Source organism: Iodobacter sp. (genome assembly GCF_025352645.1).
Taxonomy (GTDB): domain Bacteria; phylum Pseudomonadota; class Gammaproteobacteria; order Burkholderiales; family Chitinibacteraceae; genus Iodobacter.
In genome coordinates, this window is the sequence record NZ_JANXSO010000136.1 from 1 (window position 1) to 42,986 (window position 42,986).

35 protein-coding genes and 4 tRNA genes are annotated in these 42,986 nt (G+C 48.7%); 18 read left to right on the top strand and 21 right to left on the bottom strand.

Translation table 11 applies throughout. From position 1 onward, the window contains the following. Nucleotides 1-158 precede the first annotated feature (158 nt). The 11 genes from Q0R17_RS15445 to Q0R17_RS15495 form a co-directional block, all read right to left on the bottom strand. A complete protein-coding gene (locus tag Q0R17_RS15445; protein WP_293936391.1) occupies nt 159-2,060 on the bottom strand; it encodes a diguanylate cyclase domain-containing protein in 1,902 nt (633 codons plus the stop codon). A gap of 569 nt (nt 2,061-2,629) precedes the next feature. Further along, complete coding sequence (locus Q0R17_RS15450) at nt 2,630-3,415, bottom strand: MBL fold metallo-hydrolase (RefSeq protein WP_293936394.1); 786 nt, start codon at nt 3,413-3,415, stop codon at nt 2,630-2,632. After that, a complete protein-coding gene (locus Q0R17_RS15455; RefSeq protein WP_293936397.1) occupies nt 3,412-4,182 on the bottom strand; it encodes a TatD family hydrolase in 771 nt (256 codons plus the stop codon). Before Q0R17_RS15455 ends, Q0R17_RS15450 begins: the two co-directional genes overlap by 4 nt. 173 nt (nt 4,183-4,355) lie before the next feature. Then, nucleotides 4,356-4,721 (bottom strand): PilZ domain-containing protein, encoded by a 366-nt coding sequence (locus Q0R17_RS15460; protein WP_293936400.1) that lies wholly within the window; start codon nt 4,719-4,721, stop codon nt 4,356-4,358. Further along, the gene (gene holB, locus Q0R17_RS15465) at nt 4,718-5,731 is read right to left on the bottom strand and encodes a DNA polymerase III subunit delta' (RefSeq protein WP_293936402.1); all 1,014 of its coding nucleotides are present in this window, start codon (nt 5,729-5,731) and stop codon (nt 4,718-4,720) included. The genes Q0R17_RS15460 and holB overlap by 4 nt, the downstream gene beginning before the upstream one ends. A gap of 10 nt (nt 5,732-5,741) precedes the next feature. Then, the gene (tmk, locus tag Q0R17_RS15470) at nt 5,742-6,368 is read right to left on the bottom strand and encodes a dTMP kinase (protein ID WP_293936405.1); all 627 of its coding nucleotides are present in this window, start codon (nt 6,366-6,368) and stop codon (nt 5,742-5,744) included. A gap of 104 nt (nt 6,369-6,472) precedes the next feature. Then, nucleotides 6,473-6,547, bottom strand: a tRNA-Glu gene (locus Q0R17_RS15475). A gap of 47 nt (nt 6,548-6,594) precedes the next feature. Further along, nucleotides 6,595-6,671: transfer RNA gene (locus Q0R17_RS15480), tRNA-Arg, on the bottom strand. 20 nt (nt 6,672-6,691) lie between these two features. Further along, nucleotides 6,692-6,767 (bottom strand) — tRNA-Glu (locus Q0R17_RS15485). Nucleotides 6,768-6,827: 60 nt separating this feature from the next. Then, nucleotides 6,828-6,903: transfer RNA gene (locus tag Q0R17_RS15490), tRNA-Ala, on the bottom strand. A gap of 73 nt (nt 6,904-6,976) precedes the next feature. Continuing rightward, a complete protein-coding gene (locus Q0R17_RS15495; protein WP_293936408.1) occupies nt 6,977-7,780 on the bottom strand; it encodes an outer membrane protein assembly factor BamD in 804 nt (267 codons plus the stop codon). Between Q0R17_RS15495 and rluD the strand changes: the two genes are divergently transcribed. The 6 genes from rluD to Q0R17_RS15525 all read left to right on the top strand — a co-directional run bounded on the left by rluD (nt 7,779) and on the right by Q0R17_RS15525 (nt 16,330). Beyond that, on the top strand, nt 7,779-8,828 hold the full coding sequence (gene rluD / locus Q0R17_RS15500) for a 23S rRNA pseudouridine(1911/1915/1917) synthase RluD (protein WP_293936410.1): 1,050 nt from the start codon (nt 7,779-7,781) through the stop codon (nt 8,826-8,828). The two genes, Q0R17_RS15495 and rluD, sit on opposite strands and share 2 nt — an antisense overlap. 13 nt (nt 8,829-8,841) lie before the next feature. After that, nucleotides 8,842-9,570, top strand: a complete 729-nt coding sequence (gene pgeF, locus Q0R17_RS15505) for a peptidoglycan editing factor PgeF (protein ID WP_293936412.1) — start codon at nt 8,842-8,844, stop codon at nt 9,568-9,570. A gap of 164 nt (nt 9,571-9,734) precedes the next feature. Next, nucleotides 9,735-10,622, top strand: a complete 888-nt coding sequence (locus Q0R17_RS15510; protein ID WP_293936414.1) for a ZIP family metal transporter — start codon at nt 9,735-9,737, stop codon at nt 10,620-10,622. Nucleotides 10,623-10,705: 83 nt separating this feature from the next. After that, on the top strand, nt 10,706-12,970 hold the full coding sequence (gene pbpC / locus Q0R17_RS15515; RefSeq protein WP_293936416.1) for a penicillin-binding protein 1C: 2,265 nt from the start codon (nt 10,706-10,708) through the stop codon (nt 12,968-12,970). 417 nt (nt 12,971-13,387) lie between these two features. Then, entirely contained in the window at nt 13,388-14,572 is a 1,185-nt protein-coding gene (locus Q0R17_RS15520) for a helix-turn-helix domain-containing protein (RefSeq protein ID WP_293936418.1), read from the top strand. A gap of 441 nt (nt 14,573-15,013) precedes the next feature. Next, nucleotides 15,014-16,330: an MFS transporter gene (locus Q0R17_RS15525; RefSeq protein WP_293936421.1), complete on the top strand. Its 1,317-nt coding sequence runs from the start codon at nt 15,014-15,016 to the stop codon at nt 16,328-16,330. 113 nt (nt 16,331-16,443) lie between these two features. On the opposite strand, the gene Q0R17_RS15530 is transcribed toward Q0R17_RS15525, so the two are convergent. The 5 genes from Q0R17_RS15530 to Q0R17_RS15550 form a co-directional block, all read right to left on the bottom strand. Beyond that, nucleotides 16,444-17,433: a zinc-dependent alcohol dehydrogenase family protein gene (locus Q0R17_RS15530; protein ID WP_293936423.1), complete on the bottom strand. Its 990-nt coding sequence runs from the start codon at nt 17,431-17,433 to the stop codon at nt 16,444-16,446. Between the two features lie 11 nt (nt 17,434-17,444). Next, nucleotides 17,445-20,051: an EAL domain-containing protein gene (locus Q0R17_RS15535; protein WP_293936425.1), complete on the bottom strand. Its 2,607-nt coding sequence runs from the start codon at nt 20,049-20,051 to the stop codon at nt 17,445-17,447. A 160-nt stretch (nt 20,052-20,211) separates the two neighbouring features. Next, complete coding sequence (gene topA, locus Q0R17_RS15540) at nt 20,212-22,521, bottom strand: type I DNA topoisomerase (protein ID WP_293936428.1); 2,310 nt, start codon at nt 22,519-22,521, stop codon at nt 20,212-20,214. 198 nt (nt 22,522-22,719) lie between these two features. Beyond that, nucleotides 22,720-23,802 (bottom strand): DNA-processing protein DprA, encoded by a 1,083-nt coding sequence (gene dprA / locus Q0R17_RS15545; protein ID WP_293936431.1) that lies wholly within the window; start codon nt 23,800-23,802, stop codon nt 22,720-22,722. Continuing rightward, a complete protein-coding gene (locus tag Q0R17_RS15550) occupies nt 23,802-24,860 on the bottom strand; it encodes a LysM peptidoglycan-binding domain-containing protein (protein WP_293936434.1) in 1,059 nt (352 codons plus the stop codon). The genes dprA and Q0R17_RS15550 overlap by 1 nt, the downstream gene beginning before the upstream one ends. A gap of 141 nt (nt 24,861-25,001) precedes the next feature. Between Q0R17_RS15550 and def the strand changes: the two genes are divergently transcribed. The 11 genes from def (at nt 25,002) to Q0R17_RS15605 (ending at nt 37,694) form a co-directional block, all read left to right on the top strand. Next, complete coding sequence (gene def, locus Q0R17_RS15555; RefSeq protein ID WP_293936437.1) at nt 25,002-25,505, top strand: peptide deformylase; 504 nt, start codon at nt 25,002-25,004, stop codon at nt 25,503-25,505. Nucleotides 25,506-25,526: 21 nt separating this feature from the next. Next, nucleotides 25,527-26,450, top strand: a complete 924-nt coding sequence (gene fmt / locus Q0R17_RS15560) for a methionyl-tRNA formyltransferase (RefSeq protein ID WP_293936439.1) — start codon at nt 25,527-25,529, stop codon at nt 26,448-26,450. A gap of 120 nt (nt 26,451-26,570) precedes the next feature. Further along, nucleotides 26,571-27,416 (top strand): zinc metalloprotease HtpX, encoded by an 846-nt coding sequence (gene htpX, locus Q0R17_RS15565; protein ID WP_293936441.1) that lies wholly within the window; start codon nt 26,571-26,573, stop codon nt 27,414-27,416. A 57-nt stretch (nt 27,417-27,473) separates the two neighbouring features. Then, the gene (gene rsmB / locus Q0R17_RS15570; protein WP_293936443.1) at nt 27,474-28,748 is read left to right on the top strand and encodes a 16S rRNA (cytosine(967)-C(5))-methyltransferase RsmB; all 1,275 of its coding nucleotides are present in this window, start codon (nt 27,474-27,476) and stop codon (nt 28,746-28,748) included. Nucleotides 28,749-28,772: 24 nt separating this feature from the next. Further along, nucleotides 28,773-29,423 (top strand): DUF4390 domain-containing protein, encoded by a 651-nt coding sequence (locus tag Q0R17_RS15575; protein WP_293936446.1) that lies wholly within the window; start codon nt 28,773-28,775, stop codon nt 29,421-29,423. Beyond that, nucleotides 29,416-31,554: an ATP-binding protein gene (locus Q0R17_RS15580; RefSeq protein WP_293936448.1), complete on the top strand. Its 2,139-nt coding sequence runs from the start codon at nt 29,416-29,418 to the stop codon at nt 31,552-31,554. Before Q0R17_RS15575 ends, Q0R17_RS15580 begins: the two co-directional genes overlap by 8 nt. Then, a complete protein-coding gene (locus Q0R17_RS15585; protein WP_293936451.1) occupies nt 31,547-32,848 on the top strand; it encodes a sigma-54 dependent transcriptional regulator in 1,302 nt (433 codons plus the stop codon). The genes Q0R17_RS15580 and Q0R17_RS15585 overlap by 8 nt, the downstream gene beginning before the upstream one ends. Beyond that, a complete protein-coding gene (locus Q0R17_RS15590; protein WP_293936453.1) occupies nt 32,848-33,858 on the top strand; it encodes a hypothetical protein in 1,011 nt (336 codons plus the stop codon). Before Q0R17_RS15585 ends, Q0R17_RS15590 begins: the two co-directional genes overlap by 1 nt. A 363-nt stretch (nt 33,859-34,221) precedes the next feature. Next, nucleotides 34,222-35,589, top strand: coding sequence for a Trk system potassium transporter TrkA (trkA, locus tag Q0R17_RS15595; protein ID WP_308446363.1), 1,368 nt, complete (start codon nt 34,222-34,224; stop codon nt 35,587-35,589). Further along, nucleotides 35,589-37,058 carry a TrkH family potassium uptake protein gene (locus Q0R17_RS15600; RefSeq protein WP_293936457.1) on the top strand — a complete coding sequence of 490 codons (1,470 nt, stop codon included), beginning with the start codon at nt 35,589-35,591 and terminating at the stop codon, nt 37,056-37,058. The genes trkA and Q0R17_RS15600 overlap by 1 nt, the downstream gene beginning before the upstream one ends. Before the next feature lie 6 nt (nt 37,059-37,064). Beyond that, nucleotides 37,065-37,694, top strand: a complete 630-nt coding sequence (locus tag Q0R17_RS15605; RefSeq protein ID WP_293936460.1) for a LysE family translocator — start codon at nt 37,065-37,067, stop codon at nt 37,692-37,694. A 214-nt stretch (nt 37,695-37,908) separates the two neighbouring features. Here the strand turns inward: Q0R17_RS15605 and Q0R17_RS15610 are convergent, their stop codons facing one another. Then, complete coding sequence (locus tag Q0R17_RS15610) at nt 37,909-38,691, bottom strand: MetQ/NlpA family ABC transporter substrate-binding protein (protein WP_293936463.1); 783 nt, start codon at nt 38,689-38,691, stop codon at nt 37,909-37,911. A gap of 252 nt (nt 38,692-38,943) precedes the next feature. On the opposite strand from Q0R17_RS15610, the gene Q0R17_RS15615 reads away from it, so the two are divergent. Next, nucleotides 38,944-39,678, top strand: a complete 735-nt coding sequence (locus tag Q0R17_RS15615) for a YoaK family protein (protein ID WP_293936465.1) — start codon at nt 38,944-38,946, stop codon at nt 39,676-39,678. On the opposite strand, the gene Q0R17_RS15620 is transcribed toward Q0R17_RS15615, so the two are convergent. From Q0R17_RS15620 to Q0R17_RS15635, 4 genes are read right to left on the bottom strand one after another with little or no spacing between them, the layout of a single operon-like run. After that, nucleotides 39,675-40,778, bottom strand: coding sequence for a glycine betaine/L-proline ABC transporter ATP-binding protein (locus Q0R17_RS15620; protein WP_293936467.1), 1,104 nt, complete (start codon nt 40,776-40,778; stop codon nt 39,675-39,677). The genes Q0R17_RS15615 and Q0R17_RS15620 overlap by 4 nt on opposite strands. Beyond that, nucleotides 40,775-41,614 (bottom strand): ABC transporter permease subunit, encoded by an 840-nt coding sequence (locus Q0R17_RS15625; protein ID WP_293936468.1) that lies wholly within the window; start codon nt 41,612-41,614, stop codon nt 40,775-40,777. Before Q0R17_RS15625 ends, Q0R17_RS15620 begins: the two co-directional genes overlap by 4 nt. Nucleotides 41,615-41,646: 32 nt before the next feature. Continuing rightward, a complete protein-coding gene (locus tag Q0R17_RS15630; RefSeq protein ID WP_293936471.1) occupies nt 41,647-42,585 on the bottom strand; it encodes a choline ABC transporter substrate-binding protein in 939 nt (312 codons plus the stop codon). Further along, entirely contained in the window at nt 42,582-42,752 is a 171-nt protein-coding gene (locus Q0R17_RS15635) for a hypothetical protein (protein ID WP_293936473.1), read from the bottom strand. Before Q0R17_RS15635 ends, Q0R17_RS15630 begins: the two co-directional genes overlap by 4 nt. Nucleotides 42,753-42,986: the final 234 nt, after the last annotated feature.

The following is a 42,986-nucleotide window of genomic DNA, read 5'->3' on the forward strand; positions in this document are numbered from 1 at the left end:
GGCGGGTGCAACCCGCGGTTTTTTCAGCATTACTCGCGGGTTGCACCCGCCCTACGATATTTATGATGAATTTGAGCAAGAGGCATAATCAGGAAAAAGAAATAAAAGGGGAGAGTTAAGAAACACGCTAAGCACAATAACCTTTTAGGCCTGCTATTTCAAGATGGCGCGACAAAAAAACCAACTCTATTCCCTCCTGATTTTTTTGCTTGATACATGGCTAAATCTGCATCTTTAATTAAATCAACTAATTCTTCAGCATGCTGTGGATAAATAGCAATACCAATGCAAGATGAGATATCGAGCTGATTATTACCTGCAATAAAAGGCTTATTTATAGCGATGCGAATTTTTTCTGCAACTGAATAGGCGTCATTATGGTTATTTATTTTAGGTAAAAGTACAATAAACTCATCGCCTCCAACTCGGCCTACACTATCTGAATCTCTTAGGCAGGCTAACATTCTGGCCGCCACTTCTTGCAAAATAACGTCGCCTACGGCATGTCCATATTTATCGTTAATAGGTTTAAATTTATCTAAATCAATAAACATCAAAGCTAATTGACTATGGTTACGTTTAGCAACCAACAACCACTGATTAATTCGCTCAAATAACAAAGATCGATTGGGCAAACCAGTAAGCATATCGTAATGCGCAGCGTGGGCAAGCTGAAGATGAATCTGCTTACGCTCATTAATATCCTGCAATACCGCAACATAGTGAGTAATTTGGCCGTCGCTATTTTTTACAGGCCCAATATGCGCCTCTTCACAATAAACCTCACCGGTTTTACGGCGAATATTTAATTCCCCACTCCATAATTCCCCCTGCTGTAATTTATCCCACATCTCCTTATAGATCCCATCATCCAGCATATCGGCCTGCAATATCCTACTGGATTGACCTAGCACTTCATTCGAAGAATAAGCCGTTTCTTGGGTAAACTTAGGATTTACATATTGAATTGTATTATCTGGCCCAGTAATTAATACGGCCATTGGGCTTTGCTCAATTGCAGTTGAAAATACTTTTAAACGTTGTTCAGTCTGTTTTACTTCAGCAAGGCTCAGCGCCAAACGATGATTAAGCCGATAAATATGTAATGCAATGGCGCCAACAGTGCCTAGCAGGGCTAATACCGTGGCGAGAGTGGTATATAGCCAAGTTAAATCATCCTTAGGATTGGGATCATATAAAAACCCATTCAAGGAGAAATTAGTGGGCAACATGCCAATTTCAGCATAGGTGTCTGCAATATGCCGCCAACGGCTAGCATTCATATAGCCAATGGTGATTAAATCACTCCGCATTAATGCAATCATTTGCGTTAATTCATATTGATAATGCTCTTTTAAACGGTGCTGTGGGTATTTGCTCAATAGAAGCTGAATTGTTTCATCAGGATGGCTCATGGCATGCTCCCAGCCACGTAAGCTAGCCGCTCTAAATGCTTTTACCCGCTCTGGATGCTGCTGAATTTCTGCTTCAGAAGTAAATAAATTATCACCATAAAAATCAATCCCAGCAGAGCGAGGGCTATAAATTTGATAATGAAAGCCCACTTGGTCTAATAAAAATGGCTCATTCGTCATATAAGCAGATATTGCATCCACTTTGCCTGCAAGCAGTTCATCAATTTTAAAGCTCTGCTGAACACGCTGCAGGTGATCCAAGGCAATGCCTTCACGCTTTAGGTAGGCAAAAATTTCTGCGGAAAGCGGATCAGCCATGATGCGTTTATTACTTAGATCTTGGATACTTTGCATCTCACTGTGGCGCGGGGTAATCAGCACATAAGAGGAGTGCTGAAAAATAACCGCCAAAACAACCACAGGCTTACCAGTTTTTCTTGCTAGCAACAAGCTACTGGTACCAACTCCAAAGTTTGCCTTACCCGCCAACACCTCATCCAGCACATTAGTATTGGCCTCGGCTTCTTTAATCTGGACATCTAACCCTGCTTGCTGATAATAACCCTGCTCTTTAGCAACGTAATAGCCCGCAAACTGAAAAGCATGTTTCCACTTTAATTGCAGCGTCACTTGTTCTACTGCCATTGCATCATGCAAGCACGTAGCAAAAAATAACAAGGTAAGTAGCAAATTTCTCATAAGATTTTTATAAATAAAGCTTCCTAATTATGTCTCTTACTCAAACTCATCATCAGTATTGTAGGGCGGGTGAAATCTTTGATCGATGCTAAAAAAACGCGGGTTGCACCCGCCCTACGATGTTTCAACGCTTGCAATAGATAGATCTAGATCGCTTAGGGTTTAACGATCAACAGTGCCCTTAAGTTGATAGGATTGAGTTTCTCCCCCAAAAAGCAAAGCACGATTCTAAAAAATCCATTTACATAGGCGTTATTAAACAAGAGACATAATCAGATAAAGTTTTCCATATTTTGTCAAAATAAATAAGTATTACCAGCTAAACCATAGCTGGAATCTAGGTATTTTTCTGTAGCTTGCTTAAATTTAATAAAGGACTAATCGGGATAAACCACAAATGAAGCTTAGAAATGAGAGGAAATACGCAACTAAAAACGAAAAAAAGCCCGTAATTACGGGCTAAATGAAAAGAAAAATTGCAGAAAAAAATATTAGATAAGCAGCTACACCAGCGACTAAAGGCCTGTACCTGCCTCGCTCACTAAGCGCATCCCATCAAAGCCCACCACCACGCCCTCTGGTAATTCTTGCGAAAGCGCATGGTATTCAAGCTCGTGCGTCATATGGATCATCACGGTTTGCTTGGCCCCTATTTGCTTGGCCGCTGCAATGGCTTGATCCACGGAAAAATGCGTAGGGTGTGGCACGCGGCGTAGGCAATCGAGTAGCACAATATCTAAGCCCTGAAGCTTAGCGAGGCTCTCTGCGGGGATTTCTGATACATCAGTTAAATAGGCTACTTTGCCTATGCGGTAGCCCAAAATAGGCCATTTTCCATGCATAAGTGGAATAGGCTCGATAGCAATCCCAGCGAACTCAAAGGTGCTATCACTAACGGAATGTAGCGTTAAGACCGGTTTATCCCAAAAATTATTTGGCGGAAACAGCGTGTAAGGAAAACGCTGACGAATATGATCGAGCATAAACTCGTTGCCAAACACAGGAATAGGCGCTTTTTGCAGCCAGCAAAAAGCGCGTAAATCGTCGATACCATTGAGATGATCGGCGTGTGGATGGGTATAAAGCACCGCATCCACGTGCAATAATTGCTCACGCAGGGCTTGATAGCGCAGATCGGGGCCAGTATCTATAAGGAATGTTTTACCCCCAACCCGTAGTACCGATGATGCGCGGCTACGGCTATTTTTAGGATCGCTAGAGGTGCAGGTTGGGCAAGAGCAGCCGAGCGCTGGTGAACCACCGCTGGAACCCACACCCAAAATGAGCACCTCTACTTTCATTTTTGCGCCCTTGCAAATAGCTTAAAGAAGTTAGCAGTCGTGGCATCTGCAATTTGATTAACGCTAATTCCACGTAAATCTGCAATCGATTCACCCACGTGCCGCACCCAAGCGGGTTGGTTCTGTTTACCACGGTATGGCACCGGCGCTAAATAAGGCGAATCCGTTTCGATTAGCAACCTATCCAGCGGCACAAGCCGAGCAACTGCTTGCAGCTCAACGGCCTTTTTGAAGGTAACAATGCCCGAGATCGAGATATAAAACCCCAGCTCCATCGCTGCCTGCGCCACTTCCCAAGTCTCGGTAAAGCAATGTAATACCCCGCCAACCTCATCCGCGCCCTCTTCTTTTAAGATGCGAATCGTGTCTGCGGCAGATGAACGAGTATGGATAATCAACGGCAAGCCTACCTGCTTGGCGGCGCGGATATGTACTCTAAAGCGCTCTCTTTGCCATTCCAAATCGCCTTGCAAGCGATAGTAATCAAGCCCCGTTTCGCCAATAGCAACCACTCTAGGGTGCTTGGCTAGCTCTACCAACTGCTCTACGCTTGGCTCTGGTGTATCTTCGTAATCAGGATGCACACCCACCGAAGCAAAGATATTGGCGTGCGCTTCCGCCAAGGCCAACACCGAGGGCAGCTCAGGCAAATTCACCGCCACGCAAAGCGCGTGCGTCACTTTGTTCTCTGCCATATTGGCAAGCAGCGGTTCGATATTGGCAGCAAGATCGGGGAAATTAATATGGCAGTGCGAATCAATAAACATAGGGCTTCAAAGAGGCAAATTAAGGAAAACAACAAGGGGCTTCGAAAAACCTGTATTTCTAAATAAGACAAGGCGCGTGTTAAAAAAATCGACGTTGCATATGTTTGATATGTAAGAAGATTTTTTAATACGCAACGCCGTATTATGGCAAAAGATGGTTTTTTCGAGATTCCCTACATGGTGTGCGTGGTGCGGGCCGATTGCAAATAGCCGCCCAACAAGCCTTCAATCTTGGTTTTAGCTTGATTGCCCGCTTCATTCGCCGAGAATTTAACCCCAATTCCCTGCTGATGATTATTATTGGCACCCTGCGGGGTAATCCACACCACATTACCCGAAACGGCAATTTTGGCGGGATCATCCAACAGCGAAAGCAACATAAACACTTCATCGCCCAATACATATGCTTTATTGGTTGGAATAAAGATTCCACCGCCTTTTAAAAAAGGCATATACGAAGCATACAGAGCAGCTTTTTCTTTAATATTTAGCGACAATACGCCAGGCCGCGATACCGGAGCCTTAATGGGTTCACTCATTTTTTCCCCTTACTACTACGCAGTGCATCTAGGTAAGCAAAAAGCAAAGACTCAAATACTAATCGCTGATTTAAAGGGTGGTGCGCTAGGCGCATCGCCTCATTAAGACGATCGGTATAATGAAAAAAGGCGGGGGATTGCGCTGCTAAGCGCTGTAAATCGCTCTCCCAATCTGGATAATAGCGAAGTTTGCCCGTCATCTTAATATTGATTAAATCATGGACCCATTTTTGTAACCAGCCCACTACCAGCGACATCTCTAGTTTAGCCTTTTCTAGCTCGCTAGCCACAGCCAGCACATCTAAAACCGCAGGATTGGCAATATGCGCCAAAAATGCTTTGCGATTAGGCAGCCATTCGGCACTCGCATCGTCCAGCGCCGCCAAGGGCGCGCCGCCCGTATGCGCCAAATGCAGTACAGGATTGACCACCTGCTGCTGCGCCAACCATGCCGCCGCCGTTGCATGATCGGGCGTTGCCATTGGAAACACGCGGCAGCGGCTACGGATCGTCGGCAATAAACGCCGCCAGTGATTTGATACCAGAATAAACATCGCCCCTGATGGCGGTTCTTCTAGTGTTTTTAAAAAAGCATTTGCCGCAGCCACATTCAGCGTTTCAGCCGGATAAACCACGGTGACGCGAATGCCTTTGCGATGTGCGGTTAAATTAACAAAATCGGCCAAATCTCGGATGTCATCCACCCCAATCACCTGCGATTTACGCTTAGGCTTAGCGTCTTCGCTCGCATCACCCTCATTGTCTTCAGGCGAAAGCACGCGGTAATCGGGATGATTACCTGCCATATACCAGCGGCAACCATCACACATACCACAAGGTGCCGTGGTTTTTGCCTCGTCTTCGCAAAGTAGAAACTGGGCTAAGTATTCTGCAAAACGCCTTTTCCCAATGCCTTCCTCACCGGTAATCAGCATGGCATGCGGCAGTCTATCCATCTCGCGCATCAATTGCGACCAAGCTGCGGCTTGCCAAGGGTAAAGTGTTTTCATCTAGGTGCTCTTAAAGGATGGCGCTTAATATCTCAGCTAATTCTTGCTGAATTTCTTCCAAAGAGCGATTAGCATTGATCACGCGAATGCGCTGCGGCTCACTGGTGGCTCTTTCTAAATAAGCGGCCCGCACTCTGGCATGAAAATCAGCAGCTTCACGCTCAAACCGATCCAAAGTACGCCCACCCGCCATTCGCTCTTGGCTGACCGACAAGGGTACATCAAAAATCAGGGTTAAATCGGGTTGAATCTTATTGGGAGCCACACCTTGCACCCATTCTTCGAGCACAATAAATTTCTCGCGCGGTAAACCTCGTCCACCGCCTTGGTAAGCGTAGCTAGCATCACTAAAGCGATCACATAGCACCCACTCACCCCGCGCCAATGCAGGCTTAATCACTTGCTCTAGATGCTCTCGGCGGCCTGCAAACATCAGTAAGGTTTCAGTTTCCAGATGCATAGGCTCGCTGAGCAGCAAATCTCGTAGCTTTTCGCCCAAAGCCGTACCACCTGGCTCGCGTGTTTGCACAAAAGCCACACCCTGCTGCTTTAGCCACTGTGCAATCCAGGCCAGTTGCGTGCTTTTTCCCGCGCCATCAATGCCTTCTACCGAGAGAAAACGCCCCAAAGCTGCCATATTGATTAAATTCCTAGAAAGAGATTCCCCTCAGAATTTTACACGGGGATGGTTGGAATGGTGCGGACGAAAAAAAACCTGCCACATGGGCAGGTTTTTTAAATTGGCGATCCCACGGGGAATCGAACCCCGGCCGCCGCCGTGAAAGGGCAGTGTTCTAACCGCTAAACTATGGGATCATACTTTTAAGCTAACTCTTATAAACTGAGTAGCATTTAAAACTGATTGGTGCGGCTGAAGAGATTCGAACTCCTGACCCTCTGGTTCGTAGCCAGATACTCTATCCAACTGAGCTACAGCCGCACGATAAAACTAAGATTAGATGGCGATCCCACGGGGATTCGAACCCCGGTCGCCGCCGTGAAAGGGCAGTGTCCTAGGCCTCTAGACGATGGGATCAATCTAAAACTCTACTCAACAAGTTATAGTTTTAAATCAAAACTACAACTCATTTAATTCTGGTGGAGGTAAGCGGAATCGAACCGCTGACCTCTTGCATGCCATGCAAGCGCTCTACCAACTGAGCTATACCCCCCGAAAGAGATGCGAATATTACAGAGCAAATTTAAGCCTGTAAACCCCCCTTTCGAAAATAAATTAAATATTTCTTACCAAGGCTTCCACCAGTCAGAATCAGTGAATAAGCTGTTCTCATCCAATACCGTGGTTTCTGGGTAATTTTTGAACAATACTTTTTTTACATCATCACGCAAAGGGATCAAACCTAGTTTGTCGTAAGACAAAGCCATAATGCCTAAAGCAGGCTCAACTTGCTTGGTGCTTGAATACGTTTCTAGTAAATATTTACCACGATTAGCTGCCGCTAAGAATGCCCCACGGTTGTAGTAATACTTAGCTACGTGTAATTCTAAGTTAGCCAATGCGCCAACTAAGTAGCCCATACGCACCGTAGCATCGGCAGCGTATTTGCTTTCTGGGTAGCGCGTAACCAACTGGCGAAAGGTATCGTAGGATTCGCGAGCGGCTTTAGGATCGCGCTCAGACATATCCTGCTTTACCACGCTAGATAAAAAGCCTTGTGCCTCATTAAAGTTGACCAAACCCTTTAAATAGTAGGCGTAATCAATATTTGGGTGGGCTGGATATTGCTTAATAAAGCGATCGATTGCGGCAAAAGCCAGCAAAGGTTCTTGGTTTTTGTAGTGGTTATAAGCCGTCTCGATTTGTGCTTGCTGTGCATGCCGCCCGTAAGGGAAACGCGCTTCTAGCTTTTCGAACAGCTTATTGGATCGATCATAACTGCGGCTTTCTTGCTCTGATTTTGCCTCAGCAAAAATCTTCTCCGCAGTCCAGCCACGGGTTTCATCCTGCTCTTCTGGAGTGGATGCGCAGCCCGCCAATAATCCGGCAAATACTGCAGAGACGATGAATCGCGGTAGAATCTTATTCATGATGCATTCCGAAAACGAATTAAACGATTATAACGACTTCGAGCAGGCGCGTGTCCTGACCGTGCCATCCGATTTGGCAGGGGAGCGCTTGGACGCTGCTTTAGCCAAGATGCTGCCCGAGTTTTCCCGTAACCGACTCTCCACATGGATTAAAGACGGCTTAGTCTTTCTTAACGGCAATCCAGCCGTCCCCAAAACAAAACTATGGGGCAGTGAAACGATTAGTGTCTTACCCCAACCCGAACCAGACGAAAGTGCTTTTCAGCCTGAAGATATCGAGCTGGATATTATTTACGAAGATGCTACCTTACTTGTACTGAATAAAGCACCAGGCTTAGTTGTACATCCAGGCACAGGCAACTGGACTGGCACTGTACTGAATGGCTTACTTTATCGCTACCCAGAGCTTAAAACTATTCCCCGCGCTGGCATCGTACACCGACTGGACAAGGATACCAGTGGGCTCATGGTGATTGCACGCAACTTAAAGGCACAAAACAGCTTGGTGCAACAATTACAAGCTCGCACAGTTAAGCGTCATTACACCGCTGTTGCCCAAGGTTTATTTGGCGCAGATGGTAAAGTAGATGCCCCAATTGGCCGCCATCCTAAAGAAAGAATTAAGATGGCCGTAGTGCATTCGGGTAAGCATGCCGTTACGCATTACAAGGTGCATGAGCGCTTTACCGCACATACTTTGATTGAATGCCAGCTAGAAACCGGCCGCACGCATCAAATTCGAGTGCATATGGCGCATTTAAACCATCCACTCGCTGCAGATCCAATCTACGGCGGCAAGCCAAGAATACACTCACCTGAAGTCAGTATTGCGCTGAGTGAATTTGCACGTCAGGCGCTACATGCCAGAAAACTGTCTCTGATTCACCCAGAAACAGGCAAAACCATGACTTGGAAAGCCGCTCTTCCTGAAGATATGGAAATGCTAATCAATGTCTTGCGCTTAGATGCCGGCATGTTAGAAGAGGATTGGGAAGACGATTGGGATGTTGACGATAGTGACTGCGAAGTCATGTATGTCCGTGAATAAGCCCCTTCCCCCAATGTGGATCAGGCCTGATTGGCCTGCACCGGCAACGGTGCAGGCCATTTCAACCAGCCGTCTCGGTGGCGTCAGTGATGCGCCGTGGGCCAGCCTTAATTTGGGCAATCATGTTGATGATTGCCCAAAAGCTGTTGAACAAAACCGCGCCATCGTTCGTCACTACCTACCTGCTGATCCACTCTGGCTTACACAGGTACACGGCGTGCACGTAGTTAACGCAGCAACGGCCGCCCAAAATACCGAAGCCGATGCCAGCGTAGCACACGTTAGTTCCGCCGTTTGCGCCATTATGACGGCAGACTGCTTACCTGTTTTGCTGTGTAATCAAGCCGGAACCGTCGTCGGTGCGGCCCATGCAGGCTGGCGTGGCCTCTGTAATGGCGTGATAGAAGCAACGATTACCCAAATGGATGTAGCGCCAGAAACCCTAATGGCGTGGCTAGGCCCTGCGATTGGGCCAAGTGCTTTTGAGGTGGGCGATGAGGTAAAGGCCGCGTTTACCGCACAAGACCCAGCCGCCAGCGCAGCATTTCAAGCCACAGCCACATCTGGAAAATGGCTCGTTGATATCTATCTTTTAGCCAAACAAAGACTTAATGCACAAGGCGTTACCGCGATTTATGGCGGCAATTTTTGTACAGTGACGGATGCTGAACGGTTTTTCTCTTACCGCCGCGATCAGCGCACAGGCAGGATGGCTAGCTTAATTTGGTTAAACGAGGCTTGAAACCAACCCAGCACGCCTGTTAGCCAAGCTTAAAAAGCACACTACGTGTATGCATTTATCCACGCTGCCCAGATAAAATAACGCCTCAGCCCCCTTGCAGAGCCTGACTAAACCTTACTTAAAATGATACACTGTTGCATCTATCATATTTTTGAAAACGGTTTATGAGTATTCTTGCTTGGATTATGACCGCCAGCCTAGCGGGCAGCTTACTCAGTGTATTGGCGGCAGCGGGCATTGCCTATGCTGCACGTCCTAGCTGGATACCAAAATTAGTAAGCTTTGCCGTTGGCTCGCTATTAGCGGCGGCTTTTTTAGAAATTCTGCCGCATGCCTTTGGCGAGCATGATCATCACGCCGCCCCAATCGTGAATGAAACCGTCGTTACCCATCAGCACGCCCCGCTTACTCCAGAGCTTCAGCAGCATGAGGTGATGGCTCACCCTGCTGAAGAAGCACCTTCTGCCTCGAGTATTTCGCTCACGCTGCTCGCTGGAATTTTGGCCTTTTTTATCATGGAAAAACTCGTGATCTGGCGGCATTGCCATCATGAGCAATGCGAAGAGCTAGAGCCACACGAGCATAGCCACGGCCACAGTCATGGGCGAGCGGGCTTGATGATTATTGTGGGCGATACCTTCCATAACTTTTTAGATGGCGCCTTAATTGCAGCGGCATTTATGACTGATATAAATGTTGGCATCGCAACATCCCTCGCCATTATTGCCCATGAAGTGCCGCAAGAAGTGGGCGATTTTATTGTGTTACTGCACTCGGGCTATAGCAAAATGAAGGCGCTATTTTTTAATGCCCTATCCTCCTTGGCGGCATTAGTTGGCGCTTTGCTCGCCTATTGGTCGCTGAATACAGTGACGCATTTACAGCCCTATTTATTAGCGTTGGGCGCATCCAGTATGATTTATGTCGCTATTGCCGATTTAATCCCCGGCCTGCATAAACGCCCTCAGCTTAAAGACACGGCCCAGCAAGTGGCGCTCATTCTGGCGGGTGTAGCCTTTATTGCTATTCCACATTTTTTATTTCCACATTGATGCACAGCATTAAATTACCGAATTAGCCTGCCCTATTCAGCCCGCCCAATACCCTAAGCTTTGTTGCAATTAGGAAACGCCGCTTGCTTAAAACTAGGTATTTAATCCTCAGCCTGCTCCTTGGCGGCCTGCTTATCCGCTACTGGCCGCATGAGCCGCTGGCTGTAGCAGGCTCAACGGCGGTGCTAGCGCAAGATGGAACGCTGCTGAGACTAACGCTTGCTCCTGATCAGCGTTATCGGCTGTGGCTGCCACTAGAGCAATTCTCCCCCACGCTGATCACCGCGGTTAAATTACAAGAAGATCGCTGGTTTTACTGGCATTTAGGGCTAAACCCCGTCGCTTTACTGCGTGCCATCACAGAGACCTACGGCGGTGGCGCTAAGCAAGGCGCATCTACACTAACTATGCAATTGGCACGGCTTAAATACCGTCTGAATACCAAAACGCCTACAGGCAAACTGAGGCAAATTGCACTGGCACTGTGGCTAGAAGCGCGTTACAGCAAACATGATATTTTAGAAGCCTATTTAAACCTCGCCCCCTATGGCAGAAATATCGAAGGCGCTGCTGCGGCCAGCCTCGTCTACTTTGGCAAAGCGCCTAAGCTGCTCACGCTGCCCGAAAGCCTAACGCTGGCGGTGATTCCACAGCAACCCAATCAGCGCTTAGGCAGTGGCGTATCGCTCAACGATGCACGGCAAAGGTTATGGCAACGCTGGCAAGCGGCCTATTCAGCATCCCCTGCACAAATACAGCTAATGACCTTGCCCTTGCCGGTCAAGCGATTAGAACAACTCCCCTTTAGAGCGCCGCATTGGGTGGAGCAAAGATTGGCCGATACCGCCGCCAACCCCGTAGCTACGCTCAATACCACTCTAGATTTACAACTGCAAACACTGCTAGAAAAACACCTGCAGCAGTATCTAGCCCAGACTCGCAGCCGAGGCATCAATAATGCAGTGGCAATGCTGGTAGATAGCCGCGATCAATCCGTGCGCGCCCTAGTTGGGTCTGCCGATTACTTCAACGCCAGCATTTCTGGCCAAGTAAACGGCAGCTTAGCCAAAAGATCGCCTGGCTCCACCTTAAAACCTTTGATTTATGCACTGGGGCTGGATCAAGGGGTGATCCACCCTGCGACTATTTTGCGCGATACCCCCAGCGCTTTTGGCCCTTATCAGCCAGAGAATTTTGACGGGCGTTTTATCGGCCCGCTTAGCGCCACCGATGCGCTCATCAAAAGCCGCAATATTCCCGCCGTATGGCTGGCTAGCCAGCTTAAAAACCCAAGTTTTTATGATTTTTTACAGCAAGCTGGCATCAGCAAATTGCAATCCGCTGAGCATTACGGCCTAGCGCTGGTGCTAGGAGGGGGGGAAGTCAGCATGGTAGAGCTGGCCAGCCTTTACACCATGCTGGCCAATGAAGGCCGCCTTAAACCGCTACGCTATTTAAAGGACACGCCGCCCAGTAAGGGCGAAGTCCTGATCAGCGAGCAGGCTAGCTGGTTAGCCTTAGACATGCTCAGCAAAAATCCACGCCCCGATGGCGGTAGCAATGCTTGGCCAGTGGCGTTTAAAACCGGCACATCATGGGGGTTTCGTGATGCATGGACAGCAGGCACGGTTGGCCCCTATGTGCTGGTGGTCTGGCTGGGCAATTTTGACGGCCAAGGCAACCCCGCGCTCATTGGCCTAGAAGCGGCCGCCCCGCTATTTTTCCGTATTGCCGACGCGCTGGCGCTGGCCAAACCCGCCGATAAGCCTATGCCCAAGCGCCCACCTAGCGGCCTTGCCCAAATCAACATCTGTACCGCCAGCGGTGAGCTGCCCAATACTTGGTGCCCACAGCAAAGCAGCACCTGGTTTATCCCCGGCAAATCGCCTATCCGCGTCAGCAGCCTGCATCAGCCAGTTCACATCGATACTCGCACTGGCCTTGCCGTCTGCCCCCCTTACGATCCTGCCCATACAAAAACAGAAATCATTGAGTTTTGGAGCAGCGATATGGCAAGGCTATTTAAAGAAGCAGGCGTCCCCCGCCGCAAACCACCACATATCGATTGCAGCGGCATGGCCAGCCTTGGGGACGCGCCCAAAATCAGCTCGCCCTTGAGCGGCCTAGCCTACACCCTGCGCCTATCCCGCCCCGACGAAACCATCGCCCTGCAAGCCGCAGCCAGCAGCGAGCAGCTGTATTGGTTTGATAATCAGATTTATCTAGGAAACGCCAAATCGGGCGGCATCGCATGGCGGCCACAAGCAGGCGGCTGGCATCAGCTTAGCGTGGTAGACGATCAGGGCAGGAGCGACAGCAGGCAGGTGAAGGTGGAGTTGTTGCCGTAGGCCAAGGTTTTGCCCCCAAACAAACATTAGCTTAAGGGCATTTCATAGCAAAACTTAGGGTGTAATAAGTCTGAAGCCGTAGGCATTGCGCCGTGTTTGCCAAACCCAGATTGGGTGAAGGTCACGGTCACTAAGACGCTTAGTGAGAACGCCGAATTAGGTCTTGTGAAATCGAGCAAGATGGTGCAATGCGTCTGGAAAAACATCAGACTTATTGCACCCTACAAAATCATGCGCCTTACGGCCTTAGCTTGCAGCGGCCGCGATTAAGATGATCGTACTTAATATATTCATGATTGATGCTTGGGTCATACTGACATAAATACAAAAATCGTAAGCAAATGGTAAACTAGCAAAAAAACGAGAAGTGGCTCTTGGCCAAATGTGAGATCACCGCGTTAACATTGGGAACTAATTATGCTTAGCGAGCTACTGACCACTCTTCGATATAAGAGCGAAGGGACAGATATTGATTTTAAATCCTCGCAGTACCGCTTTAGTGGCGGAACTGAGGATGATAAGTCCGAGATGCTAAAGGACATCCTTGCAATAGCTAATGCTTGGCGTGATGGTTCAGGTTACATTCTTCTTGGTTTTAAGGAAAAACGACCTCATCCCGCAGAAGTAGTAGGGATCTCCACAACTATCGACGATGCACAAATACAGCAGTTTGTGAACAGTAAGGTCAAGCCTAAGCTGACGTTTTGCTATGAGGAACATTTGTATGAAGGTAAGACTGTGGGGATTATTACAATTCCAAAGCAGAAACGTCCGTTCTACACCTCCCATACCTACGGTAAGGTTAAGAGTAATGTAGTTTACGTACGCCGAGGTAGCAGTACCGATGAAGCAGAACCCCCTGAAGCTACGGAAATGTCTTTGGCAGATTCTGGTCGTGGAAATATGCGTGTAGATATGTCTGTGCTTACTCCTGGTCACGAAGTATTGCCTGATAGCTTTGAACGGTTTTATATGACACTTACGGAAGAGTTCCCAGACTACGTAAGTCAGCGTCCGTCTAGCTACTTACATGGTATCAGTTCTTCTTATAATATCTATCAGCAAGACAACAAGGCCTACTGGAGGGAGCTTGCTAGATATACCCGTATAAATGATCAGCTAATCTTATTGCAATTCTTACTAGTTAATCGCTCAGAGGTTCAGCTCTCAAGCGCCAAGCTTGAGGTGTTTATTGAGCCACTTGATGGACAGGGTATTGAGTTGATTGCTAAGGATGATTTACCTGAAAAGCCCAGCGCTGCTTTTAACATTATGAACAGTATTAGACCTCTTTCTGAGGTGCTGATCGGTAAAAACGCTCAATTCATAGTTAATGACAACGATTTGTCGTGCGGCTATGTTCGTTTTGGTTCCCTACTTCCAGGAGAAGAGGGTAAGTCTTCTTTGCTTGCAATCATTCCCCAAGGACCTGGTCGTTTACGTATTCGCTTTCGAATTTTGGGCGGCGAATTAGCAGAGCCAATTGAACGTGAGCAGCTTATTGAAGCTGTAGGGAATACCGAAACCCTCGATTTTAAGGGGTTCCAAAGCTTTTATAGGGAGCGGTTAATTAAAGAAAGGCTAATTCAGGGCACCTCTTAGCATGGTAGCGTGGACTAACGCTTTATCTGCCCAGCAATTCAAAGGGTACAGACCACAGTAAATTCAGCTGACTTTTTTTAACTGAAATTCATCCACTGTTTTAGAGAAATATCATTTATTGCCCAACTGGTGCCTCATCATCTTTCAGCCAGAAGCTGCTCGCGCACTTGAGCTCTGGCAAGGTGCAAGCGGCTTTTGACCGCTTCTAGCTTAGGCCTTAAAAATTTGTGGGGCGGGGCGATTTTTCTTTGGCATTGCATTAGATATCTAGCGAAGAAACTACAGCTCAAGTGAGTAAGCTTCCCCCCCCCAATGTAATCCTCAATCGCTACGGCTAAACACCTCGTCCGCTTACAATAAACCTTGCCTGCGCTTATTGCCTCCAGTAATCTCGATAAAAGCCGAAGTTTTCTGTCAAATCAGCTACATAAGAGAATACGAATGAGAGATCCAATCCAGCAGGGGAATGCCTTAGCGACTCGGCCTTTAAATAGGGGAGACTACAAAACATTGGGTTTGGCATCACTAGGTGGCGCCTTAGAGTTTTACGATTTTATTATCTTTGTGTTTTTCACCGTTGTTTTAAGCAAGCTGTTTTTCCCACCTGATATGCCCGATGCACTTCGGCAAATCCAGACATTCAGTATTTTTGCCGCAGGCTATTTGGCACGCCCACTGGGTGGCATTGCGATGGCACATTTTGGTGATTTGCTGGGACGCAAAAAGATGTTCACCCTCAGCATTCTGATGATGGCCTTGCCTACGCTGATGATAGGTTTACTGCCAACCTATCAACAAATTGGCATCTGGGCACCGCTGTGCTTACTTGCTCTGCGCATTTTGCAAGGTGCCGCCATTGGTGGTGAAGTACCCGGCGCATGGGTTTTTGTTGCCGAACATACGCCAGAGCGCCACACAGGGCTGGCTTGCAGCTTAATTACCTCGGGCCTGACTTTGGGTATTTTATTAGGTGCATTAATCGCCATGGCGATGAATAGCCTATTTAGCCCAGCCGAGCTAGAAGCATGGGCTTGGCGCGTGCCCTTTTTAATTGGCGGTGTATTTGGCCTAGTGGCAATGTATTTGCGCAAATGGCTGCATGAAACGCCAGTATTTCTCGAGCTGCAAGCTAAGAAAAATCTGGCAACCGAGCTGCCGCTAAAACAAGTGCTGCGGGATCACCGCCTCAGCATCGTGGTTTCTATGCTGGCTACCTTTTTACTTGCGGTAGCAATTGTGGTCGCCATTTTGATGACTCCAGCTTACTTGCAAAAGCAATTTGCGGTAGTGCCTGTTGATGCCTTACGGGCCAATTGCTATGCCATCGTAGCGCTAAGTTTGGGCTGTGTTGTGGCGGGCTGGGCATCAGATAAACTAGGCAGTGGCCTGACCATCCTGATCGGCAGCATCTTGCTAGGCTGCAGCAGCTACGCGTTTTATCACACCATGAGCCATGACACGAGCCAGCTGGCTTTGCTCTACCCGCTAATGGGATTTACCGTGGGGATTGTTGGCGCGGTGCCGCTCTTGATGATTAAAGCCTTCCCCGCAGCAATCCGCTTTAGCGGCTTGTCCTTCTCTTACAACGTGGCCTACGCCTTTGCGGGTGGCCTGACGCCGGTGATTTTATCCTTCTGGATAAAATACGATGTGCTAGCGCCTAGCTATTATCTTTTGCTGCTTAGTATGATTGGGGCAGGATTGGGCGCTTATTTAATCGCGAATCAAGGCCAGCAACTTAAACACAGCATTCGATAAAAAAAAGCCGTCTCTTGCGCAATAAGAGACGGCTTTTTAAAAGGATTAACACGGTTATACATTATTATGTTTTTTTTAAATACTCTGTTTTACTTTCAATCTCATCACAAACATTAAAACGATAAAAAAACTTTACGCTCGCCGCGTTTAATTTGGCTGACTTGAATTGCCAATTGTAAATCATTCATTGCAAAAATATCGCCTTCTTCTTGCAAAACCAGCTGCTTATTTTTAACCATAGAGATGACATGATTCAATACTTTATGCCATTGATCTTTGCTGGCCTTGGCATTCCACATTCTCAAATGAAACATGCCTGTTATTATTTTTAAATGCGTGTGAGTAAATAGCCAATCAACAGGTTTACCAGAGAATAAGCCTAAAACAATAAACCGCCCCTGCTCCGCCACCGACATCGCCAGCTCGGTGCCTTGTGGGCCTCCAATTAAATCAATAGCGTAGTCAGCACCTTTTCCCTCACTCAATTTTAATACCTGCTCAAGCACCACTTCTTTGGAAGAATCAATTACAGCCCATACACCTAGCTCTAATAGAGCAGGCTGAGGCCGGCGCACCACCGCAATCATTTTTACACCTAATTGCCGACTTAATTGCGCAAATATCTTTCCAATAGCCGAATTAGCCGCATTCACAATCAGAATATCGCCAGCTTTAAGTTGGAATGCTTCATGACAAATAAGCCATGCGGTCAGGGGATTAATATAAAGCTGGGCAGCGGCAATATCGCTGATTTCATCGGGGATCAATACGGTATTTTCTGCGGGTAGGGTAATCAACTGCTGCCATGTGCCCTCGCCCCTAAGTGGCAAGATACGCTGGCCTAGCAAGGAAGCATTCACCCCCTGCCCTACTTCACAAATCTCGGCCACACCTTCGTAGCCCGCAATCTGTGGCAAGGCAATTCGGTGTGCATAATGGCCGTAAATCGGAATTAAATCAGAAGGATTAATCGGAGCCAGCTTCATTCTGGCCCTGATTTCGCCGGAGCGAAGAGGCGTAATAGGCTTACTTTCAATATTCAATACATCAAGCGGCTCGCCAAATTCACGATATAAAATACAGCTATTATGCAAATCAATCATCTTGCAGGTGCTTAAACCTTAGCCTGTAATCCCAGCCGCATCCAAAGCTCGGCCACGCCGCTTGGCACCGGCTCGCTAAAGTAAAAGCCCTGCATACGCTGTACGCCTAAGCCTTGCAAGAAGCGGGCGGTTTCTAGGCTTTCTACCCCTTCCACGATAATTTCCAGCCCTAGACCAAACCCTAGCTGAACAATAGCTTGCATCATCCTACGGCCATCTTCGGTATGCAGGCGCAGTGCAAATGAAACATCAATTTTTAAAATTTGCGCAGGCATTTCGTGCAATTGCGATAAGGATGAATAACCTGTGCCAAAATCATCAATAGCAATTTCAAAGCCAGAGGCATTAAGCTGACGCAGATGGCGCAGCTGCCGGGAGTAATCGGTAAGCGCTACCGATTCGGTAATTTCTAGCACCACATCCTCTGCACGTAGACGATGCTGCATGAGTCTTTCATTAAGCTGGGTTACAAACTGTGGCTGAAACAACTGGCTGCGTGAGATATTAATCATCAATTTTTGTGTCAGCCCTGCATCACGCCATTCGCGTAATTTGGCAAAACTCTGCTGAATAACCAGCTCTGATAGCTCTTGAATTAAGCCCACCTTTTCTGCCATAGGAATAAACAGCTCTGGGCTAATCCAACCACTTTGATCATCTTGCCAGCGCGCCAGCGCCTCAACACACAGCACTTCGCCGCTTCTGGCATCCACAATCGGCTGATAAAACACTTGCAGGCGATTATTGCGAATTGCGGTAGAAAGGCGCGATTGGATGGCTACGTGCTCTCGGCCCAAGGCTTTTAAATGCACGATATCGCTATAAAAACAGACATTATTTCGACCGGTATGCTTGGCGTGATACATGGTGTGATCGGCCGCAGAGAGTAACTCTTCTCCCGATTCAGCATTGTCTGGAAACACGGCAAAACCCAGCGAAATAGTGGGCTGCGTTTCCATACCATTGATGGTTACGCCCTGCCTTGCAGCATTTCGCAGCCGATCAGAAATATCGCGCATCACGGTTAAATCAGTTAAATCAGGGATCAGCACCACAAACTCATCCCCCCCCCAACGGGCCAATACATCGTTTTCCCGCAAGACACTAGAGAGCTGCTGGGCCACGTTCACCAATAACTCATCCCCAACCTGATGGCCAAAAGCATCATTAATTTGTTTGAAGTGATCTAAATCGATAAAACCCAACGCAACTTTGGTGTTTTCTTGCCGTGCACGATCAATGGCGCTGTGAATCTCGCTATCGAGCATCAAGCGGTTAGGTAGCTTGGTTAAGGAGTCATACAAGGCCAGTTGAGTGATTTGTTGCTCGTTAAGATGAGTCACCGTTACATCACGCAATACACCTCGAATCGCCGTAAGCTGCCCATCTGGGCCGCGGTGCGCAATCAACCTAGCTTCTACCCAAATATGCCCGCCATTCTCCTGTATCAGCCGAAAGCGTTGCAAGATAGGATCCGTCGCCTTCAATATTTTACTTAAAGCCGTCACCATGGCTAAACCATCATCGTGGTGCACCCAGGCAAACAGGGGCTTACCTAAATCATGCTTCATCTCCCGCAAATCTAGCGCACGTAATTTGGCCCATGCAGGCGTGGTACTGGCCAATTCGCCCGTCGGCGCTAAATCGATCACTGCCTCTTCAAGCAAATTCAGCGTATCCAACATTGTCTTACGTTGGGCGTTTTCTAGCATCAGCGAGGTGACATCATGCACCAAGGCCACAGCATGGCTTTTTCCATTACTAGCTTGCACTGGCTGCAAACGTGTTAATAGATAGATAGGGCCTTGTGGTGTCGACAAAGTGCAATTAAATTGAGTGCTTACCTTTTCATGCAAAGTGCGGGGCAAATAACGTACCAACTCCGAAGCCAACTCATAGGGCAGTACACTGGTAATCGGCCGCCCTTGCAGCATTTCTGCAGGGGGTAAATGAGGATGGCCAGACCAAACACTCACAATCACGCCCTGCTGATTGCATTCAAATACCATATCTTGCAAAACGCCTACAAGGGCGCGTAAGCGTTGCTGGTTACACTTTAACTCTTGCTCAACGCCGTCTTTAACAATGGCTTGCGCCACATGATTGCTAAGCATAGAAAGCAGGCGTAATTCGCTGCGGCTGCGCTGCTTTTCACAATCATTTAAAAAAGTTAAAAAGCCAAATGGCTCACCACGCTCCAATAGAGGAATGCACAGAAGCTGACGCACACCAATTTGTGCCATCAGCATTTGCTCAGCCAGCGGTAATTCTAAGAGTGTTTTATTCAGAACCATCCCTACCGCCAGCGTATCTGCCAACAGGGGGTACGTTGCATAATCGAGTGACAGACAAGGATCTGGTGTGATATTGGCAAGGCGGGTATCGGGATCGCGCCAAACCGAAACTAAATGCGCGGCGCTTTGATCGGGTGTATTTAAATAGAGGCAAGCCACATGGCTTTTAGAAACGCCTGCCAGCAAGCCCAAAGCTTCCAGCATATTACCGTCATACTCAAGCAAGGTAGCAACGAGGTTATCAAAGGCTTCAAAATAAGTTTGCAACAGCCCAAGTTCGCTCCGAAGCTCGAAATCAGGATCAGTTAAGACATTGCGCTGCACGGCAAACCTCTTTGAAAAAGCGTCTAAAAACAAAGGTCTTCAGCTGCTCTGATTTAAATCAACAACTACACCCGAAATCAATAGCAAATATACAGCGATTGATTTTGGTAAATAAATGCAGAGCGGGTGATGCTTACCCTACCCTGCATCAAGACTCAACTTATTCGCTATCTACTTTTTCAGCTTTAGGCGCAGGCCCTTCGATGACTTCCACATAACCACATTCTTTCTGTGGGCAGACTTTCTCTGTGCCACGGCGCTTGGTGACTTTAATGGTCATTACTGGCCAGTTACATTGTGGGCAGCATTCAGCAATCGGTGGATTCCAAGTCGCGTATTTGCAATCTGGGTAAGTATTGCACGAATAAAACAGCTTGCCGTAGCGGCTCTTTCTTTCGATCAAACTACCTTTTTTGCACTCTGGGCACTCAACACCAGTATCACGTGGTTTTTCGAGTGGCTCAATATGCTTACATTTTGGATAGGCCGAACAACCAATAAACTTACCATAACGCCCTACTTTAATATGCAAAGCAGATTCGCATTTTGGACAGGTACGATCAGGTACGACTTCTGGCTCGGTAGGTGCGGTATCGGCATCATCCCCCAGATTGCGGGTGTAATCGCATTCTGGATAAGTGGTGCAGCCAATAAAGCGGCCACGTTTGCCTAAGCGAATCGCCAGTTTTGCCACACCACATTTTGGACAATCTTCGTCCATTTCTTCTTGGGTGACTTCTTTACGCGATAGCCCTGCTTTTTCTTCACATTGCTTATGAAAACCTTTCCAGAAATCAGCCAGCACGGGAATCCAATCCCGCTTACCGGTAGAAATCTCGTCCAGCTTGTCTTCTAGCTTGGCGGTAAAGTTGTAATCCACGTACTGTGTAAAATGCTCAGTCAGGAATTTATTTACCACTTCGCCGGTGTCAGTTGGGGTAAAACGCTTTTTATCCAAGATCACGTATTCGCGATCTTTCAGCGTTTTAATCGTCGACGCGTAGGTAGACGGGCGACCAATCCCAAACTCTTCCAGCGATTTTACGAGTGAGGCTTCAGTAAAGCGCGGTGGTGGCTGGGTAAAATGCTGCTCGCCAGACAGCTTATCTACCGGCAAGGCATCGCCAACGGTGAGGACGGGCAGGCGTGCTTCGTCGTCCTCATCGTCTTCTTCATCGGTATCTTCTTGGTAAACCGCAATAAAGCCAGGGAACACCAAGGTTTGACCTGTGGCACGGAAAATAGCCTCCGCTCCCACCGCAATATCCACCGCCACGGTATCAAACTTAGCGGGGGTAATTTGGCTGGCTAGCGTGCGCTTCCAAATCATCTGATACAGCTTGAATTGATCTGCCGTCAGATAGGCCTTAACCGCATCTGGGGAGCGGTAGATAGAAGTAGGACGAATCGCTTCGTGCGCCTCTTGGGCATTTTTGGCTTTATTTTTGAAGATCACCGGCGCATTAGGCAGGTATTCTTTCTCAAATTTTTCGCCAATATAAGCGCGGATTTCATCAAGCGCATCGTTTGCCAAGGCCACCGAGTCAGTACGCATATAGGTGATCAAACCGACGGTTTCGCCGCCGATGCTCATCCCTTCATACAATTGCTGAGCCGTACGCATGGCGCGATCGGTAGTCATACCCAGCTTACGCACCGCCTCTTGTTGTAAGGTAGAGGTGGTAAACGGGGCAGCGGCACTACGGGATTTCTTTTTCTTTTCTACAGCTTGAATCACCGCACTCTGGCCGCTAAGCGCATCAAGGATGCTCTGTTGGCTACCGGTATCGGGGATATCAAATTGTTCGAGTTTTTTACCCTGCCATTGGGTTAGCTTTGCACCAAACTTGCTGCGGCCTTGATGAGTATCGAGGTGTACCGACCAGTATTCTTGCGATGTAAACGCACGAATCTCGATCTCACGCTCACAAATCAAACGCAGCGCAGGGCTTTGTACACGGCCAGCCGATAGGCCGGAGCGTACTTTACGCCAAAGTAAGGGCGATAAATTAAAGCCCACTAAGTAATCTAGGGCACTACGTGCTTGCTGGGCATTGACCAGATCGTTATCAATATCCCGTGGATTGGCCACGGCATTGAGTACGGCGGTTTCGGTAATTTCATGGAATACCACGCGCTTAAAAGTGCGACTGGCTGTCAGCAGCTTTTTAGCGCGCAAGATTTCCATAATATGCCAGGAAATAGCTTCACCTTCGCGGTCCGGATCGGTTGCCAGAAAGATGTTGGTGGATTCTTTAACAGCGGCAACCAGTGCATCGACGTGCTTTTTATTACGCTCGATCACCTGATACTTCATTTTAAAGTCATTCTCGGTGTCTACCGAGCCGTCCTTTCTCACCAAACCACGGACGTGACCATAGGAGGCAAGGATCTGGAAATCCTTACCAAGATATTTCAGCAGCGTTTTCGCCTTGGACGGCGACTCGACGATCAATAGATTCGCGGGCATGGGTCCCCGGTACAGATTATTTTTAGATTAAAGAACTGTCAGCGAGCTCAAGTGTTTTACACATAAAAACTGATCTCAGCCAACAACATGCAGACAGTATTTCAAAGATCCGCCAAAGAAATAAACTCTCTGGATATAGCAGGAAATCGGGTGGAGCACGCTTTTAAAAAAGCGGTTCAGCAAATACTTACGCCCTACTCAGGCCACCCGCTGATAGCGGCTACCAGGCAGGGCGACAATGCAACCTTCTAGCTCCAAGGTCAATAGCATCGCGGATAGCCTGTCTGTCGTCAAGCCGCTGCGCTGTGACAATGTCTCAATGTCCACAGGGTCAAAGCCCATATTTTGTAAAAAAGGGCTACTTTTTGATGCACGTTTTGGCGTACTTGCCGCCAGAGGCGACCCCCATGCCAGCTCGGATAAAACATCATCGCTTGATTCAACCAACTTTGCCCCCTGCTTAATCAACTGATGACAACCCCGTGCCAATGGCGAGTGAATTGAGCCAGGAATCGCCAACACCTCTCTGCCTATATCTGCGGCCTGTTTCGCCGTTATCAAGGAGCCACTGCCCACACTGGCCTCTACCACCAAGCAACCCAAGCCCAAGGCTGCGATCATCCGGTTGCGTCTTGGAAAATGTTCGGCCTTGGGTGGGCTGCCCAAAGCCAACTCAGAAATAATCGTCCCCTGCTCGGCAATCTGGTGGGCTAACTCACGGTTACTGGCTGGGTAGACCCGATCTAAACCCGTCCCCACCACGGCAATGGTGGAGGCCACCCCAGCTAGGCCACCGCGATGCGCTGCCGCATCAATCCCCGCCGCTAAGCCACTGACAACGGTTAAACCCGCAGCACTAAAGCATTGTGCAAATTGCTCGGCGTTTTCTAAGCCCTGAGGGCTGGCACTACGGCTACCTACAATGGATAAGGCAGGCGTGGATAATAAATCCAGCCTGCCTTTTACATAAATTAAAGTAGGAGCATCGGGTAAATCAAGCAAGCGCGGTGGATAAGCAGCATCGGCCAAAGAGATCAGCATATTGCCCTCCTCAAGCTGCCAAGCCAAAGTTTGCTCAAGCGAGGCTTCCAGCTGGCTTTGATCCACATCCAGCCAAGCGCGCAAAGCAGTAGGAGTGAGGATTTCGGCCAGCTCAGCCTCTTTAGCCGCCAGCGCTGCTTCTGGCGTTGCAAAGCGGGTCAACAGAGCAAGTTGCTTTCTTGGCCCAACTTTATAAACCGTGGTGAAGCGCAGCCAAAGCCGCACTTCATCCTTATCCATCAAGGTGTTTTTACCTCGTCCCCCACATTCACCGCTCGGGTGCTGTCAAGCACTAGGCCGTAAGCAAATTCAGGGAATACACGGTAGATAAATAAGTTGCCGTTCTTTTCAATAGGCGTAAAGCGATCTGGCTCCCCCTTTGATTCCTTACGAATCAAACGGCCCGCTTTGTAATTAAAAAATACGCTACCTACATCTACACCATGTTGTGAACCGCGGTTAATCACCACCGTTGTTAGCGGGCCAGCTTCAGCCACACCACCGTAAGAAGTTACAATCCGGCCACTGACTGGCTGCTCTGGCACATGCGGCACATAATTAATAAAAGGTGCTTCGTTAGCACGAATCAAGCGGCTGCCAACCAAGATTTCTTCTTTAGAGGAGGTTAGGCGCAGCGTTGCCACATCACCTGTTACTTCTAATCTTGCGTCGCCTAGATAATCGACTTGATGGCCAATGACGCGTTTTTTCTCTGGATCATCAGGATCGATCAGGTTTTTACCGTCTCTAAATACCTGCCAGTTATCCCCCACCTCACCCACTAATCCAACGGCATAGACCTTGTCACCACTGGCAAAAATAACACGCTCATCCGGACCAGCGGCAATCCGCGGTGCGGCAGCAAAGCTCTCGTTATCAATAACCAGCGGCTTACTAAGGAAAGGACTGATCGCCGACATAGGGATACTTGGCGTAGCCCCATCAGCTAAAGACGTCGTGCGAATACGCGGCGACAGCTTGCCCGAAGAGCCACTCCCTCCCGTGGTTTTTTCGTTCTTAAGCAAGCGCAGACGCGGCTCGCCACTACTGTTGTCCAACAAAACCACATCACCTGGATAAATCCAGTGAGGGTTTTTAATTTCCGTTTTATTAAGCTGCCAAATTTCAGGCCAACGCCACGGCGTTTTTAAAAAATGCCCTGAAATACTCCAAAGCGTATCGCCCTTTACCACTACATAACGGTCAGGCGCGTTATCTTGCATGGCTAGGGTATCTGCCAAAGCAGTGCTAGATAAAAGTACACCAGCCCAAAGTAGCGATATAATTGTTTTTCGCATGATGGCGATTTCTCTCCGCCGAGAAAACTGCTAAGCAAAGGCTTGCATGTTTTTTTCGGATTAAGTTGATACTACATATTTTACAGCTATACGCAAAAAGTTTGCTTATAGCAATCACCGTACTTACTTGCACAGACTAATATGGCCATTCTAAACATTTTGCACTACCCCGACGACAGGCTTTACACCGTAGCAAAGCCTGTTACTGTATTTGACAAACACTTACAGCAATTTATTCTCGACATGGGTGAAACCATGTATGCCGCCCCAGGCATTGGCTTAGCAGCTACGCAAGTTAACACTCACCAGCGCGTTGTGGTGATTGATATCTCCGAAGAGAAAAATAGCCTCATGGCATTGGTAAACCCTGAAATCATCAAGATGGATGGCAAAACCATGTGGGAAGAAGGCTGCCTTTCTGTGCCTGGCATCTATGAAGAAGTAGAACGCGCTGAGCGAGTCACGGTTCGCGCTTTTGATGCCAAAGGCCAAGCTTTTGAATTAGACGCTGATGGCTTACTCGCTATTTGCATTCAACATGAGTTAGATCACTTGGACGGTAAAGTCTTTGTAGAAAAGCTTTCTAAATTAAAGCTTAACCGCATTCTGCAAAAGCTTAAAAAAAACCAACGCAAGACCATGTAATCGCCTAGGGCAGCTAAAAAAATGAAAATTATCTTTGCCGGCACGCCGGATTTTGCCGCTTGTGCTCTACAAGCGCTAATCAATGCAGGCCATGAAATTGCTTTGGTTTTAACCCAGCCTGATCGCCCTGCAGGCCGAGGCATGAAGCTCACCGCCTCGCCGGTAAAAGCGCTGGCAGAGAAACATGCTATTGCGGTTTACCAGCCAGAAAAACTCCGCACAGCCGAGCAACAAGCGCCGGTAGCAGCCATTGAAGCGGACGTGATGGTGGTGGCCGCTTACGGGATTATCTTGCCGCAAATCGTGTTGGATATGCCAAAGCTGGGCTGCCTGAATATCCACGGCTCGCTGCTGCCGCGCTGGCGTGGCGCTGCGCCTATTCATCGCGCCATCTTGGCGGGGGATACGGCAACGGGCATCACCATTATGCAAATGAATGCAGGGCTAGACACGGGGGATATGTTGTCTATCCATGCCACCTCTATTGCGGCCTCTGACACCACCGTTAGCCTACACGATAAGCTGGCAGAAATAGGCGCAGAGGCCATTGTTGCTGCACTAGAAAACTTGCCAGCATTACAGCTAGCACGCCAAGTCCAGCCCGAAGCGGGGGTGAGCTATGCAGAAAAACTGCGTAAAGAAGAATCTCAAATCGATTGGCAAAAATCCGCCGCCGAGCTGGATAAAATGATTCGTGCGTTTAACCCCTTCCCTACGGCTCAAACATTGCTTGACGGGCAGGCATTAAAAATTTGGCAAGCGCAGCTTAAAGATGAAAATGGCCCAGCCGGAACCATCCTTAAGGCGGATAAAGACGGCCTCTTAGTCGCATGTGGCCAAGGATCTTTACTGATTACCGAACTGCAAAAAGCGGGGAGCAAACGCGTTGCGGCCAGTGCCTTTTTAGTGGGAAACACTATTGAGGCGGGGCAAAAGCTAGGCTGACAAGCGCAAACAGCCTCCAAACAAAAGCGCTATTTGCCCACATTTCGCATAAGGATTGAATTTTCTTAAAAAAACATCATCTTATAAAGATTGAATCGTTTTTTTGAGAGAAAATATAATATGAATAACTGGCTAAAAACCACTATTTTGATGGCGGGCATTATTGCCCTCTTTGCCATGATCGGCGGCATGATTGGCGGTAAAAGTGGCATGCTGCTGGCGCTGCTATTTGGCGGCGGCATGAATGTGTGGGCTTATTGGAATTCCGACAAAATGGTGTTGCGCATGTACAACGCTCATCCTGTCGATGCCCATACTGCGCCAGAGCTTTACGGCATGGTCGAAGAATTAGCCAGAAATGCCGGCCTACCTATGCCTAAAGTGTATGTGATTGATGAAGACCAACCAAATGCTTTTGCTACCGGTCGCGATCCAGAGCACGCCGCCGTTGCTGCCACTACTGGCATTATGCGGGTGCTGTCTTACCGTGAATTACGCGGCGTCATGGCGCACGAGCTGGCACACGTTCAACACCGCGATATTTTAATTTCCACCATTTCAGCCACCATGGCGGGGGCGATTTCTGCCTTAGCTAACTTTGCAATGTTTTTTGGCGGCAGAGATGAAAATGGCCGGGCCATGAATCCAATTGCAGGAATTGCCTTAGCCATTTTGGCCCCGATTGCAGCATCGCTGATTCAAATGGCCATCTCACGCGCCCGCGAATTTGAGGCGGATGCAGGCGGCGCACGCATCTCTGGCGATCCGCTGGCACTGGCCGACGCTTTACAAAAAATAGAGGCCCATGCGCGCGGCATACCGATGCAAGCAGCCGAAGACCATCCAGCAACCGCACAAATGATGATTATCAACCCGCTGATAGGCGGTGGATTATCCGATTTATTTAGAACTCACCCACAAACCGCAGAGCGCATCGCCAGATTACATGCCATTGCGCGGGGTTAAGGCAGGGGCACGATACGCCGTGCCTCACCCCAAATCCAACATTACAAAGAGAATATTTTGTTAGCTACTCAAAAATTTGCCAGCCGTATTGTTGCCAGCGTGCTTGCTGGCCAGAATCTAAACGAAGCCTTGAACAAAGTTTGGCGTGAAGATCCTAGCCTGCTACCTCGCCAAAAAGGTGCTATTCAAGACGTTAGCTACGGCACACTGCGCCAACTGGGCTTAATTGAAAGCATCCTTAAGCAACTGCTGCAAAAACCTTTGCACGAACCTGAACTTAAAGCGCTGCTATTGGTTGCGATTTACCAGCTGCAATTTAGCCGCGCCGCAGCGCACGCCATTGTGGATCACGCCGTAACAGTAGCCACACAAACCGGCGCTGGCCATGGCAAAGGTTTAGTCAACGGCGTATTGCGTAATTTCTTGCGTCAAAAAAACGATCTATTCAACATGGCGCAAAACAGCGAATACGGCCAGTACTCGCACCCCGCTTGGTGGATCTCGGCCATGCGCAAAACTTACCCAAAACAATGGCGCAATATTTTACTCGCCAATAATCAACACCCACCGATGACACTCCGAGTGAATCTTAACAAAACCACCGCCAATGATTATATTGCGCTGCTGGCACTCGAGGAGATTGGTGCCAGCTCTAGTGATGGTCTATCGATTCAATTGCAAAGCCCAGTAGGTGTAGATCGTTTGCCACACTTTTTTGATGGCTGGGTATCGGTACAAGATTTGGGCGCGCAGTATGCCGCTCGTATTTTAGATGTGCAAGATGGGCAGCGCGTACTGGATGCCTGTGCCGCGCCTGGCGGTAAAAGTGGCCATATTTTAGAGCTGGCAAAAGTAGCTTTAACCGCCGTTGATAACGATGGAATCCGCCTAAGACGCGTACAAGAAAACATTGATAGGCTTGAACAAACGGCCACGCTGGTGCTTGGAGATGCAGCCCAGCCAGACGCTTGGTGGGACGGTCAGTTATTTGATCGCGTGCTCGCTGATGTGCCTTGCTCCGCCTCTGGTGTGGTGCGTCGCCATCCAGATATTAAGTGGCTACGCCGCAGCGGCGATTTTGCCGGATTTGCTCTCCAGCAAGCCCAAATGCTCGATGCCCTTTGGCCACTCGTAGCGCCGGGCGGCAAACTCCTGTACGCTACCTGCTCTGTTTTTGCAGCGGAAAATACCGAGGCAGTGAGCGCATTTGCCGCTCGCCATGCCAACGCAAAACAACTCCCTTTACCCGACTTCATCCCTGCAGATGGTCAGCTTTTGCCCACACCGGAACATGATGGCTTTTTCTACGCCCTTTTTACTAAAACGGCCTAAACGCCATAGTTTGCGTTTGATGCCATGCTGAAACCTAGCATGGTTGCCGCCTCTTATCTGCAAGGCCAGCGTCTGTTAAAGCTGGCTTTGTTTTGCATGGTTTGGCTCTGCTGCGCCATGATAGTTGTGGGCAACGCTTGGGCCGATGCTGGCGAGATTAAAGCGCAAAAAGTGGAAGCGAGTTTTGGCGATAATCGCATCGAGATTGCTGCTCGCTTTGATATATCCCTCTCCAATGATTTACAAGAAGCGCTTAAAAACGGCTTGTCACTGAGCTTTGTCTACGAATTTCAACTGACTCGCCCGCGCATCTACTCTTGGTATCGGCAGATGGCCGATGGCTTTGGCCCAAACTCCTCCCTCAGCTATCAATTGTCTTACCACGCGCTTAGTCGGCAATATCGGCTACACGTTGGCAGCTTTTACCGCAACTTTCAAAATATTAACGAAGCGCTTGCAGCGCTCGGCATTGTGCGCAATTGGGGCGTGCTTTACGACAGCAATATTGCCCGTGATAAAGCAGGGGATTTTGCAGGTAAAGTGCGCTTAAAGCTTGATCGCTCACGCCTACCTAAAACCTATCAGTTAACCGCCTTTGGCCATGAAGAATGGCAGCTAGAATCACCGTGGGTAGAGTTCACTAAGGTACGTGAAGAAGCCAGCAGCAATGAATAAACCCAAGCTACTACTACTGGCCTCACTGGGGGCCATCCTTATTTTTCTACTCGCCACGGCCAGTGGTAACACCTCCGCTTTTGCCGAGTATTACGGCCTGCTGCTGGTGCTTAATTTATTACTCCTCAGCGGCCTGCTATTTTTAGTTAGCTTTCGCCTGATTAAGCTTATCCAAAAAGTACGCGCCAAAGTATTTGGCTCTCGGCTTACCCTCAGAATGGTGTTGATGTTTGCCTTGGTGGCTGTACTACCAGGCACGCTGGTTTACACACTCTCCGTACAGTTTTTAAATCGTAGTATTGAAAATTGGTTTGATGTACGCGTCGATCATGCGCTTGATCGAGGGCTGAACCTAGGCCACAACGCCATTGATTATCAACTGGGTGATTTGGCCCGCAAAGCCACGGTGATTGCGCTCGATATTAGCGATGATAGCAGTGCCGGCATGCTCTCTAGGCTTGGGCGCTTACGCGAACAAACCGGCGTACAAGAGTTATCTTTATTTGATGAATCTGGCCAAACTTTGGCGCATATTGGCGGGGAAAATGCCAGCCTTTTCCCCGTTCAGCCCGATCGAAACCAATTACGCCAAGCGATGCGGGGCCCCTTCAAAATCATCGAGCCCCATACCGATCAAGGCCTGAGCATGCGGGTACTGGTGGCCGTACGAGCCAGTAACTTTGGTGAGCGAACCCGCATCTTACAACTCATTCAACCCGTCCCCAAGCAATTAGCCGCCGATGCCGAGCTGGTTGAAAAAGTACGCAGTGATTACAAACAACTCTCGCAATCAAGGCGAGGGCTTAAACTTATTTACAGCTTAACGCTGACGCTGGCACTGTTAATGGCCTTGCTAGGCGCACTGGCCCTCGCTATTTACCTATCCGATAAACTAGCCGCACCGCTTTCGGTGTTAGCCGAGGGCACGCGTGCGGTTGCGGCGGGGGATTACTCGCAGATGCAGCCCGTGATCAGCCGTGATGAGCTAGGGATACTGACGCACTCCTTTAACCGTATGACACGGCAGCTTTCTGAAGCGCGTAGCACCCTTGAAACCCACCAGGCAGAACAAGCCGCGGGCAGAGCCCACCTTGGCGCGATTTTGGGATCTCTTTCGGCAGGTGTATTATCATTTGACGATGCTTGGCAGCTGCGCTCTTCCAACCAAAGTGCCTTAAGAATTCTAGGAATAGATCCAGAAAGAATTGGTGAAGAACCGCTTTCAAACTGGCATTTAATTTATCCAGCACTTACACCATTTTGTACTCAGATCTCAGATAGATTACTATCGGAGCAAGATCACTGGCAACATCAGTTAGAATTAGCAAATACGAAACGGGTTTTACATGTACGTGGCACCCGTTTGCTAGATCAACAAGACTCATCTCACACCGGTTTTGTGGTGGTATTTGATGATATTACTGAGCTTCTTTCCGCCCAGCGCGATGCGGCTTGGGGCGAGGTAGCAAGGCGTTTGGCGCATGAAATTAAAAACCCGCTTACACCCATTCAGCTCGCCGCAGAACGCATGGAACACAAGCTTGCTGATAAACTAGATGCGGCCAGTGCCGAGCTGCTATCGCGTAATACTCAAACCATTGTGCGCCAGGTTGGAGCACTTAAAGATATGGTGGATGCGTTCCGTGATTATGCGCGGCAGCCGAGCGGCAAGAAAAAGCCACTCGACTTTCAACGGCTGTTAACTGAAATTTTAGTGCTCTATGAAGCCTCACCCTTGATCTTAAAACAGATGAGCCATGAGTCTTTAATCGTGCTTGGCGACGCTACCCAGCTGCGTCAAGTGATCCATAACCTCTTACAAAATGCTCAAGATGCCATCACTGGGCAAGAGAATTCCGAAAAACCGAATCGGATTTGCCTTAAGATGGAAAAAAACGAGCGATTTGCAAGCTTAACCGTATCAGATAGTGGCAGTGGTTTCCCTGCAGAAATCTTGCCTCGGGTATTTGAGCCCTATATAACCACCAAGATAAAGGGGACTGGGTTAGGTTTAGCCATCGTTAAAAAAATAATCGAAGAACATCAGGGCCGAATACAGGCCGGCAACAGGGATGAAGGCGGCGCTTGGGTTCGTATCGAGCTGCCCCTCGCGGAGGAAGCAATTGGCTAGTCAGGATATTTTGATCGTCGACGACGAAGTCGGCATTCGTGAATTATTGTCAGAAATTCTGCAAGATGAAGGCTATGGCATTGTTTTAGCCGAAAATGCAGAAGCTGCTCGCAAAATCAGAAATCAATCTCAGCCACGCTTGGTGCTATTGGATATCTGGATGCCAGATACTGATGGGATCACGCTGCTTAAAGAATGGTCGCGAAATGGTCAGCTCACCATGCCTGTGGTGATGATGTCTGGTCACGCGACTATTGATACGGCGGTGGAAGCCACCCGTATTGGCGCGCTTGATTTTTTAGAAAAGCCAATTGGTTTGCAAAAACTATTGGCTACGGTAAAGCGTGCGCTTTCTTTACCTAGCGAAGTGGCTCCGCGTGCGCCAACTTTAGAGCGATTAGGCTCAGGGCAAGCGATTCAAGAATTGCAGGCAACCTTAAGCCCATTGCGTGGTAAAACCGGCCCAGTCTTACTGCTCGGTTTACCTGGCGTTGGGTTTGAGCACTGTGCACGCTATTTAAATCAAGGTAGCGCGCCGTTTATTTCGCCTCCTTCGAATGAAGACTTGGCCCAAGCCCCCCAAGAATTACTCAATAAAGCCGCGGGAGGGATCTTATTTCTGCGTGATTTAGCGTGGTTAGATCGCCGAGCACAGATCGGTTTAAAAAGTATTCTGCCAAGATTAGAAAAACAACGCGTGCGCTTAGTGTGTGCTTCTAGTAAGCCACTGAGTGTTTTGGCGGGGCAAATTGAGCCAGAGCTACTCAATTTTATTTCGCAGCTCAGCATTGCCATCCCCGCTTTATCAGAGCACCGCGAAGATATCCCTGCCTTGGCAGAAAAGCTGCTGAATGACGCCATTGGCATGCATAAGCTAGGCCCGCGTTACTTTAGCCCCTTAGCTTTGCAATTATTATCCCGCCAAGATTGGGCCGGTAATTTAGATGAGCTGGCCAATGTGGTAAAAAGCGTGGCAATTACCAGCCGCGATGGTGAAATAGATAGCGCGCCACTGGCCCGCTTGCTTTCTCAGTTTTCACCCAATGGTAGCATGCACAGCGAAAGCCACAGCCAACACGCAACTGGCTTGCCAAATATTGATCTCAGCCTGCCGCTACGTGAGGCGCGCGATCAATTTGAAAAGCTCTATATCGAGCGGCAAATTGATTTATCTAACGGTAATATGAGTCGTGTGGCAGAAAAAGTCGGCCTAGAACGTACTCACCTTTACCGCAAGCTAAAGCAACTGGGTATTGCGGTGCCAAAAAAGCAGCGCAGCACTGAGGAAGAGTAATGCCGCTTATCCCCTGTGATATAGATCGCTTAATTGCGAGTGCAGATGAAATCCTTGCATTGCAAGCCAACGAGGGCCTGCAGCTGGCTAAGTTGGCACAAATGCAAGCGCATTCCATTGGCTATATCCAAGGGGAAATTCGGGCAGGGCTGATTTTAGGCAGGGCCCAACTGATATTAGGCGAGCTGCAAAGTGCCTTAAATACTTTGCAGCACACCCTACTGATGGCGGTGGATGGCTCCTTAGAAAAAGTGCAGCTGCTAGAGCAAATTGCGCGCTGTCATTTTGACCTTGGTGACTCCACCCTTGCGGCTAAGCTTTGGCAAGAATGCGCGCAATTAGCGCAAGAGCAACAGCACTATAGCCCGCTGATTCATGCGCATATTGGCCTAGGCCAAGTTTATTTTGGCTTTGAAAACTACCCCTCAGCCCTGCATTCACACTACCAAGCGTTTGATTATCTACACACGAGTAGCAATACAGAACTACGCTGCCGGGTTTACGCCAATATTGTGGTGGATTTACTCAGCCTAGAGCGCCTAAGCGAAGCCGCCGCCATGCTGCAACGCCTACAAGATGCAGCGCTCACCCAGCGCAGTCTTAGCACCGATATAGAAACCTATCGCTTAAAAGGCCTACTCGACTTAGCCAATCAGCAGGTGGCAGACGCAAGAATCCACTTTGCCACCGCCTTAAAAATTTGCCACTTACAAGCCAACCCATGGAGTGAAGCCATGAGCTTGCTTGGCTTAGGCCGCTGTGATCTGGTCGATCAAGAATGGGCCAATGCCCTAGCCCACCTCAACCAAGCCCTCGACGTAGCCTGTGGCTTACAAAACCCACACCTACTGTGCAAAATTCATTTTGCCCTAAGCAGCTGCTATGAAGGGCTAAATGAGCTACACACCGCTAAAACCCACCTCACAGAATATCTGCAATACAAGCAGCTATTACAGCCCAAACAAAGTGGCTTAAGTCTGCCCGATAAGAGCGCATCGCAAGCAACCTAGTTTAAAAAATTCAATACCTCAAGGCGTAATACTTTTACTCTGCGATCTAAACCTACCACATGCAAAGATGATCACGGCCTAAGGTAAAGTTACTCCCCCTCTAGCTAGGGTCTGTTGACGTTTCATTCACGGCTGCGTTGGCTACAGCTTTGGGGCTGAGCCGCGATAAAAAACAGATGGCTGTCTTCAACAACATATTTTTCTCTATAAAACTCCGCACTCTATCTATTTCTAGATAATTCAATACTTGGGTTTTTACTGTGTAACACTCCCCTATAAATTGCATCAACAACACCCCATACTCTAAGCCCTACGCTATCCTTCAAATGCATTAAAACTTCGCATGGAATAATCGTGTCAAATATCTTAATTCTTGGCGCTGGCCGTGTTGGCGCATCAGTGGCTGAGCAGCTAGTGCATGAGCGCTATCACGTCACCATTGTGGATGAAAACCCAGAGCAGCTTAAGCCGCTGGCTGATCGGCTCGACCTACGCACCTTGGTTGGCCACGCCGCCAGTCCTGCCGTGTTGGCAGCCGCAGGAGCGGCCGATGCGGATTTACTGCTGGCCGTTACGCCACTGGATGAGCTCAATATGGTGGCTTGTAAGATTGCTTACGAGTTATTTAATGTGCCCACTCGCCTTGCGCGGATTCGTGACCCTGATTTACTGGCGCGGCCAGAGCTATTTACCGACAATAATTTTGCGATTGATCATGTCATCACCCCCGCGCAAATTGTGACCGACTATTTGGTCAGCTTGGTAGAAACCCCTGAAGCGCTGCAAGTGCTAGATTTTGCCGGTGGCAAGGCGCAACTGGTGGCGATTCGGGTAGAGGCTGGGGCGCATATGGATGGCCAAGATTTAGCCACGCTGGATCGGCTTTTACCTAAAATTGATCGACGCGTAGTATCAATTTACCGCAAGAATCGCCGTGTGCATCCTGATGGCAATACCGTGTTACAAGTGGGAGATGAGGTGTTTTTCCTCGCCGCCACCGAGCATATTCGCGCCGTAATCAAAGAAATGCGTGGCACAGAAAAAGCCATCAAACGCATTACGCTTTCCGGCGGTGGCAATGTGGGTTATCGCCTTGCGCAAACCCTGCAACACGATTATCAAGTCAAATTAATTGAAGCCAACAAAGAACGCGCCGCTTGGCTAGCCGAAGCGCTACCGTACGCCTTGGTGCTACGGGGCGATGCCACCGATGAGGCGCTATTAGAAAGCGAGCTAATTGAGCGCTGCGATCTTTACATGGCGCTCACCTCCGATGATGAAGACAATATTATGTCTAGCCTTTTGGCGAAACAGATGGGGGCGCGCAAAACCATCGCCATTATTAATCGCTCGCGTTATGTAGACCTTTTGCAAGGCGGCAAGATTGATGTGGCCATTTCCCCAGCCATTGCCACCATCGGCTCACTACTTGCCCATGTTAGAAGCGGTGATGTTGTGGCGGTGCACAGCCTGCGGCGCGGTGCGGCAGAGGCAATGGAAATCATCGTACACGGCACGCCCGCCACTAGCCGCGTCGTTGGTAAAAAGATCGATGATATTAAGTTGCCCTCAGGTGCTGATTTGGCCGCCATTGTGCGTGGTAACAAAGTGATCATTGCCCATGGCGACACCATGATAGAAAGCGATGATCATGTGATTTTATTTGTGGATAACAAAGCGCATATTCGCGAAGTAGAACAACTATTTGCCGTAAAACTTGGATTTTTCTGATGCAGCTAACCCAACGTATTTTTCCCACAATTAATATTTTGGCGCGGGTTGCCGCTATTTTTTCGCTATGGATTTTGATCCCGATTACCGTGGCTTGGTGGGGAAACGATGCAGGGCTGCAGCCTTTTATCACCGCGCTGCTAAGCTTGCTGTTGTTTAGCGGAGCCTTAAGCCTGCTCACTCATCGCTATAAGCGGGAAATGAAATCGCGGGATGGTTTTATTTTAGTGGTTGGGCTTTGGACCACCCTGCCCGCCGTGGCGGCGCTGCCACTGATGCTATTTGATACGCAGCTCTCCTTTACACACGCCTACTTTGAAACCATGTCGGCGCTTACCACCACCGGCGCAACGGTACTCACCGGCCTAGATCAGCTACCCGCATCAATCAATCTATGGCGGCACCTGTTAAATTGGTTGGGCGGCATGGGGATTATTGTGCTGGCGGTGGCGATTCTGCCCATGCTGGGGGTGGGGGGAATGCAGCTATTTAAAGCCGAAACCCCGGGTCCAATCAAAGACTCAAAACTTACACCTAGAATCCGTGAAACCGCCAGAAACCTTTGGATAGTCTACGCAGGCCTCACGCTGGCTTGCGCCCTGCTGCTTAAATTTGTAGGTGGGATGAGCTGGCTAGATGCAGTTTGCCATGCCTTTGCCGCCATGTGCCTAGGAGGATTCTCTACCCACGATGCCAGCGTAGGCTTTTTTAACTCGCCCATTATCGAGGCGATTCTCATCGTATTTATGCTGCTGGCCGCTACTAACTTCGCCACACATTATCTAGCACTAACTGGGCGCAAATTTTCCACTTACTGGAAAGACTCTGAATTTAAAGCCATGATTGTGCTGATTGTGGTGAGCACCCTCGGCAGCGCAGCCTATCTAGTATGGCAAAAAACCTATGGCGACTATCTCACCTCGCTCAGGCATGTGGCCTTTAATCTGGTCTCTATCGCCACCGATTCTGGCTTTGCCAGTGTTGATTTTGGTCAGTGGCCAATCTTTGTGCCCTTACTGATGCTGTTTTTATCCTGTATCACCGCCTGCTCCGGCTCAACTGGTGGTGGGGTTAAAATGATTCGCACCTTAATTATGCTGCGCGAATCTAAACGGCAAATGTCTACCCTGATTCACCCCAATGCAGTTCACCCTTTGCGCGTCAATGGGATGTCCATTCCTGGCAATATTGTCTTTGCGATCATGGGCTTTGTCTTTTTATACTGCATGAGCATCGTTGGGCTGACATTTATACTATTGATTTCTGGCCTCGATTTTTTATCTAGCTTTACCGCCATCATTGCCTGCATCAATAATGCCGGCCCCGGCCTTGGCGTGGTTGGCCCCGCATCTAACTACGGCGTACTCAGCGATTTTCAAATCTGGGTATGTAACTTTGCCATGCTGCTTGGCCGCTTAGAAGTATTCTCAGTACTGATTTTATTTACCCGCGCTTTTTGGAAATCTTAATCTGATATGGATGTATTTATCACCGGTTTTTTACTTTCTATTTCCCTCTGTTTAGACCTTGGAATCGTTAATGTTGCCCTGATCGACACCAGCCTAAAACACGGCCCCCGCCCAGCAATGTGGATGGGGCTGGGCTCTTGTTTTGGCGATTTGGTTTGGGCGGTAGTGTCCTTGCTAGGGATGAGCGTATTACTGCAATTTACCGCCGTTAAATGGGTAACTTGGCTAGGTGGCGGCTCACTGCTGCTGTTTCTTGCCGTTAAAATGGCACGCCAAGCTTGGCAAGATGCCAAACAAATCGAAAGCACCCAGCTGCCTGCCTCTGGCCGCCGCAGTATGTTTGGCAAAGGCATGATGCTGGCGATGGCCTCACCCTCTTCCATTCTTTGGTTTGCTGCTGTTGGCGGTAGTTTAATTGCCCAAGCCACCGATGGCAGCCTACTTGCAACGATGCGCTTTTTAAGTGGCTTTTTTGCAGGCGGCATGGCATGGACGCTGCTAATGGTTTACAGCGCCACCCACGGTGCCAAACTATTTGGCCAACGTTTCACCCAAGGCTGCCTGCTTGCCTCTGCCCTGCTTTATCTTTGGTTTGCTGGGCTGGTGCTGGTAAATGGCTACCGTAATCTGCTGTAAATTGGACGCGCCTTCTTAGCTAGAGGGCTTTCGCCACCTGTCTTTTACCTAGCCGCTTATAGACTAAAAACTGCCTTCTTCATTGCACCGCACTTTTTATTTAAATGATAACCATTGATGCAATCTACATAAATGAAATCGCCCTGCTATCTATTTAATTAAATAAAAAAATAGGGGCGCTACATGCAGCGCCCCTATTTTATAACTTACTCAATTAAAACGCTGGAACTACCGCACCTGCATATTTGCCCTCAATAAAGGTTTTTACTTGTTGGCTGGTTAATGCTGCCGCTAGTTTTTTAATAGCTACGCTGTCTTTGTTATCAGGGCGGGCTACAAGGTAATTCACATAGGGCGAGCTGCGATCTTCTAGCGCTAATGAATCTTTAACCGGATTAAGCTTGGCTTCCAAAGCGTAGTTGGTGTTAATCAAAGCCAAATCAACTTGATCTAACACGCGCGCTAACATGGCTGCGTCTAATTCTTTAAACTTCAACTTCTTTGGATTTTCGCTGATATCTTTAGGTGTTGAAAGTGCATTTGTTGGGTCTTTTAGCTTAATCACGCCAGATTTTTGTAGCAATAATAAAGCACGGCCACTATTGCTGCCTTCATTTGGAATGGCTACCGTTGCACCAACTGGCAAATCTTTTAGTGATTTATATTTATGCGAATACGCGCCAAATGGCTCTACGTGTACGCCGGTTACAATCACCAAATTAGTGCCCTTGCCTTTGTTAAAGTTATCTAAATAAGGCTTAGTCTGAAAGTAATTTGCATCGATATTTTTTTGATCGACTTGCAAATTTGGCTGCACATAATCGGTAAATACTTTAATTTGTAAATCTACGCCTTCTTTAGCTAAAAGTGGCTTAATCAATTCTAAGATTTCTGCGTGCGGAACCGCAGTTGCGGCAATAGTGAGCTTTTCTGCAGCTTGTGCAAAACCAGTGGCTAATAAAGCAGCGAGCGCGCTAATAACTAAAGTCTTTTTCATGGTATTTACCTGTAAGGTTTTAAATTGCATTCATTTAGTATCGGCTGGCGCCTTGATCTGTCTGGATTCTAGCAAGGCATGTATTTATTAAGAAGAAATATTAAATAACTTATATATAACAAAACACGCTATAGGCTAATTGGCCCTACCATACTTTTCCTTAAAAAATTAGTAAGCAAGGGTAATGTTGGCAAAATGCCGATGATATAAAAGCGAGTACAATCAAGGCTTCGCAAGCACTTGTGAGCCGTCATGCCCTTTCGCTATCTTCGCGGGCTAACCGCCCCAGAGCGTACCGAACGCAGTAATTTTCACCTTGGTATCACCCTATGTTTTGTTGCAGGCGCAACCAATGCAGGTGGTTTTTTGGCGGTTGGGCAATACACATCACATATGACGGGGATTCTTTCTGGGCTTGCGGATAACTGGGTATTGGGCAATATCTCTTTGATGTTTGGGGCACTGGCCAGCGTGCTGATGTTTATGGCCGGCGCCATCACCTCTTCCCTCTTGATTAACTGGGCGCGCCGCCGTGGTAGACGCAGCCTGTACGCCCTACCACTATTGCTAGAGTCATTACTCTTGCTGTGCTTTGGTTTATTGGGCGCCCAGCTTGATTCGCACTCAAACAGCCTAGTTCCGCTCACCGTGCTGCTGCTTTGCTACATCATGGGGCTGCAAAACGCCATCATTACTAAGATTTCTAAAGCGGTGATTCGCACCACTCACCTTACCGGCTTGATTACCGATATCAGTATTGAATTAGGGCGGCTTTTTTATTGGAACCGTAATTCTAATGCCCCTAATGAGGTAAAAGTTTTATGTGATCGCAAACATTTAAAAGTGCAATCCAGCTTGGTATTAGCCTTCTTATGTGGTGCGATCTCGGGGGCCTATGGTTTTAATCATCTGGGCTTTAGCTCCACCATTTTTTTAGCGTTGATCTTAGCGATTCTTTCTATTGGCCCAATGGTCGAAGATTTTTAAGCCGCTTGGCCTAAAATAGCCCGCGACATTTCTGCCCCAGATAAGCGCCCTACCATCTGCCCATTATGGGCCAAGATTAATTCGCAGCCCGTTTGGGCGTACACCGCAAAGGCTTCCCGCAGGCGGATATCCGCATCCACCACCGTTGGCTTAGCCCCTAGCAATGCCAGTGGCTCTTCTGCATACCAGTATTGCAAATTAGCAGATAAAACAGCCCCCTCAAGCGCCACCGCTTCTAGATTAGGCCGCATCACACTTGCCGCAGAAAGCACGTTTAAAGGATTGCTATGCTGCACAAATTGCCGCACATACTCATCAGCGGGCTGAAACATAATGTCTTGTGGCCGGCCATTTTGCACAACCTGCCCATCGCGCAAGATGGCAATATGCGAGCCTAGCTTTAAGGCTTCATCCATATCATGGCTAACAAACACGATGGTTTTATGCAGCTCTTTTTGCAGGCTTAATAATTCATCCTGTAATTGATTACGGATCAAAGGATCAAGCGCCGAGAAAGGCTCATCCATCAATAAGATATCGCTCTCTACCACCAAAGCACGTGCCAAGCCCACCCTTTGCTGCATTCCACCCGATAACTCGGCGGGCAGAGCATGCCGCCTACGTGCTAGGCCCACTTGATCTAGCACTTTATTAACGCGGCGCTGGCTTTCTTTAGCGCTCAATTGCAAAGCATGCAGGCCAAAAGCGACGTTTTCTTCTACCGTTAGCCAAGGCATCAGGGCAAAATTTTGAAATACCATCGCGATGCCACGGCTACGCACTTCGCGTAGCTGCTTGGCTGAGCAGTGCGCCATATCCACGTCTACCCCCGCACAGCGCACCGTCAGTTGGCCACGGCTAACGGGGTTTAAGCCATTAATGGCTCTCAACAAGCTGGATTTCCCTGAGCCAGACAAACCCATCAACACACAGATTTCCCCCTCTTCTACCCGCAAGCACACATCCCGCACCGCAACCAACTGCCCTGTGCGATCAAAAATATCGTCTCGGGATAAAGCTTGATCCATCAGCGCAAATGCACTTGCAGGCTGAGCACCAAACACTTCATCAACATGCTCAAAACAAATTGCACTCATCATGACTCCCTTGAGCGAGACTGGCACAGCCTATCCAGCACCATCGCCAGTAAAACAATCGATAAACCGGCTTCAAAACCCAACGCCATATCGGCGGTATTTAATGCCCGAACAATAGGCTGCCCTAGCCCCTCCGCCCCCACCAAAGCAGCAATCACCACCATCGATAATGACAACATAATGCATTGGGTTAAGCCCGCAGCAATGCTGGGCATAGCCGCAGGTAATTCAACGCGCCAGAGGCGTGCAAAAGGTGAGTAGCCAAAGGCTTTACCCGCTTCAAGCAGGGGAGAAGGCACATCGCGTAAGCCCAGATAAGTCAGCCGCACAGGGGCAGGCAAGGCAAAGATAATGGTTGAAACAAGGGCAGGTACAATGCCTAAGCCAAACAACATTAAGGTGGGAATCAGATAGACAAAGGTTGGAATCGTCTGCATTAAATCTAGCAAGGGCTGCAGCAGTCTATACACCCAAGGCCGGTGTGCGGCCACAATCCCAAGCGGCACGCCAATTAACATACAAATAGAAGTAGCCAGCGCCACTTGCACCAGGGTCTGCAGCGTCGCGGCACGGTAGCCCAGATAATCAATCAACAATAGCGCCAGCGCCGCAAACAAGGCCAAGCCCCAACGTCGTCGCAAGCGATAAATCAAACCGCTCAGTACAAACACCAGTAGCAGAGGTGGGCACTCGATCAAAGCTCGGCTTAGCCCTTGCACCAAGGCCTCTAACCCATCGCTTATTACAGCCAAGCCGCCAGCGGCGGGCCCAATCATCCAAGCCACGCCTTCCGCTACCCACTGGCCTAGCGGCAATTTATCCACAATATACTTCCTCATTTGTTCAGCTAGCCTAGAGGCCGCATGGCAGATTAGCTTTTCAACCAAGCCTTAACGACAGGTAAAGCGGGCTGGCCACTAAAGCTATTTACGCCATCTAGCCACGCGCTCCATTGCTCAGGGTTTTGGTTTAACCACTGACGCGCAGCCAGCTTAGCATCCTGTTTTTTATCGAGGATTTGCCCCATCAGCTGGTTTTCTAGATCAGTGCTAAACGTGATATTTTTGAGCAGACGGCCCACATTAGTGCATTGCTTAGCGTAAGCGGCTCTGGTGGTGGTATGCACGGTTGCTCCGCCTAAATTGGGGCCAAAGTAGGCATCACCCCCTTCCAAATAGCGCAGCTTTAAATTGCGATTCATGGGGTGCGGCTCCCAGCCTAAAAACACCACCCACTGTTGTTTAACCGCCGCTCGCTTCACTTGGGTGAGCATGCCTGCCTCGCTGGATTCAATCAGCTTAAAATCCTGCAAGCCAAAGGCTTTATCTTTAATCATGTTGGCAATCAAGCGATTACCATCGTTGCCCGCCTCAATGCCATAAATGCGCTGAGCAAATCGGTCTGGATATTTGGCGATATCGGCAAAGCGGTGCACCCCCGCCTGATACACGTATTCCGGCACGGCCAAGGTGTATTTAGCCCCAGTTAAATTAACCCGAATACTTTCAACGCTGCCATTTTTTAGATAGGGCTCGATATCGTTTTTCATGGTGGGCATCCAATTCCCCAGAAAAACATCGATGTCTTTGCTTTGCATGGCGCGAAACGTCACCGGCACCGAGAGCATTTTCACTTCGCTCTGATAGCCCAAGGCACTCAATACTTCGCCGGTGAGTGCCGTGGTTGCGCTCACATCGGTCCAACCTACATCGGCAAAGCGAACGGTTTTACACGCCACAGGCTCTAAGGCATGGCTGCTAAACGCCGCCAAAAGTAGTGCGCTGGGGCCAAAGCTCAATAAGCGGATCATTGCGCTGGCCCTGAGCAAATACAGCGGAATAGTTTTTTGAGCAGCGGCAACAACTCAGGCACCGCCCCTGCAGAATTCACGCTAAAACGTGAAACAAAGCGCACAGGGGCAGCATTAGGCACATCTTCACGGCGGGTGGGCACCATAGAACCGTAGAGCAGACTCATCGCAAACCTTCCTTAAAGGGAAATGGATATGCGTATCCTAGAGTTGCCGCCGTAAAAATGAGGTAAAGAAAAGAAAGCTAGATGTAAAAATATACCTGATTATGTCTCTTGCTCAGGAGCCCTTGATTTAGCCATTCGCGCGGCGTAAAGTGAACGAACGTTCTTCTTTGCGGAGGTGGATCATGCCCATCAATGGCATTCAGATGCAAAAAGGCTTGTCTTTGCCTGAGTTCA

Excerpts from the sequence above, each read along its gene's own strand:
- Q0R17_RS15445 (WP_293936391.1), bottom strand. The coding sequence starts at position 2,060 with ATGGCAGTAGAACAAGTGACGCTGCAATTAAAGTGGAAACATGCTTTT.
- Q0R17_RS15450 (WP_293936394.1), bottom strand. The coding sequence starts at position 3,415 with ATGAAAGTAGAGGTGCTCATTTTGGGTGTGGGTTCCAGCGGTGGTTCA.
- Q0R17_RS15455 (WP_293936397.1), bottom strand. The coding sequence starts at position 4,182 with ATGTTTATTGATTCGCACTGCCATATTAATTTCCCCGATCTTGCTGCC.
- Q0R17_RS15460 (WP_293936400.1), bottom strand. The coding sequence starts at position 4,721 with ATGAGTGAACCCATTAAGGCTCCGGTATCGCGGCCTGGCGTATTGTCG.
- holB (WP_293936402.1), bottom strand. The coding sequence starts at position 5,731 with ATGAAAACACTTTACCCTTGGCAAGCCGCAGCTTGGTCGCAATTGATG.
- tmk (WP_293936405.1), bottom strand. The coding sequence starts at position 6,368 with ATGGCAGCTTTGGGGCGTTTTCTCTCGGTAGAAGGCATTGATGGCGCG.
- rluD (WP_293936410.1), top strand. The coding sequence starts at position 7,779 with ATGATGCATTCCGAAAACGAATTAAACGATTATAACGACTTCGAGCAG.
- Q0R17_RS15495 (WP_293936408.1), bottom strand. The coding sequence starts at position 7,780 with ATGAATAAGATTCTACCGCGATTCATCGTCTCTGCAGTATTTGCCGGA.
- pgeF (WP_293936412.1), top strand. The coding sequence starts at position 8,842 with ATGTGGATCAGGCCTGATTGGCCTGCACCGGCAACGGTGCAGGCCATT.
- Q0R17_RS15510 (WP_293936414.1), top strand. The coding sequence starts at position 9,735 with ATGAGTATTCTTGCTTGGATTATGACCGCCAGCCTAGCGGGCAGCTTA.
- Q0R17_RS15520 (WP_293936418.1), top strand. The coding sequence starts at position 13,388 with ATGCTTAGCGAGCTACTGACCACTCTTCGATATAAGAGCGAAGGGACA.
- Q0R17_RS15525 (WP_293936421.1), top strand. The coding sequence starts at position 15,014 with ATGAGAGATCCAATCCAGCAGGGGAATGCCTTAGCGACTCGGCCTTTA.
- Q0R17_RS15530 (WP_293936423.1), bottom strand. The coding sequence starts at position 17,433 with ATGATTGATTTGCATAATAGCTGTATTTTATATCGTGAATTTGGCGAG.
- topA (WP_293936428.1), bottom strand. The coding sequence starts at position 22,521 with ATGCCCGCGAATCTATTGATCGTCGAGTCGCCGTCCAAGGCGAAAACG.
- dprA (WP_293936431.1), bottom strand. The coding sequence starts at position 23,802 with ATGGATAAGGATGAAGTGCGGCTTTGGCTGCGCTTCACCACGGTTTAT.
- Q0R17_RS15550 (WP_293936434.1), bottom strand. The coding sequence starts at position 24,860 with ATGCGAAAAACAATTATATCGCTACTTTGGGCTGGTGTACTTTTATCT.
- def (WP_293936437.1), top strand. The coding sequence starts at position 25,002 with ATGGCCATTCTAAACATTTTGCACTACCCCGACGACAGGCTTTACACC.
- fmt (WP_293936439.1), top strand. The coding sequence starts at position 25,527 with ATGAAAATTATCTTTGCCGGCACGCCGGATTTTGCCGCTTGTGCTCTA.
- htpX (WP_293936441.1), top strand. The coding sequence starts at position 26,571 with ATGAATAACTGGCTAAAAACCACTATTTTGATGGCGGGCATTATTGCC.
- Q0R17_RS15575 (WP_293936446.1), top strand. The coding sequence starts at position 28,773 with ATGCTGAAACCTAGCATGGTTGCCGCCTCTTATCTGCAAGGCCAGCGT.
- Q0R17_RS15580 (WP_293936448.1), top strand. The coding sequence starts at position 29,416 with ATGAATAAACCCAAGCTACTACTACTGGCCTCACTGGGGGCCATCCTT.
- Q0R17_RS15590 (WP_293936453.1), top strand. The coding sequence starts at position 32,848 with ATGCCGCTTATCCCCTGTGATATAGATCGCTTAATTGCGAGTGCAGAT.
- Q0R17_RS15600 (WP_293936457.1), top strand. The coding sequence starts at position 35,589 with ATGCAGCTAACCCAACGTATTTTTCCCACAATTAATATTTTGGCGCGG.
- Q0R17_RS15605 (WP_293936460.1), top strand. The coding sequence starts at position 37,065 with ATGGATGTATTTATCACCGGTTTTTTACTTTCTATTTCCCTCTGTTTA.
- Q0R17_RS15610 (WP_293936463.1), bottom strand. The coding sequence starts at position 38,691 with ATGAAAAAGACTTTAGTTATTAGCGCGCTCGCTGCTTTATTAGCCACT.
- Q0R17_RS15615 (WP_293936465.1), top strand. The coding sequence starts at position 38,944 with ATGCCCTTTCGCTATCTTCGCGGGCTAACCGCCCCAGAGCGTACCGAA.
- Q0R17_RS15620 (WP_293936467.1), bottom strand. The coding sequence starts at position 40,778 with ATGATGAGTGCAATTTGTTTTGAGCATGTTGATGAAGTGTTTGGTGCT.
- Q0R17_RS15625 (WP_293936468.1), bottom strand. The coding sequence starts at position 41,614 with ATGAGGAAGTATATTGTGGATAAATTGCCGCTAGGCCAGTGGGTAGCG.
- Q0R17_RS15630 (WP_293936471.1), bottom strand. The coding sequence starts at position 42,585 with ATGATCCGCTTATTGAGCTTTGGCCCCAGCGCACTACTTTTGGCGGCG.
- Q0R17_RS15635 (WP_293936473.1), bottom strand. The coding sequence starts at position 42,752 with ATGAGTCTGCTCTACGGTTCTATGGTGCCCACCCGCCGTGAAGATGTG.